Genomic DNA, 57,671 nt, shown 5'->3' on the forward strand with positions numbered 1-57,671 from the left:
GACGCGGAAAGCCGCACCCGCTTCATCGGCTGGCGGCCGGAGGACGTCAAACTCTTCGCCTTCACCGTCTCGGCCGTGATGGCCGGGATCGCCGGCGCGCTTTACGTGCCGCAGGTCGGCATCATCAATCCCAGCGAATTTGCGCCGGTCAATTCGATCGAAGTGGTGGTCTGGGCGGCGGTCGGCGGCCGCGGCACGCTGATCGGGCCGATCCTCGGGGCGCTGCTGGTCAATTACGGCAAGACCGTCTTCACCGCGATCGCGCCCGATTCCTGGCTGTTCGTCTTGGGCGGGCTGTTCGTCTTCGTCACCCTCGTCCTGCCACGCGGCATCGTCGGCACGATCGACCACGGCTGGGACGCGTGGCGGGCGCGGCGCCGCTCTGCCGCCAAGGAAAAGGGGGAGAGCGGTGACGGCGACGGGAGCATCCTCCCCCATCCGGCGGAGTAGGCGCGATGGTCGAGCACGACGATATGCGAGAGCCTTTGGGCCAAGACGGCATCGCGCCCGGTGCGAGCCCGGATGATGTGGCGGCCGGTCCGTCCAGCGATCCGGCGAAGGCTGACACTATCTCTTCCGTCGTCTCGCCGCATCCTTATGCCGCCGAAATGCGCCGGCGCCGGCTCGCCGCCGAGGCGCAAGGCCGGGCGCGGCGCGAGACGCTGCTCTATCTCGACGGCGTCACCAAGAGCTTCGACGGCTTCAAGGCGATCAACAACCTTTCACTGGTCATCGAGCGCGGTGAGATGCGGGCGATCATCGGCCCCAACGGTGCCGGCAAGACGACGATGATGGACATCATCACCGGCAAGACCCGGCCGGATCGCGGTGCGGTCTATTTCAACGGCGCGGTGGACCTGACCAAACACGACGAGGCGGCGATCGCCTCGATGGGGATCGGGCGCAAGTTCCAGAAGCCGACGGTGTTCGAGAGCCATACGGTGGAGGACAATATCCGCCTGTCGCTCGCCGGACCGCGTTCGGTGGTCGAGGCGCTGGTCCATCGCAAGAGCACGGCCGAACGCGAGCGGATCGCCGAGATCCTCGCGACCATTCGCTTGACCGACAAGCGCCGGACCTTCGCCGCCAATCTCAGCCACGGCCAGAAGCAGTGGCTGGAAATCGGCATGCTGCTCGCCCAGGATCCGGAACTGCTGCTTGTCGACGAGCCGGTGGCCGGCATGACCGACGCCGAGACCGTCGAAACCGCGCGGCTCTTGCGCGAGATCGCCGCGACCCGCTCGGTGGTGGTGGTCGAGCACGATATGAGCTTCGTGCGTGAACTGTCCGTCAAGGTGACCTGCCTGCATGAAGGCTCGGTGCTGTCGGAGGGAACGCTCGAGGCGGTGTCGAACGATCCGAAGGTGATCGAGGTCTATCTCGGACGATGAGCGCGCTGACGATGTCCGGATCGATCCGATGTGCCTTCGGCGCGACGCGCCTTGCGGAGGGCCTTGCATGCTGACCGTTGCCAATGCCGACCTTTACTACGGCGCCGCCCAGGCGCTCAGAAACGTCTCGCTGACGGCGAAGGCCGGCGAGATCACCTGCGTCCTCGGGCGCAACGGCGTCGGCAAGACCTCACTGCTGCGGGCGATCGTCGGCCAGCAGCCGATCCGTCGCGGCGAGATCGTTTTCGACGGCACATCGATGGGCCGCGAGGCGCCCTATGCGCGGGCCCGGCGAGGCATCGGCTTCGTGCCCCAGGGGCGCGAGATCTTTCCGCTGTTGACGGTGAGGGAAAATCTGCAGACCGGCTATGCGCCGCTGAAAGCTGCCGACCGCACAATTCCGGACGACGTTTTCGAGCTGTTTCCGGTGTTGAAGGACATGCTCGGCCGGCGGGGCGGCGATCTCTCCGGCGGCCAGCAGCAGCAGCTCGCCATCGCCCGCGCCCTCGTCACCCGGCCAAAGCTGTTGGTGCTCGACGAGCCGACCGAAGGCATCCAGCCCTCGATCATCAAGGATATCGGCCGGGCGATCCGGTTCCTGAAGGACAATTCCGGCATCGCGATCCTGCTCGTCGAGCAATATCTCGACTTCTGCCGGGATCTCGCGGATCGGGTCTATGTGATGGATCGCGGCGAAATCGTCTTCGACGGGCCGGCCGAGGGGCTGGACGATCCCGCCGTGCGCAAGCATCTGACGGTTTGAGACCCGCCGCCGGCGCCGGCGGGCGTCTTCAGGCGGCGCCGATCGCCTTCAGCGCCAGCCGCGCGGCGCCGACTGCGGCTTCCGTCGAAACGGCCGGGAGAAAGGGTACGCCGAGCGCCCGTTCGCGGATGCGCGTAAACCCCGGGTTCTTCGCCCCGCCGCCGACCGCCCGCACGCTGGCAAGCCTCGGCGCGCCGATCTCGGCGAGGCGGCGATAGCCGAGTGCCTCGACGCTGGCGATGCCCTCGAGCAGCCCTTGCAGAAAGCGCGCGTCCTCCTCGGGGCGTGGGGAGAGCCGCGGTTCAAGGTTCGGATCGGCGATCGGAAAGCGCTCGCCCGGGCGGTTGAGCGGATAATAGTCGAGGCCGGTGGGCGTTTCAGGCATCAATTGCGGAGTCAGCGCCGCGATCTGATCGGCATCGAAAAAGGCGGCGAGTACCGCGCCGCCGGCGTTCGATGCGCCGCCCGCCAGCCACATGTCGCCGATCCGGTGGCTGTAGATGCCGAATTGCGGGGCGTTGACCGGTCTGTCGGACAGAAGCTTCAGGACCAGGGTCGAGCCGAGGGCAGTCACCGCATCGCCGGGTCGATCGGCACCGGTGGCGAGAAACGAGGCGCAGCCATCGGTCGTCCCGCCGGCAAGGATCGCCCCCACCGGCAGGCCGAAGCGCTTCGCCGCCGCCGCGCCGAGCTGCGCCGCGGGCCGGCCCGGCAGCACCACCTTTGGCAGGCGGGCGACCTCCAGTCCGGCCGATGCGATCCAGTCCGGCCATTTTTCGTGGAGCGGGTCGTAGCCGGTCTTCAGCGCGTTGTTGGCGTCGGACATCGGCGCCGCGCCGGTGATCTGCGCGGCGATCCAGTCGGCCTGATGGGCGAGGCGGACGACGCCGTCCTGGCGCGACAGAAAGATCGCCCGCGCCAGCGCCGAACTGCTGCCCCGCGCGGGGCTCTCAGCGGGGGCTGCGGCGTTCACCGCCGCGATGATGGCCTCGTCCGGGCAGGGCTCGTCATAGAGCAGCGGCCGCGCGGCGGGGCGCCCGTCGGCGTGAAGGCCGAGCATGGTGCCTGAGGTGCCGTCGACGGCGAGGGCCTCGATCGAGGCGAGGGGCATGGCTGCGGCCAACCGGTCGAGGCAGGTCGAGACCGCTTGCCACCAGGACGTCGGATCAGCACGATCGGCCCCGCCCGGATAGCGTTCGGCAACGCTGTCGACGAGGGCGCCTTGCCGATCGAGCGCGGCGACACGCGCGCCGGAGGTGCCGACATCGATGCCGATCGCGATGGCCTCGCCGGCTTTGGTCTCAGCGCCGCTCATGACGTCACCGATCCTCTCGCGGAGGGGGTGTCGAGGGTCTGGCGGTAGCTCTCGGCCTCCCAATGGGTGAGGGCGTAGATCTCCTCGCCGGTCAAAGGCTTGAGCGGCACATCGGCGGGGATGCGGGCGGCGACGTCGGTGAGGCAGCCGACCATTGCCTCGCCGCTCGCCGTCAGGGTCTTTCGCATAAGCACCCCTCGATCGCCGACGACAAGCAGCGGCGACAGATCGTCTTCGCTTGTCGCGGCAAGGAAGCGCTTCATCGCCGCCGGCTCGGCCGCGATCGCGCCGATCGTCTCGCCGAGAAAGATGACATGGTCGGGATAAAGCGGGCCGGCGAGGGCGACGCGTCGGGATGCCGCATCGCGGGCCAACTGATGGGCGCGGGCATCCGTCGGCAGGCGGTACGGCGTCGCCTCGGCCAGAGCCGCGAGCCCGGCAAGATCGGCCGGCGGGTTTTCGCTGCGCGGGGGCACGGCGAGGGCGCCGATCGCTTGGTCGAGCCACTCGGCGGCCTGCGCGACGCTATCGCCGGCAACGACAAGGCCATGATTTTGAAGGACGAGGATGTCGGTCTGCGGCGCTGCGACCGCCTGAATGGCCCGGGCGAGCGGCACGCCCGGCCGCCGGTAGGGCACGAAGGCAAAGCGGGCTTCGAGCCCGGCGGCGGCAAGCTTCTCTCGGATTGCCGCCTCGCCGTCGGCGCGCACCGCAAGGGCGATCGTCTCGACGCAGTGGATGTGCAGGGCCACCGCCTGCCCCATGGCCGCATGCACGGTGGTTTCGATCGACGGGCGGAGCGTCGTTTCCGCAAGGTCTGAGGCGATGAAGTCGGTGGCCTTTTCGGCGCGCGGGTCGCCGGCTTGAAGCGCCGTCAGCAGCGGATCGATCCACACCGGCACGAAGATGTCGCGTTCCTTCGCCTGGGCGAGCCAGGTGCCGGAGGCTTTCACCCACATCAGGCCGCCCGCTTTGACCGAGGTGTTGCCGCCGGCTGCCTGGGTCTTCAACCGGTCCCGGCCGAGCGCTGCGGACAGCGTCTTCAGCGTGGCGAGCTCGTCATCGAGGTTCAATGCGTCCATCATGGCGTCTCCTCTCGATCCTGTCTTCGAACCGCCGGCCTCATTCGGCAGCGAGCGCCCGGCGTTCCGCAAGATAGGCGGCGACAGCCGCCTTCTCGCTCGGGCCCAAGGTCAGGCCATGCTTGGTGCGGCGCTCCAGGATGTCCTCGGCGGTTTCGGCCCATTCCGTGCAGGTGAGGAAATCGATCTCACGGGCGTAGAGCAGGCCGCCGAAATGGAGGCCGAACTGATCAAGGCTCGTCGCCTCACCGATCAGCGTCTCGGCGCGGGTCCCGTAGAGCCGGGCGTAATGCTTTGCCAGCGGTCGCGGCAGGAACGGATGGCGGGCCCGCAGGCCGGCTTCGAAGCTCTCGAAATCGGCATTCGGCATATCGCCGCCTGGCAGCGGCGCATCGGCGGTCCAGTCGCCGCTCATCTGCGGAAAGAACGGCTGCAGCTTGGCAAGGCCGCGCTCGGCGAGTTCCCGGTAGGTGGTGATCTTGCCGCCGAAGACCGACAGCATCGGCAGGGCGCCGTCCACCGCGTCGACATCGAAGACATAGTCGCGGGTGACCGCCGAGGGGGTGTCCGCGTCGTCTTCCAGCAGCGGCCGAACGCCGGAAAAGCTGGAGAGGACGTCGGCGCGCGACAGTTCGGCCTTCACATAGCGGTTCACCGCCGCCAGCAGGTAGTCGATCTCGCTCTCGTCGATCGTGACATCCGTGGCGTCGCCGTCATAGGCGATGTCGGTGGTGCCGATCAGCGCCTTGTCGCTCTGATAGGGATTGACAAAGATCACCCGCTTGTCGGTGTTCTGGAACAGATAGGCCTGACGGCCGTCCCAGAATTTCGGCGTGACGATGTGGCTGCCTTTGACCAGCCGCACCTTGCGGGCGGAATTGCCCCGGGTGACGTTGGCGATCACTTGGTCGACCCACGGGCCGGCGGCGTTGACGATGCCCTTTGCCGAAACGGTGAGCGTTTCGCCGTTGCCGCGCTTCAGCTCGATCCGCCACAGCCCGTCCTCGCGCCGGGCGGCAACGGCGCGGGTGCGCGGCAGGATGGTCGCGCCGCGGGCCTTGGCGTCGAGCGCGTTGAGGACGACGAGGCGGGCGTCGTCGACCCAGCAGTCGGAATATTCAAACCCCTTGGTGAAACGGTCCTTAATCGCGGCGCCTTCCGGTGCGGTGCGCAGATCCAGGCTGCGGGTCGGCGGCAGCCGTTTGCGCCCGCCGAGATGATCGTAGAGGAACAGCCCGAGCCGAACCAGCCAAGCCGGCCGCTGCTCCGGCGAATGGGGCAGGACGAAGCGCATCGGCCAGATGATGTGCGGCGCCGCCTTCAGCAGCACCTCGCGCTCGGACAGGGCTTCGCGCACCAGGCGGAACTCGTAATATTCGAGATAGCGCAGGCCGCCATGGACGAGCTTGCCGGAGCGCGAACTCGTCCCCTCGGCGAGATCGTCCTTTTCCGCCAGCATAACGGAAAGCCCGCGCCCGGCCGCATCTCGGGCGATGCCGGCTCCGTTGACGCCGCCGCCGATCACCAGAAGGTCGACCGTTCCGAGATCTTGCATGGCATTTCCCTTAAGCGCGGCGGGATCAACAGGGATTGACCGGCGGCTCGCCGGCGAGAAACCGCCTGACCTCTTCGGCCGCCTTTTCGGCCGCATAGGAGACCGTCTTGACGGATGCGCCGGCGATATGCGGCGTCAGCGTGACATTCGGCAAGGCCAGCAGCGGCCAGTCCGCCGGCACCGGCTCGACCGCGAAGGTCTCTAGCATCGCCCCTCGCAGATGGCCGGCCTGAAGGGTGGCGGTCAAGGCGTCGTAGTCGACCAGCGGGCCGCGCGCGGTGTTGATGAAGGTCGCATCCGGCTTCATCCGGGCGAAGGCATCCGCGTTCATGATGGCGGTCGTCTCCTCGCTCACCCGGCAATGCAGCGTGACGACGTCGGAGCGGGTGAGGAGATCGTCGAAGCCGACATGCTCGACGCTGGCGTCGCGATCCTCGCGCGAGAGCTGGACATAGGGGTCGGCGACCAGCACCTGGCAGCCGAAGGCGCGCAGGAGCTTGACGACGCGGGTGCCGATCGCGCCATAGCCGACGACGCCGACGGTCATCTCCGACAACTCGCGGCCGGTGCGGTCGGCGCGGTAGAGATCGCCGCGCCAGTCTTTCTGGCGGAGGGCGTCATGACCGCGGGTGATGTTGCGGGTCTCGGCGATGATCGCGCCGAGGGTGAATTCGGCGACGGCGGAGGCGTTGCGGCCGGGCGTATTGACGACGCGCACGCCGGCCTCGCGGGCCGCCGCCATGTCGACATTTACCGGCCCGCCGCGTGAGACGGCGACGAATTTCAGCTTCGGCAGCTTCTCGAGCATCTGCCGCGACAGCGGCGCCAGATGGGTGACCAGCATTTCGGCCTCGCCGATCATGGCGATCGTTGCCTCGGCCGAGCCCTGATATTCCTTCAGTCCGTCCATGCCGGCGACGGCATAGCCGTGCTCCATCGGCTCGTCGGGCCAGGGCAACGTGTGAAGCGTCATCTCGGGCCGCGCCGGGCAGGCGGCTTCGATCGCCGAACGGAACATCTCCGGCAGCATGAAATGGTCGCCGATGATCGACAGGCGGGTCATGGGTGCAATCCGCGTTTGATTGTGGCGAGCCGCGCCCAGGCGGGGCGCAGCGCGCGGGACAGGTCGCGATAAAGCGCGAAGGCTTCGGCATAAGGCAGGGCGAGCGTCGCGTCAGGGCTCGTTGGCTGGGAGAGGCGCGGCGTCACCCAGCTGTTGGCCGCCGCTCCGATATCGGCAAAATGGCCTTGCTGGACAAGCGCGATCATCGCCGCGCCGGCGGCGCCCGCCTCGGCTATGTCGGTGGTGCGCACGGGGGTGCCGAGAATGCTGGCGAGAATTTTGCGCATCGCCTTGGAGCGCGCCGCGCCGCCCGTCAGCCGCACCTCGGCGGGGATCGCGCCGGTCGCCTCGAAACAGTCGCGGGCGGCAAAGCCGAGGCCCTCGAAGACGCTGCGCATCAGCGCGTCGAACCCCGTGCCGGCGACGAGGCCGGTGAAATTGGCCCGGGCCAGCGGATCCATGAACGGCCCGCGCTCGCCGGCCTCGGAGATATAGGGATGATAGATCGCGGCGAGCGGCGGGGCGCCGAGCACCTTGGTGTCGAGGCGGGCGACGAGATCGGCGCGGCTGCGATCGACGCCGCCCTCGCGCAGGATGCCGTCGGCGAGATCGAGCAGGAAGTCGATATTCAGCGTCGCCGCCATGTTCGACTGGATCTGCGCCACCGCGCGGTCGCTCGGCAGGACCATCACATAGCCGCTGCCGTCGGCGTTCAGATGGGCGTCTTCGAAGTTCCGTACATAGCGCATATGCATGCCGGTCGAGCCGAGGATCGAGCAGCCGGTGTCGCCGGCCCGTGAGATCAGCCCGCCGCCGACGGCGGTGCAGACGACGTCGACATAGCCCAGCACGATCGGGGTGCCGGCGAGAAGTCCCGTCGCCCGTGCGGCCTCGGGGCTGAGCGGATGGCTCTCCTTGCGCCCGTCGACGATCGGCGGCAAGAGGTGGCGATAGGCTGAAAGCCCCAGGCCGTCGATGACGCTGTCGGAATAGTCGCGGGTGCGAAAATCGCCGAAGGTGAAGGTCGCTTCGCTCGGATCGACGGCGCGGATCCCGGTCAGCTTGAAATAAAGCCAGTCCTTGCAGTGAAAGGCGCTTGTCGCCTGGGCCAGCCAGTCCGGCGTGCTGCGCTTCATATGCAGAAGCTGGGTGCTTTGCTGGCAGGGGTTGATGCCGGTGCCGGTGGTCTCGAACTGGCGGCGATAGTCGGGGCCGTTGAGGCATTCGGTGGCGATGTCGCCGGCCCGCGCGTCGAGCCAGAGCCAGGCCGGCGCCACCGGTTCGCCGGCGGCATCAACAAGCCAGGTGCCGTCGCCCTGGCCGGTGACGGCGATGGCGGCAACGCTGGATGCGCCGCCGGGCAGCTTAGCAACGAGCGCCTTCAGGGTTTCGACCGTGTCGGTGAAGGTGCGGGCCATGTCCTGCACCACGCCGCCATTCGGCAGATGGTCGTAATGGTTCGGCCGCGCGGCCTCGGCGATTTGCCGGCCGTGGAGGTCGAAGGCGACCGACTTGATCACCGAGGTGCCGGCGTCGATGCCGATGAGGATCGTCGGGGCGGCCATCAGTGTGCTCCACCGCTTGCGAGACTGCGGCCATGGGCGAGCGCGGTGCCGTCTTCGGCAAAGAGATGCAGCTTGTCGGCCGGGACGTCGACGGCGAGCGCCTCGCCGGCCCTGGCGGCGAAGCGGTTGTCGAGGGTGGCGACGATGACGCCGTCGCCAAAGGCCGATTCCAGATGGGTCTGGTCGCCGATCCACTGGTTGGAGACGACCTTTGCCGTGGCGCCCCGCGCGCCATTCAACGGCGAGACGGCGACATCGGCCGGCCGCACGCCGACAACGAGGGCGTTCCGCCGTTCGAGCAGCGACACCACTGCATCGTCGATCGTTCCCGGCTCGTAGCCGAAGAGCTCCTCGCCCCTGGCTCGCAACGAAATGCGGCCGTTAAAGATCTGCGGCTCGACCCGGTAGACATTCATCGGTGGTTCGCCGATGAAGGTGCCGACGAAAAGATTAGCCGGCTTTTCTTTCAGGTCGGCGGGTGAGGCGAATTGCTGCAACACGCCGCCCTCCATCACCGCGATCCGGTCGGCGAGCGCATTGGCTTCGGTCTGATCGTGGGTGACTAGGATGGCGGTGAGGCCATGCTCGCGCAGATAGCGCTTCAGCCGGCCGCGCAGCACCGCCCGCAGCTGCGGTTCGAGCTGGCCCATCGGCTCGTCGAGAAGATAGATGTCGGCCTTGCGAACCAGCGCCCGGCCGAGGCTTGCGCGCTGCTGCTGGCCGGCCGAGACCGTGGACGGATAGCGGTCGAGATGTCTGGTCAGCTCCAACAGGCCGGCGATCTCTTCGACCCGGCGGTTGGTCTCGGCGCTGCCGAGCTTTTCCGATTTCAGCGCGAAGGCGATGTTCTGGCGCAGCGTCAGCGGCGGGTAGAGCGAATAGCCCTCAAAGGCCATGGCGACGCCGCGCTTGGCCGGCGGCAGCTTGTGGATCTCGCGGCCGCCGATGGAAATTGCACCCTTGCTGACCTCCTCGAAGCCGGCGATCATCCGCAATGTCGAGGTCTTGCCGCAGCCGGACGAGCCGAGCAGCGCGACGATCTCGCCGGGTTCGATATGGATGGTGAAATCGCGCACCGCGTAGATCGGGTTCTTGGCCTTGGCGGCATAGATCTTGTTGACGCTGTCGAGACGGACGGACGCGGTCATTCGATGGGCCTCCCGGCCGCGGCATCGGGCGCGATGCGGTGGCCGCTCTCCTTGTCGAACAGCATGATGTCCTCGGGCGCGGCACCGATGGTGAGCGTTGCGCCTTCACCGGCGTCGCTGCCTTCGCCGAAATCGCGCGAGGTGTAGAATTCCTGGCCGTCTTCGGTGATGAGCAGGCGCACCATCCGATCATTGAGTGGCAACAGGGCGGCGACGGTGGCGTTGATCGCGCCGGCCGATCCGGCTCTTGAGCGGACGACGCTTTCGGGCCGGATGCCGAGCACGACCGGACGCCCCGCAGCGGCCTTGAAGCCGGCGGGAAGCGCCAGCCGGGCCCGGCCGACCCGTGCCGTGACATGGCCGTCCTCGGCCATGACCTCAGCGTCGAAGAGGTTGATCACCGGATCGCCGAACAGCTCGGCGACGGCGATGGTGGCGGGGGCGAGATAGATCTCCTCCGGCGTGCCCACCTGGGCGAAGCGGCCGTCCATCAGCACCGCGATCCGATCGCCGAGCGCCATCGCCTCGCGATAGTCCTGGGTGACGTAAAGCACCGTCGAGCCGAAGCCTTCGAGCAGGCGCGGCAGTTCCAGCCGCATCTCGAAGCGCAGCTTGGCGTCGACATTGCGCAACGGATCGTCGAGCAGCAGGATTTTCGGGGCGCCGACGAGGGCCCGGGCAAGGGCGGTTCGCTGCTTCTGGCCGTTGGAAAGGGCGCGCGGCGCGTGGTTCAGCACATGATCGATTTTCAACAGTTCGGCGATCTTGCGCACGCCGACGGCGATCCCGTCGCCCTTGGCCGGCTTTGCCTCGAGCGGCGCGGCGATGTTTTCGAAGGCCGACATGTGGGGGAAGAGGGCGAAGTTCTGAAACGCCATCCCGACCGAGCGGTGCTCCGGCGCGACCTCGATCAGATCTTCGCCATTCATCAAAATCTCGCCCGCTTCGGGCTCGGTCATTCCGGCGATCAGCCGCAAGAGCACGGTCTTGCCGGCGCCCGACGGACCGAAGATCGCCAGCGTCTCGCCATCTTCGATCGACAGCGAGACGGCATCCAGAATGGTGTCCTTGCCGTAACGCTTGGTGACGTTGTTGAGTGCGAGCGTCGTCATCGTCGTCAACCTTTCACCGCACCGAGCGACAGGCCCTCGACGAGATAGCGCTGGGCGAACAGGGCGAGCGCGAGCGTCGGGGTAATCGAGATCACCGCCGCTGCGGCGATCTGGCCGTATTGGATGCCCGAGGCGGTGACGAAGGCGAGAGCGCCGACGGTCACCGGCTGCTTGTCGGCCGAGGCAAGCACCAAGGCGAAGACGAAGTTGTTCCAGGCGAAGATGAAGGACAACAGCGCCGCCGCCGCGATGCCGGGTCGGGCGAGCGGGATCGAGATCTTGAAGAAGGTCTTCGCCCAGGAGTGACCGGCAATCCGATAGGCATGCTCGATGTCGGGGCTGATATCCTCGAAATAGCCGCGCACGATCCACAGGATCAGCGGCAGGGTGATCAGCTGATAGACCCAGATCAGCCCGAAATAGGTGTTCGCCAGGCCGATCTTTTGGAAGTAGATCGTCAGCGGCAGAAGCACGAGCAGCGGCGGGGCGAATTTGAACGATAGAAGCGTGAAGGCGATGTCCTCGGAAAAGCGGAATTTGTAGCGGGCAAAGGCATAGGCGGCCGGCACCGCGAGGACGAGCGAAAGCGCCACCGAGGCGGTCGACAGGATGAAGCTGTTGAAGAGGTTTTGCATGAAGTTGAGCGTCAAGACGCCGCTCGCCGTCTTCAACTGGCCGGTGATCAGTGAGGTGTAGTTCTCGAGGGTCGGCGAGAAGAACAGGCTCGGTGGGATCCGCAGGATCTGCGCGTTGGTCTGGAAGCTCATCAGAACAATCCAGAAAATCGGGAAGAGGAAGAAGATCAGCGCCAGCGCGATCAGGATGCCGCGCAGAACCCGCTCACCGGTGGACATATGTTGCATCGCGTCGTCCTCCCTTATTCCTCTGAGATGCCTTGTGCCCGCTCGCGCAAACGCAGCCAGTTCTTCACGAAGACGTTGGACAGGAAGAAGGTGATCGCCCAAAGCACCATCAAAAGCGCTGCCGAGCGCCCGACATTGGTGAACTGGAAGAACTGCAGATAGCTCTCGACCTGAAACACCGTCAGCGTGTTGCCGGGGCCGCCCTGGGTCATGGCGTAGATGATGTCGAACTGCTGGATCGACTCCAGCATGCGAAACAGCGAGGCCGTCAGGATGTAGGGCATCAGCATCGGCAGGGTGATGCGGAAGAACACGAAGGTCTTCGGCACACCGTCGAGCGCCGCCGCTTCGAAGGGCTGTTTGGGTAGCGAGCGCAGGCCGGCGAGCAAAAGCACCATGATGAAGGGCGTATAAACCCAGACATCGACGAGGATGACGGTGAAGAGCGCCGTCGAGGGATCGGAGGCCCAGCGGAAATTGGTGAGGCCGATCAGCCCGACGAGATAGCTGAGAATGCCGAAATTCGGGTTGGTCATCAGCTTCCACATCAGCGCGGCGAGCGCCGGCGCGACCATCAGCGGCAACAGAAGCAGCATCGCTGCGAGATTGTTGAAGCGGGTCGATCGCTGCAGCAGGATGGCGATGCCGAGACCCAGCACCAGTTCGACGACGACGGTGATCACCGTGTAGAGCAGCGAGACCTGGACGGTATACCAGAAGCGCCCGTCGCTGAGGAAATGCAGGTAGTTGTCGAACCAGACGAAACCCTTCAGCTGCGGCAGCGAGAGCCGGTAGCGCAGCAGGGAATAATAGATCGCCGTGAAGAACGGGATCACGATCCATACCGTCACCAAAAGAGCCGGAAGGCTGAGGAGATAAGGCAGCCATTTCTGCCGGCGGCGGCGCCGTGAGGGCGACGCCGTTTTTGCCGAAATGGATGCGTGTTCGAGGGCGGACATATTCGACCTGCCGATCGCCTGATGCAAGAACGAAGCCGGCGTACTTTTTCGACATCGCCGGCGCATGGGTGCGTGACAGATCCGCCGCCGCGGCGGGTCGGCGTCGACGCGCTGGGGCGCGGGACGTCGAGCGGCGGCGGACCGGCCCCGCGGCTATTGCAGGCCGGCCTGGCTCATCTGATCGTCGATCGAGGCGACGAGCTGGTCGAGGCCTTCGTCCACCGGCAGCTCCTTGGCGACCAGCCGCTGCAGCATCGCCGCCCAGGCGGTGGTCACGTCGAAGAACAGCGGTTGCGGCGTGAAATAGATCTTGGCGCCGGGCTCGGAGGCTTTGAACTGCTCCAGATAGCCGGCGTTTTGGGCGATCCGCGTCTTGAAGTCGTCATTGTCCCAGACCGACTGGCGGACCGGATTGACCATGTCCTTCTTCACCGCGCCGAAGAGGTCGTGCTCCTTCGAGGTCGCCCACTGCATGAAGTACCAAGCGGCGTCCTTCTTGGTGGAGAAGTTCGACATGGCAAGCGACCAGATCCAGACGTTCGGCGTCGGCTCCTTGGCGTCCGGATTGGCGGCAAAGGCGTGGAAGCCGATATTGCCCTTTTCCTTGGTGTCGCCGTTGTTCTGGAAATAGCCGAGAATGTCGGCGTCGAAGATCATGCCCGAGGCGCCGGCGCCGAGATCGTTGCCGACCTGATACCAGGTGTAGGTCGACCAGTTCTTCGGGCCCGATTCCTGGATCATCTTCACCCAGTCGGCGGTGAATGTCTTGGCCTCGGGCGAATTCATCGCCGCCTTCAGGCTGCCGCCGTCGACGGTAAAATCCTTGGCGCCGTAATTGACGTAGCCCGACAGGAAGCCGGGGTGGATCGTCGCCCAGGAGCGTGAGCCGCGCACCCCGATGCCGTAGACGCCGGAGACATCCTTGGTGATCTTCGCCGCCGTTTCCATCAGGTCGGGCAGGTTCTTCGGCACTTCCAGCTTTTGCTGATCGAAGATCCGCTTGTTGTAGCTGATCGAGTTGAGCTCGAAGGCCCAGGGCAGCGCCCATTGCTTGGCGCCTTTGCCGCCGAGCGCTTCGCCTGGCACGCCGGACCAGGAGGTCGAAGCGCGCAGATTGGGCAGCACGTCGTCCCAGTCCCAGGTGCCGGCGGTCTTGGCAGAATCCTGGATATAATCGTTGAGATCGACCAGCCAGCCGGCCGGGCCGTAGGTCCAGGTCTGGTAGGCGCCGGTCATCAGCGCATCGTATTCCGAGGAGCTTGAGGACAGCGCCGCCGTCACCTTGTCGAAATAGACGTCCTCCGGGAAGACGTCATAGGTGACGTCCATGCCGGTCAGCTCTTTGAAGGCGTCGAGATCGGCGATCATCGCGTCGGCATAGGGATGCTTGTTCAGCAGAAGCTTCAGCGTGGTGCCTTTGTGGGCCTTCCAATCGAAGCTGGAATCGGCGGCAAGCGCGCTGCTCGCCATCTGCCCCATCAGGCCGCTCATCGCCGCCGCGCCGAGGCCGAGCTGGCTCGCCCGCCGCATGAAGTCCCGACGACCGATGCGGTGGCCCGCAAGGGCCGCGATAAGATCGCGTTCCTGATCGTACATGGCTAAAATTCCTCCCGAGTTTTGGCCGGCATCGTTTCCTCCGCACCGGCCGATTGATCCCTATCGCGCGGGCGCCTCCCCCAGCACCTTGCGGGCCGTCAACTCGTCGATGACGAGGCCGTTCAAAATGCCGCTGCGCAAAAGGGCGAGCGTCGGGCGGACCTTTTCGGGCCCACCGACGATGCCGACCACCGTGGCGCGGGCGAGATGATGCAGATCCGGCGCCAGCGCCCGGGCGCTGAAGGCTTCGGCAGCCGGCGTTCCATCCAGCTGGAAATAATGGCCGAGCAACTCGCCCGCCGCGCCGCTGTCGCGCAGGATGCCCATCTCCTCTTCGCCGACCATGTTGTTGGCGAGCAGCGAGGCATCGGCCGAAACGCTGCCGATGCCGACAAAGACCAGCGAGGCCGAGCAGGCGATATCGAAGACCTCGCCGACGCCGGACTGGGACAGAAGCACCTTCTTGTCCTCGAGCGAATTGGCGAACAGCGGCAGCGGGATCTGATAGGCCTCGGCGTCGGTCTTTTCGGCCAACCGGTGGATGACGTCGAACGGGTTGGCGGCAAAGCGTCGGTTGAAGCCGCCCAGTACCGAGACGAAGCGGGTGTTGCCCGCCTCGACCGAGGGCATGCGGTTGACGGCGGCGGCAAGGGTGCGGCCGTGGCCGACGCCGATCAGATTGTGTTCGCCGCGTTCGATCTCATTCTTCAGGAAGGTCGCGCCTGCAAGGCCGAGGGCGGTGAGCGGCATGCCCGGCTCGTCGAGATCCGGGGCGACACGGCAAAAAGCGAGGCTGAAGCGCGCGCTCAGGGCGTCTTCGAGCTCGATGCATTCGGCGACTTCGCCGTCGACGAAGACGCGGATCAGACCGTCGCGCGTGGCGCGGGCGATCAGCCGGTGCGCCTTGGTGTTGGCGACGCCGAGGCGCTTGGCGATTTCGCTCTGGGTCAACCCGCCGGAGAAATACAGCCAGGCCGCCCGTGCCGACAGGCTGGCCTCGTCGATCTCGCTCCTGGGTTCGGCGACGTTCGCCCGCACTTTCGTCTCCCTGGTGGACGTCTTGCTGCGGTTCGAATTATTTTTCAACTTTGGCAAAAAATTTCACTCCTTTCTCAATCTGTCAAGCCCGTTGCGTCCATCCCGTGTCGCTGGACAGGCAGGTGCGGGCCGCCTCGACGCATTGATTTCATCGCGCAACTTGCCTTTCCTCCACGTTCCGTTAGCATTCATTTCTAACGGGATGTGGCATCGATACACTCGCTCTGCGAGTGAGGGAAACTCGTGTGTCATCAAGGCCGTAAAGGCACGTCCCAAGCCCGTCGCAACAGACGGTCGACCAAGGGAGGAAACTTGATGAATTTGCGCACGATGTCGGCGGCGGTCGCGCTCGCGGGGCTGTTGGCGGCTGGCACCGCCGGTGCCGCCGAACTGTCGATCGTTTCGGGGGCCGTCGGGGAGGATATTCAGGAACTGCGCACGCAGCTCGACGAGTTCCAGAAGGCGACCGGCCACACGGTCAAGATCGTTGAGATGCCGGCCTCGACCACCGACCAGTTCGGCCAGTATCGGCTCTGGCTGTCGGCCGGCAATGCGGACATCGACGTTTATCGCACCGACGTGATCTGGGCGCCGCAGCTCGCGGCGAGCTTTGTCGACCTGAAGGAGGCGATGAAGGACGAAATCCCCAAACACAATCCGTCGATCATCCAGTCGCAGACGGTCGACGGCAAGCTGGTGGCTTTTCCGATGTTCACCGACGCGCCGGCGCTGTTTTATCGCAAGGATCTTCTGGAAAAATACGGCAAAGCGCCGCCGAAGACCTGGAAGGATCTGACCGAGACCGCCCGGGAGATCCAGAACAAGGAGCGGGCGGCCGGCCACAAGCAGATGAACGGCTTCGTCTTTCAGGGCGCGCCCTATGAGGGGCTGACCTGCGACGGGCTGGAATGGGTGGCCTCCAATGGCGGTGGCCAGATCGTCGATCCCGACGGCAAGATCACCATCAACAATCCAAAGGCCGCCGCGGCGCTCGAGATGGCCAAGAGCTGGATCGGGACGATCGCGCCCGAAGGCGTTCTGTCCTACAAAGAGGAAGAGTCGCGTGGCGTCTGGCAGACCGGCAACGCCGTCTTCATGCGCAACTGGCCCTATGCGTACGCTTTGTCGAATGGCGATGATTCGGCGGTCAAGGGCAAGTTCGACGTGGTGCCGCTGCCGGCGGGCGAAGGCGGCCAATCCGCCGCCTGCCTCGGCGGCTGGAATCTGGCCGTGTCGAAATATTCCAAGCACCAGGATCTGGCGATCGAACTCGTCAAATTCCTGACCTCGGAGAAGGCGGAGAAGGAGCGGGCCATCGATCAGGCCCGCCTGCCGACCATCCCCGAACTCTACAAGGATCCGGACATCGCCAAGGCCCAGCCGATCGTCGCCTCCTGGGGCGCCGTCGTCGAAAAGGCCGTGCCGCGCCCCTCGGCGCCGACCAAGCGTCAGTATAACGAGGTCTCCAAGGATTTTTGGACCGCCGTCAACGAGACGCTGTCGGGCCGGGGCTCGGCGAAGGACAATCTCGCCAAGCTTGAAAAGCAGCTGCGTCGCCTCAAACGCAGCGCCTGGGAGTGATCCGGCGCCCTCCGCATGTTGGCTGACCGGCGCTGACGCGGTGCAACAACGAGGACACGCTCCAATCGGTGCGCCGCTCTGACGCCGCGCGAGCTTCGGGCGTGATCCCTGATCCGCCGGACGAGGCGGCAGGCGCGATCCAAAATCTTTGACGGGAGGAGGCGATGGCAGAGGTCGAAGCGGGCGTGCCGCCGACCGAGACGGCGTTCCGGGTGAAACGGGACGAGCCGCGAATGCGCTCGGATCTCTCCCGCCAGCGGCTGCGCTCGGCCTGGATCTTCCTCGCGCCGATGCTGCTTGTCCTCGCCCTTGTCGCCGGCTGGCCGCTTTTGAAGACCATCTGGTTCTCGCTGACCGATGCCAGTCTCTCCGACCTTGCCGGTGCGAAATTCGTCGGGCTGCGCAACTACTATGAATATGTCGACTACGGCGACGGCACCGGCGAATATTTCGGCCTGTTGTTCGATCCGGCGTGGTGGAACGCGGTCTGGAACACCGTCTCTTACACCGCGATTTCGGTCTCGATCGAGACGGGGCTCGGCCTCGTCTTCGCCCTTGTCCTCAACGCCGAATTCAAGGGGCGCGCTATGGTGCGCGCCGCCGTGCTGATCCCCTGGGCGATCCCGACCATCGTCTCGGCCAAGATGTGGGCGTGGATGATGAACGACCAGTTCGGCATCCTCAACGACATGCTGATGCATGTCGGACTGATTTCATCGCCGGTCGCCTGGACCGCCAATCCCGAGACCGCCATGTGGGCGGTGATCATCGTCGACGTTTGGAAGACGACGCCCTTCATGGCGCTGTTGATCCTCGCCGGCCTGCAGATGGTGCCGGGCGACGTCTACGAGGCGGCCAAGATCGACGGCATCCATCCGGTCAAGGTGTTCTTCAAGGTGACGCTGCCCTTGATCCGCCCGGCGATCCTCGTCGCCGTGATCTTCCGCGCCCTCGACGCGCTTCGGGTGTTCGACCTGATCTACGTGCTGACGCCCAACAACACCCAGACCAAGTCGATGTCGGTCTTTGCCCAGGAAAATCTCTTCCAGTTCGACAAGTTCGCCTATGGCTCGGCCGCCTCGACGCTGCTGTTCCTGGTGATCGCCTTCATCACCTTGTTCTACATCAAGGTTGCCCGGCTCGATCTCGGCGGGCGGGGAGGCTGAGCCGATGCCCTATGTCGTGAAACGCACCGGCTTTTACGCGCTTGTCGCCTTCATCGTCCTGTTTTCGATCTTTCCCTTCTATTACGCGATCCTGACCAGTCTGAAGTCCGGCACGGCGCTCTTTCAGATCAACTATCTGCCGGTCGATTTCTCGCTCGGCAATTACGAGGGCGTGCTGTCGAACGGCGTCTTTCCGCTAAACATCCTCAATTCGGTGATCGTCGCCGTCACGGTGGTTGCGATCTCGCTGTTCTTGGCGGTCACGGCCGCCTATGCCCTGTCGCGCATCAACTTCGTCGGGCGCGGGCTGTTGCTGTTGACGATCCTCGCGGTCTCGATGTTTCCGCAGATCGCGGTGCTCGCCGGGCTGTTCGAGATGGTGCGCTGGGCCGGCCTCTACAACACGCTGTTTTCGCTAGTCTTCGCCTATATGATCTTCACCCTGCCCTTCACCGTTTGGGTGCTCACCACCTTCATGCGCGATCTGCCGGTGGAAATCGAGGAAGCGGCGATCGTCGACGGCGCCTCGCCCTTCACCATCGTCATGCGGGTGTTCTTGCCGCTGATGTGGCCGGCGCTGGTGACCACCGGGCTCCTTGCCTTCATCGCCGCCTGGAACGAGTTCCTCTTCGCCTTGACCTTCGTCTCGAACAACTCGACCCGCACCGTGCCGGTGGCGATCGCGCTGCTCTCTGGGGCGTCGGAGCAGGAAATCCCCTGGGGCACGATCATGGCGGCTTCGGTGATCGTCACCGTGCCGCTGATCGTTCTGGTGCTGATCTTCCAGCGCAAGATCATCTCCGGCCTGACTGCCGGCGGCGTGAAGGGTTGACGATGGGCGCGGCGGTTCGGATCCGGCCCGAGACCAAAGGCGACATCGCGGCGATCCGCGACCTCACGCAGACGGCGTTCGGCGCCGCGCCACACAGTGACGGCACCGAGGCGGCGATCATCGACGCTCTGCGTGCGGCTGGCGCGCTGACGCTGTCGCTCGTCGCGGTCGATCCGCAGGGTCAAATCGTCGGCCATGTCGCCTTTTCGCCGGCCGGCCTGTCGAGCGGCGCGGCCGATTGCTATGCGCTCGGGCCGATCGCCGTCTGGCCGGAGCGGCAGGGCGAGGGGATCGGCTCGGCGCTGGTGGTCGAGGGCCTCGCCCAGCTGAAGGCGGTCGACGCCAAAGCCTGTGTGCTCGTCGGCGATCCGGGTTTTTACGGGCGATTCGGCTTTGCCAGCGACCCGGCTCTGACCTATCGGGATCTGCCGGCGAAATATGTGCAATGCCTCGTCATCGTCCCGCCGGCTTCGATGGGCGAGATTACCTTTCACGCGGCCTTCGACGTCGCGGTCTGATGGAGACTGCCATGGACAATCCCGCTGACATGGTCCGCGTGGACACCTCTCCGCAGCCCGGTCGGCCGGCGCGCGACTGGTGGCGGGGCTGCGTGCTCTACCAGATCTATCCGCGCTCCTTTCAGGATTCGAACGGCGACGGCATCGGCGATCTGGCCGGCATCACCCGCCGGCTCGGCCATGTCGCCTCGCTGGGCGTCGACGCGATCTGGATCTCGCCCTTCATGACCTCGCCGATGAAGGATTTCGGCTACGACATCGCCGATTATCGCGACGTCGACCCGATCTTCGGAACGCTCGCCGATTTCGACGCGCTGGTCGCCGAGGCGCATCGGCTGGGCCTCAAGGTCGTCATCGACCAGGTGCTGTCGCACAGCTCGGACCAGCATCCCTGGTTCAAGGCGAGCCGCTCGAGCCGCGACAACCATCAGGCCGATTGGTATGTCTGGGCCGATGCCAAGCCCGACGGCACACCGCCGAACAACTGGCTCTCGGTCTTCGGCGGCTCGTCCTGGGAATGGGATTCGCGCCGGCGGCAATATTACCTGCACAACTTTCTGACCAGTCAGCCGGATCTCAATTTCCACAATCCGGCGGTGCGCAAGGCGCTGCTCGCCGATGTGCGCTTCTGGCTCGATCGCGGCGTTGACGGCTTCCGGCTGGATACGGCGAATTTCTACTTCCACGATGCGGCGCTGACCGACAATCCGCCGCTTGATGCGGCCTTGCAGTCCGAGGTGATGGCCTCGCGCAACCAGCCCTACAACTGGCAGGACCATCGCCACGACAAGAACCGGCCGGAGGTTCTGACCTTCTTCGCCGAATTGCGGGCGCTGCTCGACGACTACGGCGCCATGGCCGTCGGCGAGGTCGGCGAGCGGATCCGCGGCGTCGAGCTGATGGCCGAATACACCACCGGCTCCGACCGGTTGCATATGTGCTACGCCTTCGACTTTCTCTCCGGCGCGATGCCGCCGGCCGAGGCGGTGCGGACGATCCTCGAGCGCTTCGAGGCAGCGGGGCCGGATGGCTGGGCCTGCTGGGCCTTTTCCAATCATGACGTCGAGCGCCATGCCACGCGCTGGACCGCTGGCCAGGATGGGAGCGAGCGCATCTTGCGGCTCGCCGCCGGCATTCTGATGACCCTGCGCGGATCGGTCTGCCTCTATCAGGGGGAGGAGCTTGGCCTCACCGAGGCGGAGATCGCTTACGAGGATCTTGTCGATCCCTATGGCATCAATTTCTGGCCCGAGGTGAAGGGCCGCGACGGCTGCCGCACGCCGATGGCCTGGGAGAGCCACGCGCCCAACGCCGGCTTTTCCACCGCCAGGCCCTGGCTGCCGGTGCCGGCCGATCACGCCTTTCGCGCCGTCGATGCGATGGAAGCCGAGCCGGATTCGCTCCTGCATGTCTATCGCCGCCTGATCGCCTTTCGCGCCGCCCATCCGGTGCTGGCCAAGGGCGCGATCCGCTGTCTCGATGCGGCCGATGACATCCTTGCTTTTATCCGTGAGGGTCAGGGCGAGGGCGAGCGGCTGCTCTGCGTCTTCAACCTGTCGGATCGGCCGGCGACGTTCGATCTCACAACGCATGATCCGCAGCCGCTCGAAGGTCACGGCTTTGCCGGGCAGCGGGAGGGGGGGCGGCTTCGCCTCGCCGCCCATGACGGCTTTATCGGCGCCCTTTAGGGCGTTGGACGCAGCAGGATTTGGGAGGATCCGATGGCCAGTCTCAAGCTTAGCCAGATCAAGAAGGCCTATGGCTCCGTCGAGGTGTTGCACGGCATCGATCTCGATATCCGGGCCGGCGAGTTCGTCGTCTTCGTCGGGCCGTCCGGATGCGGAAAGTCGACGCTGCTGCGGGTGATCGCCGGGTTGGAGGACATCACCGGCGGGACGCTGGAGATCGGCGATCAGGTCGTCAACGCGCTGACCCCGAAGCAGCGCGGCATCGCCATGGTGTTCCAGTCCTACGCGCTCTATCCGCATATGACGGTCTTTCAGAACATGGCCTTCGGCCTGACCTTGGAAAAGGGCACGCCGACGTCGGAAATCGACCGGCGGGTGAAGGAGGCCGCCCGCATCCTGCAGATCGAGCCCTATCTCGACCGGCTGCCCAAGGCGCTCTCCGGCGGCCAGCGCCAGCGCGTCGCCATCGGCCGGGCGATCACCCGCGATCCGCAGGTGTTTTTGTTCGATGAGCCGCTGTCCAATCTCGACGCTGCATTGCGGGTCCAGACCCGCATCGAGATTGCCCGCCTGCATGAGAAGATGGCCGGCACGACGATGATCTACGTCACCCATGATCAGGTCGAGGCGATGACGCTGGCGGATCGGATCGTTGTGCTCAACAAGGGCCATGTCGAGCAGGTCGGCGCGCCGATGGACCTCTACAATGCGCCGGACAATCTGTTCGTGGCGAAATTCTTGGGCTCGCCCTCGATGAACATTCTGCCGGCGACGATCGAGCGGGCGGGGGCGACGACCCGGGTGCTGCCGGATGGCGCCAGCGCCGTCGATCTGCCGATCGCAACGCCGCATTCCATTGCCGGGAGTCCCGCCCATCTCGGCGTGCGGCCGGAGGATCTCAGCCTCACCGACGCCCCCGACGCGCCGTTCAGGGGCGAGGTGGCTCTGACCGAATCCCTGGGCGAGGTGACGCTGATCTATGTCGATATCGGCCGTGCCGACGAACCCTTCGTCGCCAAGCTGCCCGGCGAAGTCAAAATCGCCCGCGGTACGCATGTCGCTCTCGCCACCAAGCCGCAGGCGATGCGTCTTTTCGACGAAGCGGGCCAGGCGATCCGGCTGGCGATGCGCCGCGCCGCCTGACGGAGCGGGCTTGCTGATGGCGCGGCGGTTCTTGGTCGAAAGGGTGCCGATGGTCGACGGCGCGTTGACATATCCGTGTCTCCCCTTTGATCGCACCGATCGGTAACGTCGTTCTGTCTTCAGACGAAAACGAGGATGCTGGCGTCTGCCGGTCGTCGTCTCCCGCCGATCGGGCCGGACGGTGCCTTGAAAACCTTTCGGGCCGCCTCGCTGTGCGTTCGACATGAAAAGAGACGATGGATCATGCCGACCGCAGGGCTGAAATCGAACGAGCCGCCCGCAGGCGCCAAAAATCCGACCGGATTAAACGCGGCGGCCTTGCGCGCCGATGGCGATGCGGCCTCGGCCGCCGAGGCCGGCTCCGGCAAGCGCGGCGGGCTGACGCGCTATCTGCCGATCGCCGGATTGCTCGTCGTCTTCGCGCTCGCCTCTGCGCTCGGACTTCACCGCTATTTGTCGCTGGATGCGTTTCTGGATAGCCGGCAGGCGCTGAAGGCCTGGGTTGAGGCGCATTGGGTCCTCGCCGGGCTCGGCTTCATCCTGCTCTACGCGGGGCTCGTCGCCGTCGCCTTTCCGGCCGCATCGCTGGTCACGGTGGCCTCGGGCTTCCTGTTTGGCTGGTTCATCGGCGGGGCGCTGACGGTGATCGGCGCGACGCTGGGTGCGACCGTCCTGTTCATCGCCGCGCGTACCGCCTTCGGCGATATTTTGCGCAAGAAGACCGGCGGCGCGGTCGCCCGCTTTGCGGAAGGGTTTCGCGACGATGCCTTCGCCTATCTGATCGTCCTCAGGCTGACGCCGGCGCTGCCCTTCTTCGTCGTCAATGTCGCGCCGGCCTTTTTCGACGTTTCGGTGTCGACCTATGTGATCACCACCTTCCTCGGCATTATTCCCGGCTCGATGGTTTATGCCTTCCTCGGCAGCGGGCTCGATCAGGCGCTCGTCAATGCCGGCGAGGGCGCGTTTTCGATCGCCGATCTGGTGACCCCCGAAATGACCATCGCCTTTGTCGGGCTTGCCGGCCTCGCCATTCTCGGCGTCCTCTTGAAGAAGACGGTGCTGCGCAAGCGTGCCGCCTGAGCCGGTTCTGGCTCGCCCTCACAAGAACAGCTTGGAGCATCCATGAGACGGACTTTGACACCGGACCTGTGCGTCATCGGCGGTGGTTCCGGCGGGCTGACGACGGCGGCAGCGGCGGCGGCGTTCGGGGTCGACGTCGTTCTCGTCGAAGCCGGCAAGATGGGCGGCGATTGTCTGAATGACGGCTGCGTGCCTTCAAAGGCGTTGCTCGCCGCCGGCAAACACGCTGCCGCCATTCGCGAGTCGGCGCAATTCGGCATCACGGCCGGCGAGCCGCAGATCGATTTTGCCGCGGTCAAGGATCACGTCGCCGGCGTCATCGCCGCGATTGCCCCGAACGATTCCGTCGAACGGTTTGAGAAGCTCGGCGTGACGGTGGTCGAGGCGCATGCCAGTTTCATCGACGCGGACACCGTTGCGGCCGGCGGCACGATCATCAAGGCGCGGCGCTTCGTCATCGCCGCCGGCTCGTCGCCGCGGGTGCCGCAAATTCCTGGGCTCGCCGAGACGCCGTTCTTCACCAATGAGACGATCTTCGACCTGCGCGGGCGGCCGGACCATTTGATCATCATCGGCGGCGGGCCGATCGGGATCGAGATGGCGCAGGCCCATCGCCGACTGGGATGCGCGGTCACCGTCCTCGAAGCCGGCGCGTTCCTTGGCCGTGATGATCCACAGCTCGTTGCCGTGGTCCTGGCCAAGCTGCGCGCGGAGGGCGTGGCGCTGCGCGAGGGCGCCAAGGTCGTCGCCGTCAGTACCGGGCAGGCCGGTCTGACCCTGACGATTGAAACGGCATCGGGCCGCGAGACGGTGCCTGGCAGCCATCTTCTTGTCGCGGTCGGACGCAGGCCGAATGTCGGAGGCCTCGGCCTCGACGCGGCCGGCATCGATTTCGACGCGGCGGGGATCACGGTCGGCGCGGATCTGCGCACCACCAATCGGCGGGTCTATGCGGTCGGCGACGTCGCCGGCGGGCCGCAATTCACCCATGTCGCCAGCTATCAAGCCGGGTTGGTGCTGCGGCCGATCCTGTTTCGCCTGCCGCTGAAGGAGCGCCGCGATCATCTGCCGCGTGTCACTTTCACCGACCCGGAACTCGGTCAGGTCGGTGCGACCGAGGCCGAAGCGAGAGCGGCGGGCACGCTCAAGGACGTTCTCATCTGGCCCTATGCCGAAAACGACCGGGCGCAGGCCGAGCGTCGCCTGGAAGGACTGGTGAAGATCGTCGTGGGGCGCAAGGGGCGGATTATCGGGGCGGGTGTCGCAGGCGTGTCTGCCGGCGAGATCACCAACCTGATGTCGCTCGTGGTCGCCAAACGGATGACGGTTGCGGATCTGCGCGACTTCATCTCGCCCTATCCGACGCTTTCGGAAATTGGAAAACGTGCCGCAACGGATTACTATCGTCCCTATACGCAGAAGCCATGGGTTCGGGCGGCGGTTCGGCTGCTCGCGCGCTTCGGGTGATGACGCGGATCGTCGTGTCGCGCCGGGTTCGCGCGGGATCCGTGCAACCGCCGATGCTGCCGGTGGCTTCGTTGCGCAAGGCTTTGGGACGAGTGACGCCGAATCGGCGGCGGTGAACAGCAGAGCGGGGACCTTCTTGGACGATCCGGCGAGATCGGCAAAAGACGTGGCGGGCGAGGCGTCCGCGCCGAGGCCGCGACGGCGGCTGTCGACGCGGATCCTGGTCATCACCGCGCTTGCCGTCATGCTTGCCGAGATCTTGATCTTCGTCCCGTCGATCTCGAAGTTTCGCTATGACTGGCTGACCGCCAAGACCGAGACGGTGGCGGTGGCGGGGCTGGCGTCGGAAGAGGTCGATGCGGGGCCGGGCTCGGTTCTGTCACCCAATCAGCAGACCGAGCTGCTCAAGGCGCTCGATGCGGAGCTGATCGCGATCAACGACAAGGATGCCTCGCGCCTGCTCGCCCGTGCCAACAATGTCGGGGTCGTCCAGATGCAGATCGATCTCGGCAAAGAATCGGTCTGGGATTCGATTGCCGGCGCTTTCGACACGTTGCTTCTCGGCGGGGACCGGATCATGCGGGTCCAGGGCCCTGTCGGCGACGGCTCCGTGCGCGCCGAGGTGGTGATGTCGGAACGCCCACTGCGCAAGGCGATGCTCGTCTATTCCCGCAACGTCTTCATGTTGTCGCTGGCGATCGCATTGTTTGCCGCGATCCTCGTCTACAGCGCGATCAGCCGTTATCTGGTACGCCCGATCGATTCGATCACCCGATCGATGGTCCGCTTTGCGACCAATCCGACCGATCCCGATCGCATCATCGTGCCGAGCCAGCGCGGCGACGAACTCGGTCTCGCCGAGACAGAGCTGGCGGCGATGCAGCGGCGCTTGCATGAGACCTTGCGCGAGCAGCGCCACCTCGCTGATCTCGGCTTGGCGGTCTCGAAGATCAACCACGATCTGCGCAACATCCTCGCCTCCAGCCAGATGATCTCCGATCGCCTCGCGACCATCGACGATCCGACTGTTCAGCGTTTCGCGCCGCTGCTGCTACGCAGTCTTGACCGGGCACTGAATTATACCCAGTCGGTGTTGGCGTATGGACGGGCGGTGGAACGCGCGCCGGTGCGCCGCGAGGTGCGGCTCGGCATGCTCGTCGTCGACGTCTTCGAGACACTGGCGCTCGAGCCGCGCTCGCAGATCTCGCTGATCAATGCGGTGCCGGATGATCTCTTGGCGGTGGTCGACCCCGATCAGTTTCACCGGGCGCTGTTCAATCTCTGCCGCAACGCCGCCGAAGCGCTGGCCGGCAGTGCCGACGATAACGGCCTGGTGCTGCAGCGGATCCGGGTTGGCGCGGACATCCGCGAGCCGGAAAGTGGTGGCTGGGGGCGGTTGTTCGTCTTCGTCGAGGACACGGGTCCGGGATTGCCCAACATTGCGCGCGAAAATCTGTTCAAGGCGTTTCGCGGCTCGGCCCGCTCGGGCGGCACGGGGCTGGGCCTGCCGATCGCGGCGGAGATCGTCGAGGCCCATGGCGGCAGGATCGAACTGGCGATGCGCGATCAGCCCGGCACGCGATTCGAGATCATCCTCTCCGACAAGTCCGCGCGGCTTGAACCGCTGGCGCGGTCCGCCTGATCGCTGCGCCGAATGAACCCATGGACCGGACGAACCCATGGGCCGGATGGCGCGCCCGGCGCGCGAATTTGCGTGCAAGCGAGCCATGGGCTGGGTTAAAGGCGGCCGATGATCTTCATCGATGGCACCAGCCTCTTCTTCTTCATCGCGGTCCTTCTTTTGGCGGCAGCCGTTGCCGGTTTTCTGGCCGGCCTGTTCGGCATTGGCGGCGGTGCGATCTTCGTGCCGGTACTCTACCAGGTGTTCCTGGCGGTCGGTGTCAGCGATCATGTCGCGATGCATTTGGCGATCGGCTCGTCCATCGCGATCATCGTGCCCACGTCGCTGCGCTCGCTGCATTCGCATCTGCAGCGTGGCGCGGTCGATACGAGGCTGTTGAGGCAATGGCTTTTGGCGATTCCTCTCGGCGCGGTTGCCGGTGCCTTTGTCGCGTCGATCGCCAATGCGGCGGAGCTCAAGGGCATCTTCGCGCTGCTCGCCCTGCTTTTCGGTCTGAAGATGCTGCTCGGCCGGTTCTCGGTGCAGATCGCGGATGATCTGCCAGGCCCGGTCGGGCGCTCGTTCGCCGGATTTGCCATCGGCTTTTTCTCGGCGCTGATGGGCATCGGTGGCGGCGTTCTCAACAACACCTTCATGACGCTTTATGGCCGTTCGATCCATCAGGCGGTGGCGACCAGCGCGGGCGTCGGCGCGCTGATCGCTGTGCCGGGTGTTCTGGGCTATGTCGTCGGTGGATGGGGCGAGGCCGCCTTGCCGGCTTTGAGCGCCGGCTATGTCAATCTGTTTGCCGTCGCCGTCGTCGCACCGGCTTCGATCCTTGGCGTCCCGGCCGGCTCAAGGCTTGCCCATCGGCTGTCGCGCCGCCAACTCGAACTCGGATTTGGTATCTTTCTTTTAATCGTCGCCGCGCGTTTCGCTCTCAGCCTGACGTAACCTCGGCGGGCTCCAGAAACGCCTTTTCGAAGACCGCGCTGCGCAGCGGCCGTCCGAACAGATAGCCCTGCGCCTCGGGACAGCCATTCTGGACCAGGAAATCAAGCTGCTCCTCGGTCTCGACGCCCTCGGCGATCACCTCCATGCCGAAGTTGCGCGACAGATAGATCACGGCCTTGACGACGGCCGCGTCCTCCCGGTCTGTGCTGACCGAGCGCACGAAGGAGCGGTCAATCTTCAGGCGGGATATCGGAAAGGATTTCAACAAGCTGAGCGAGGCATAGCCGGTGCCGTAGTCGTCAAAGGCGAGGCCCACGCCCAGATGGCGGAGATCGCGCAACAGCTTGAGGGTGCGGTTGTCGTTGTAAAGCGAGGTGGTCTCGACGATTTCGAGTTCGAGCGCTTCGGGCGGCAGTGCGTATTCCTGCAGGGCTTCCCGCACGCTCGAGACCAGCCGCCCCGAGCGAAACTGGGCTTCAAACAGATTGACGCTGACCCGAAACTCCGGGAGCACCCGGCGCCATTGCGAGGCCTGGCGACACGCCTCCCGCAAGATCCATTCGCCGATCCTGCTGGCCGAGGGTTTGCGGCTGAGGACGGTGATGAAGGAGGCCGGTGACAGCAGGCCGCGCTCGGGATTGTTCCAACGCAGCAGCGCTTCCGCGCCCTTGATCGCCCGCGTGACGGTCGAAGCCTGGGGTTGGTAGAACAGCTCGAACTCGCGGTTTTCAAAAGCGTCCCGCAGCTCCTTTTCGAAAGCGCGTCGGGTGTTGGCGAGGTCCCGCAGAGCCGGAGCAAACAATTCGCTCTGGCCTTTGCCGGTCGCCTTGGCGCGATAAAGGGCAAGGTCGGCGGCGCCCATCAGATCTTCGGCCGACACGCCGTGCTGCGGCGACATCGCCATACCGACGCTGACGCCTATTTCCACCGAGCGGTCGGGCAGTTCGTAGCGTTCAGAAATTTCGCCGATCAATTCGGCAGCGATGGTTTTCACGCCATGTTCGTCGTTGCCGGAGAGGAGGATGACGAATTCGTCGCCACCAAGCCGTGCGAGGGCGATTGGCGTTGGAACGATCATCTTCATGCGGAGCGCGACTTCGCGCAGAACGGCGTCTCCGGCCGAGTGGCCGAAGGTGTCGTTGACCTCTTTAAAGCCGTCGAGATCGAGCAGGATGACGGTGCAAGGATGGCCGGCGTCGAGCGTGGTGTCCAGATAGGCGCGCCAGGCGGCGCGATTGGCAAGTCCCGTTAGCGCGTCGAGCGCCGCCAGGCGGCTGAGGCGTTCCTCATTCTGTTTGCGGTCGGTGATATCGCGGACGATCGCGCCCATGCTGGCGGCTGATCCTTCCTGCCACGTCGAGAAGGAGAACTCGGCCGGAAACTCGCCGCCGCCTTTGCGCAAGGCGGTGATCTCGACCGTCCGGGCGGCAACATCCAAATCGTGGCCGTTCGGGGCCTGATCGAATTCTGCAATGTAGAAATGGCGCCAGCGCGCCGGGACGATGATCTTGGCCGGGCGACCGACAATCTCCTCGGCACTGTAGCCGAACAGCCGTTCGGCGGATCGGTTCCAGAAGGTGATCCTGCCGCCGGCATCTGAGCAGATGATCGCGTCGGGCGAGGTCGCCGCAATGTTTTCGAAGCGGGCCTGGCTGATCGAGCGGGCGGTGTCGAGGCGGCGCAGCTCCAGACGTTCCAGCACCAGGGCGGCCATATCGGCGAGATCACGGCGGTTCTCGGTGGAAAAGTGCTCTCGCGGCTTGGTGTCGATCAGGCAAAACGTGCCGATCTTCTCGCCATTGGGCGCGACCAGCGGATGGCCGGCATAAAAGCGGATGAAGGGCGTGTTAAGAACGAGAGCGTTGGTGGCGAAGCGCGGATCGGCGAGGGCATCGGGGACGACGAGGACGTTTTCCTGCATGATGGCATAGGTGCAGAAGGACAATTCGCGACTTGTCTCGCGCTTGCCGAGGCCGAACTCGGCCTTGAAGAACTGACGCTCCGCATCGATGAGCGAGATCAGCACGATCGGCACGTCGAACAGCCGGGAGGCGAGACCCACGAGCCGGTCGAACTCCTCCTCGGGCGGGGTGTCGATGACGTGATAATCGGCAAGGGCCTGAAGCCGCGCCGGTTCACTGGCCGGGATAGGATAAGGCCGCGGCAAATCACCTCCGATGATGATCTCCGTTTTCGCTCTAATCCCGAACATATGAAGGCAAAACTTAAAATATCAAGATGGCATTGATTTCAATTTTTGGTATAAAAACCGCGGGCGTATCATTCGGCGATTGGAGCATGACGCCGAAAGATTGCGGGACGTTTCGGGTCACATCCTACGGCTCAACAAAGACTGGGAGCAAAATGGCGTTCCAGTTCATTGCATTCCGCTTTAGTCGGTCAAAACAAGCCGATCGCGCCGGAAATCGTAGGAGGTGAGCGTGCCGAGAAAGCTCATGCCGAGGAGCACCGTGCCGAGACCGACGCCCTCGGTGACGGCGCCCTGCACGCCGTGGCGGGTGATGCCGCCGATGGTGACCGAGTGCAGCCGGACCGGTGCGGCTTTGGCGACGCCGTTGGCGGTCATCACCTCGTTGGTAAAGTGCAGTTTCGCGGTGTCGATCCCGAGGCTGTCGGCCATGGCGCTGTCCATGGCGACCACCGAGGCGCCGGTGTCGACGATGAAGCTGGTCGGCTTGCCGTCGATCTTACCGTTGAGATAGAAATGCCCGTCTGCCGAGCGCGTCGCCATGAAGCGGCGGCGTCCACCGTCTGTCTCCCCGAGTGCGACCACACTGCCTGGCATCAGCACGGCGAGAACACGGTTCTTGAAGGCGCTGAACTCGGCGCGGAAGGCATAAAGGCTGATCACAACGGCAAAGACGCCGCTCCAGATCAGGATGTTGCGCAGCAACTCGCCGAGCCGGAACCGCATCGACATCACCAGCAAAGCGCCGATGCCGACCCCAAGGATCGCGAGGCTGGCGAGCTGGGCGAAGTTGTCCTCGCTGAGACCGGCGATCGTTCCGCCATGGTTGAGCATCAAGACGAGGATCGTGCCCGCGACGGCCGCGAGGACGAAATAGAGGATCAGATCACGACGCATCATGGGTTCCGGTAGGCTCGCGCCGCTTGCTTCTGGTTGCTCTTGCGCCGCGCCGGCCTTCCGGCTCCGGCGGGGCCGGCACGGCTTGCGGCGCTCGGCCGGGTAGCGTGGCCATGATGGCCTGCCGGATCGCAGGCGGAAAGCTTCCCCAGCCGGCGATCTCGTCGATGGTTCGAAGGCAGCCGCGACACAGCCCGCTCATCGGATCGATCGCGCAGACACGCGTGCAGGGACTGTCGATCGCCATCTCAACTCCGGCTCGGCGAACTCGTCTTCGACGCAAGGCAATCCAGGCCGATCCTTGGGTCCGGTCGGGCGCCCGCTGCTCTGATCCTGGCATCGTCGCTGGTCTAAAACGCGCGACCACCATGCCGGGAAGAATTGTCAGCGCGTTCTTTATGCGTCCGATGGGACGCGGAAAGGACGATACTGTAAGCCGGATATGGCGATCGATCCCGTTTGCGCAAGCGGTTTGGCGGGACGGTGCGTCAATGGCCGATCCAGGTTGGATCGTCGAGCGCCGGCATCACTTCGAGCACCCGCGACTGCGGGAAGATCGCGATCGCCTCGGTGCCCTCCCGCAGCTTGGACAACAGCTCGAACTCGCCGTTGTGGAGCCGCACCAGCGCTTGGACGATTGGCAGACCGAGGCCGGTTCCCTGTTCGGCGCTCTTCATCGCCGCCGAGCCCTGGCCGAAGGAGGACAGGACCAGCGGGATCTCGGCGGCCGGAATGCCCGGTCCGTCGTCCTTGACCGAGACATATTGGCCGGCGCCGGCGGTCCAGCCGACGCGCAGAACGATCGAGCCGCCATGGGGCGTGAATTTCACCGCATTGGACAAGAGGTTGAGGATGATCTGGCGCACCGCCCGCTCGTCGGCCCATAGCGCCGGCAGATCCGGCTCGACCTCGGCCGACAGGTCGATATCCTTGGCCTCGGCCTTGATCCGCATGATCGACAGGCCGTCCTTGGCGATCGCGACGAGTTCGATGGCCTCCTCGTTGAGGTCGAACCGCCCGGCCTCGATCCGCGACAGATCGAGGATTTCGTTGATGACGCCGAGGAGGTGCTGGCCAGAGGCGTGAATGTCGCGAACGTAATCCTTGTAGGTCTCGGTGCCGAGCGGGCCGAGGATCTCGCCACTCATCACCTCGGAAAAGCCGAGGATCGCGTTGAGCGGCGTGCGTAGCTCGTGGCTCATCGTCGCTAAAAACCGCGATTTGGCGAGATTGGCTTCCTCGGCCCGGCGCCTGGCTTCCTCGGAAATCACCTGTGCCGTTTCGAGCTCGGCGATCAGTTCGTCTTTTTCGGCCTGATGGATGAGGCCGCTGAGCGCCGAGCGCCGCAGGATCTCGCTGACGACGGCGAAGAAGGCGACGGCGGCGATCAGGATGCTTCTGACGGCGATGTTGGCAGGATCCGGATCGTTCACCATGCCGACGCCGAGAAACACAGCGGTGATGCCGAAGGTGATCGGAACCACCAGGCGCAGGGTGAAGGAGACCATTGCCGTCGAGGCAATGACGATGAACAGGACGGTAAACTGGAAGATGCCGAATTGCGGCCCTTGCTCATGCAGTGCCGTCAGCGAGGCGAGATAGGCCCAGCACAAGCCCGCCATGAAATGGCCCGAGAGAAACAAGCGGCGCCAGGGGTCGACCGATTCGGTCGGCACCCGCTCGGCCTGGAATTTGCGGGCCGTGACGACGAGGGCGAGATAGCAGCCAAGGGCGACGAGCGTCCAAAGCGCGGCCACCAAAGGGCCGAGATGGATCGACAGGCCGAAGCCGGTGGCCATTACCGGCAGCGGCAGAATGATCGCCGAAGCGCGCAGGGCCGCCGCGTGTTGGTCGAGCAGCTCGCCGGAAAAGCGCGTGGCCGTTCGCCGGCCCCGTGCCGACAGCCGTTCGCGGGCCGATCGCAACGTCGCTGCAAGATCGCCGTTGCGCGATCTCGGGCGACGGGCGACGAGGCCAGGGTCGACAGTGGGCGGAGCGGCAAGAGACATGGAGCGTCGATCAAAGGGCCTGGCTGAAGTTGCGCTGGCCGCCATTCTGTTTCCTCAACCTTAAAGAATTCGCTTAAAGAACCGGAAATTTCTGTCGGAGGGTGGGTGGCCTTGGTCTGCAAGGCGTTACACAAATGAGAAAGCGCGGCTTCGACCACAGGAGGTCTGCCAGAAATTGTCGGCGTCGGTTGTTTGTCCCGAATGCGATTGGTCGGCCCGAGGCATCGTTTCGAAAAAAATGGGCGTATCGTCCGCGCGTCCGATCCGCCGGACGGCGCGCGCGTGAGAGAGGAAAAGTCCATGCTTCTGTTTGACGGTGGCCAAGCGCCCAATCCGCGCCGCACCCGAATCTTCATCGCTGAAAAGGGGCTCAGCGTGCCGCGCGAGCCCGTCGATATGAGCAAGCTGGAGCATCGCTCCGAGAAGATCGCCAGCCGCAATCCTCTGAAGCGCCTGCCGGTGCTCGAGCTCGATGACGGCACGATCCTGACCGAATCGATCGCGATCTGCCGCTATTTCGAGGCGCTTCACCCGGAGCCGGCGCTGTTCGGCCGCACACCGCTCGAAATCGCCCGGATCGAAATGTGGAACCGGCGGATCGAACTCGGTCTTTTCGGCACGGTCGCAGCCACCTTCCGCCACACCCATCCGGCGATGGCCGAGTGGGAGGTGCCGCAGATCGCCGCCTGGGGCGAGGCGAGCCGCGACAAGGCGGTCCAGTTTCTGCGGTTTTTCAACGATCATCTGGCAAGCCATCGTTTCGCAGCCGGCGACGCCTTCTCGGTCGCCGATATCACCGGGCTCGTCTCGGTGGACTTCATGCGGCCGGCCAAGATCACGATGCCGCCGGATCTCACCCATGTCGCCCGCTGGTCCGAAGAGGTCTCCGCCCGCCCGAGCGCCAAGGCTTGACCTTTCCGGTGGCGCGCACTGCGGATGACGGCTTTCGGGATGACCCGCAGACGCTTTACGCGACCATCCGCGGCTGCCGGATCTGCCGTGAGGCGCCGCTCGGTGCGCCCTTGCCGATCGAGCCCAACCCGGTGCTCGCCTTGTCGGCGACGGCGCGGATCGTCGTCGCCGGACAGGCGCCGGGCAATCTCGCCGACAAGACGACGAAACCGTTTAACGACCCATCCGGCGTGCGGCTGCGTGATTGGATGGGGATCGGGCCGGAGGTCTTTTATGATCGCAGTCGCATCGCCATTGTGCCGATGGGCTTTTGCTTTCCGGGCTACGACGCCAAGGGCGGTGACCTGCCGCCGCGCCGCGAATGCCGCGCCACCTGGCATGCCCGGGTGATGGCGGCGATGCCGCAGGTCGAGCTGGTGCTGGCGATCGGCCACTATGCCCAGCGCTTCCACATCGAAGACGGCGCGCGGCGCTCGCTGACCGAGACGGTTGCCGCCTGGCGCACGGTTTTGGCGACGGGCGGCCGGTTCGCGCCGGTGCTGCCGCTGCCGCATCCCTCCTGGCGCAACAATGCCTGGCTGAAGCGCTATGACTGGTTTGAAACCGAGCTGGTGCCGGTGTTGAAGCAGCGGGTTGCAGAGCTGATCTGAGCACCTCAAGGGCGCGCGTTTGTTGCCGGGCGGGCGCTCCGACCTTGACATCGCGGGACGCCCATGCGCTTGTCCGCCACCGATTCCGACAATTTTCGCGTCTTCTCGCCAGCCGGCGAATGCGACGCCATGAAGCCCGATGAGACGAGCCATGCACCGCTACCGCACCCATAGCTGCGCCGCCCTGAGCAAGGACCATGTCGGCGAGAGCGTGCGCCTGTCCGGCTGGGCGCATCGCATCCGCGACCATGGCGGGCTCTTGTTCATCGATCTGCGCGATCACTACGGTCTCACCCAGGTGGTGGTCGACCCGGATTCGCCGGCCTTCAAGACCGCCGAGACGGTGCGCGGCGAATGGGTGATCCGGGTCGACGGCGAGGTCAAGGGGCGCTCCGACGAGACCGTCAATGCCAAGCTGCCGACCGGCGAGATCGAGATCTTCGCCCGCGAGATCGAGGTGCTGTCGCCGGCCAAAGAACTGCCGCTGCCGGTCTTCGGCGAGCCGGACTATCCGGAGGACATCCGCCTCAAATATCGCTTCCTCGACCTGCGCCGCGAGACGCTGCACAAGAACATCATGCGGCGTACTGAGATCATCGCCAAGATCCGTTCGCTGATGCAGGAGACCGGCTTCACCGAGTTCCAGACGCCGATCCTGACCGCTTCATCGCCCGAGGGCGCCCGCGACTTCTTGGTGCCCTCGCGGCTTCACAACGGCATGTTCTACGCTCTGCCGCAGGCGCCGCAGCAGTACAAGCAGCTGTTGATGATGTCGGGCTTCGACCGCTATTTCCAGATCGCCCCGTGTTTCCGCGACGAGGACCCGCGCGCCGACCGCTTCTATGGCGAATTCTACCAGCTCGACGTCGAAATGAGCTTCGTCGAGCAGGAGGATATTTTCCAGACCATGGAGCCGGTGATCCGCAGCGTCTTCGAGACGTTTGCTGACGGCAAGCGGGTGTCGGAAACCTTCCGCCGGATTCCTTATGCGGAATCGATGAAGAAATACGGCTCCGACAAGCCGGATCTGCGCAACCCGATCGAGATGCAGGCCGTCACCGCGCATTTCGCCGGCTCCGGCTTCAAGGTCTTTGCGGGCATGATCGCCAATGACGACAAGGTCGAGGTCTGGGCGATCCCGGCCAAGACCGGCGGTTCCAGAGCCTTTTGCGACCGGATGAATTCCTGGGCGCAGGGCGAGGGCCAGCCGGGTCTCGGCTACATCTTCTGGCGCGAGGAAAACGGTGCGGTGTCGGGTGCAGGTCCCCTTGCGAAGAACATCGGCGAGGAGCGCACCGAGGCGATCCGCACCCAGCTCGGCCTCGAAGCGGGCGACGCCTGCTTCTTCGTCGCCGGGCGGCCGGAGAAGTTCGTCCCCTTCGCCGGGGCTGCGCGCACCCGCGTCGGCGAGGAGCTGAATCTCGTCGACCGCGACCGCTACGAACTCGCCTGGATTGTCGACTTCCCCTTCTACGAATGGGACGAGGACAACAAGAAGGTCGATTTCGCCCACAACCCGTTCTCCATGCCGCAGGGCGGCATCGAGGCGCTGAACAATGAAGAGCCCCTGGCGATCAAGGCGTTCCAGTACGACATCGTCTGCAACGGCTACGAGATCGCGTCGGGTGGCATCCGCAATCAGTTGCCCGACACGATGGTCAAGGCCTTCGAGATCGCCGGCTACTCCCGGGCTGATGTCGAGGAGCGTTTCGGCGGCCTCTACCGCGCCTTCCAATACGGCGCGCCGCCCCATGGCGGCATGGCGGCGGGTATCGACCGCATCGTCATGCTTTTGTGCGGGGCGAAGAACCTGCGCGAGATCGCGCTGTTCCCGATGAACCAGCAGGCCTTCGACCTGTTGATGGGCGCCCCGGCGGAGGCCCAGCCGGCCCAGCTGCGCGAACTCGGCCTGCGGATCGCACCGCAGGCGAAACCCTGATCGACGTGGCGCTACGCTGACAGAATTGGAGTCAACCATAGGGTGTTGACTTTTTGCATTAGACAATTTTAAATTGATATGTTACGAAAGGTCGACGGCCGAAGCGTTACAACTGCGCTGTAAGGTTGCAAATGAAAACAAGCATTTTTCGATCTCTATCATGATGTTTTAATTTATATATTTGTTTTATTAGGGAGATTTTTTATTTTTATAAATATTTTTATTTTATGATTTGCTTTTAGAATTTTTTATTTATTATTTTTTGTATGAATTAAAAATAATATTTGTGTTCACTTGGCGTTTTATAAATGAACGAATTGGTCTTGATCGCAATCGCGCGCTGACCTGCATCATTCGACACGGGATTTGAGGGCGTCTGTCGCGTTGATGCGACAAGCTTCATAAACGAATCGGGTATATTTGGATCGGCTTGGAGTGAAGCCATGATCAATTTCAACGTGCCCTGCGCGGGCCCGGCTGTTGGCTCGTCCGCGCCCGCTATAAAGCCGGCGCCAGCGTTCGCGCAGACCGACCTTGTGGCCTTGTCGCGCTATTATCTCATGCTGATGATGCGCAACGTCACCAGTGACGGGTATGTCATCGAAGACCCTGCCGAAGCGGGCGTCTTTTCGTCCCCCGGATGCGTGGTCGCCGCGCCATCCTATCCGGCCAATACGCCGGGTGTCGATCAGGACTATGTTTTCAATTGGGTTCGTGACGGGGCGATCACGGCGATCGAGATCGCCCGGGGAGAGTTCCCCGTCTTGGCAGGGGGAGGCGTTCCGCCCCTTGTCGATTACGTGAACTTCGCCGCGTCCTGCCAAAAGAACGCGGCAAACTGCGCAAGCGTCACGTTAGGCCATGCCTGTTTCAAAGTCTCGGGCGCGGTCCGCCCGTGGTCGGAGCAGAACGACGGCCCGGCCATCCAGTCACTTGCGCTTCTCGCCATGTTCGATCAGCTCGACACGCCCACCAAGGCGATGGCCAAGGACTTGATCGAGAAAAATCTCGAATATATTTTGAATGTCTATCAAAATAAAACGACCAATCTTTGGGAGGAATTTGAAGGTTATTCGTTTTTCGCTCGAGCAGTGCAATTGAAATTTTTCAAGACGATTTCGAATAACGTCATCAATATTGCCGTCCCCGGCGGCGTCGTTGCCGCAATCGCGTGGTTGGAGCAGCAGCTGGCCGAACATTGGAACGGCCAGCTTTACGTGAGCATGTTGATGTCATCGGCGCCCGAAGGCTACGACGCGAACATCGATATCGTCTCTTCGGTCTGCTACGGCGCGATTGAGCCGACCGATCCCAAGCTTCTGGCGACCGCGGCGATTCTGCGGCGCCAGTGGGCCGATCCGTCCTCCGCGAGCTACTATCCGATCAACGGGGCCGATGCCGAAAAGGGGCTGGGGCCGCTCTTCGGACGCTATCCCAGCGACCATTATGACGGGGATGTCTCCGCGCCTGTCGTCGGCGGGCATCCTTGGGCGTTGTGCACGGCCAATTTTGCGGAATTTCAATATCGCCTGGCGAATGCTGTTGAGGCGAGCGGCAAGATCCCGCTTGATCCGCTGTCGAAGCCGTTCTTCGCGGCCTTCGGGCCTGATGCGTCAGACGATGCAGCGGCGATGGCCGTGGCGCTGCGCGCGTCGTCGGACGCGATGCTGCGCGCCATTGTCTATCACAGCGATCATTACGAACTCAGCGAGCAATTCGATGGCGCTAGCGGTTACGAAAAGAGCGTTCGCAATCTGACGTGGAGCTACGCGGCTTTTCTCTCCGCGGTCAGGGCTCGCTCGAATGCCGCAAGCTCGAAAGGCAAAAGCACGAACACACGGGCCCCCGCGCGTCGCATCGCGGTACCGGCCTCGGCAGCGTGATCGAGACGGTCGACAGCGCGGGAATCGCGGACTGGGCGAGCCGAGATGCGCCCGGCGCGAACGAGCCGGCGTGAATGCATCAAGTTGGCATGCGCAGGTCAGACGTGATTGCACCGCTCGTCAGGGGCAGGATGGAGGCAGGACGTGCTTTTTCCTCTCAGATCATCGCAGAACGCCGATGCCAGAGCGATCGCCGCGTCGCACGATTTCGATGTGATCATCGTCGGCACTGGAATCTCTGGCGCGATTATCGCCAAGGAAACGGCAGCGGCGGGCAAGCGCGTCCTGATCCTTGAGGCTGGGAGCGGCGCCAATCGATCGCTGGCGGGCTATGATGACCTTTTGACCACCTTCTACGCGGCACCAGGCAAAGACAATCAGTCTCCCTTCCCTGCAAATCCCAATGCCAACATGCCGCGCAGCCCGCAACTGCGCAAACTGCAGCCTGGGGAGACGGACAGCGACACCTACATCGTGCAGTCCGGACCCTATGTGAGTGATACGACCTATACGCGCATCTTCGGCGGCACGACCATGCATTGGGAAGCCAAGACGCCGCGCATGTTGCCTTCCGATTTCAAAACCCGCACCTGTTTCGGTCAGGGGCTCGATTGGCCGCTCAGTTTTGACGACATCGAAGGCGACTACGTCCTGGCCGAGCGGGAGATCGGCGTTTCGGCGAATGTCGAAGACCAGCAATATCTGGGACAGACCTTTTCAGGCGGCTATGTTTTTCCGATGCACGGTCTGCCGTTGTCCTATCTCGACCAGAAGGTCAATGACGGCATCGAAGGCACCTCGGTCGAACTCGACAACCAAACCTATCCATTGAAAGTGCGGCCGTATCCGCAGGGGCGAAATGCCATTCCCAATGCGGCCTACGACGGCGGTCAGGGATACCGTCCCGTCGGCGCGGTCGACACGCATATGGTCGAGGAAGGCGGGCGTTGTCAGGGCAACACCAACTGCGTGCCGCTGTGCCCGGTGCAGGCCCGTTACCACTCCGGCAAGACCCTCGCGGCCGCCTGCAAGGCCACCGGCGATGACGGCGAGCCGCAGGTCACGTTGATCGCCCACGCCGTTGCCTCGAAGGTCAATATCGATCCGGATAGCGGCAAAGTTTCTTCGCTCGAGGTGAAGATCTACGACGATCGCGAGAGCTCGGCCTATCAGACGGTGACGGTGAAGGGTGCGGTCTATGTGCTCGCGGCCGGGGCGATCGAAACCGCGCGCCTGATGCTTGCCTCGGGCCTTCAAAGCACGAGCGGCCTCGTCGGGCGCAATTTGATGGATCACGCCTATTTGCTGAACTGGGCGCTGATGCCGCAGATCTGCGGGACGATGCGGGGAACCACCTGTACCGGCGGCATTGTCGACTTGCGGGATGGCCCGTTTCGACAGAAGCAGGCGGCCTTTGCCATCGATATCCACAATGACGGCTGGGGATGGGCCACTGGTTCACCGACCTCGGATCTGCTTGATTTGGTGGATGCGGGCAATCTGTACGGCGCAGACTTGCGTCGCGGTGTCATCGACCGGGTTTCGCGACAGCTGCTGCTGGCCTTCATGATCGAGGTCATGCCGGTCGACAGCAACCGCATCACCGTGGATCCGAAATACACCGATCCCTTAGGCAATATGCGCCCGATTCTATCATTCACGGTTCCGGATTATACGATGAGGGGAGCGGCCTACGCCCGTCAGTTCGCTCGCACGATTTTCCAGCGGCTCGGGGCGCAGGATCGCACCACCTACGATCCGGACGATTTCGGCTACGTGGCCTATGAAGGGCAGGGCTATGCCATCCGCGGCGGCAATCATCTGGCCGGAACGCACATCATGGGGACAACGCGCTCCAACTCCGTTGTCGACAAGGACCAGCGCAGCTGGGACCACGACAATCTCTATCTGGTCGGCGGCGGCAGCATGCCGTCTATCGGGACGGCGAATGTCACCTTGACGCTCGCGGCGCTGTGTTTCCGAAGCAGTCGGCAAATCCTGAAATACCTCCATTGAAATCAAGCATCGCATCCGATGCGCGGGGCAGATCAGGCCGGCGCACTCAACTCGTGCCACACGGAGTTTGAGCATGCAGTTTGAAGGCATCAAGACGCGCGACGAACTGATCGGCTTCCTGTATCAGGCGATGCAGCTCGAGCATGCGACGATTCCGCCCTATTTGACGGCGCTCTACTCGATCAAGCCCGGCACCAATCCGGATGCGGCGCAGGTGCTGCGGGTCATTGTCGTCGAGGAAATGCTGCATCTGACGCTCGCGGCCAATATCCTCAACGCCATCGGCGGCACCCCTGATCTCAGCAGATCCGATTTCGTCCCTGCATATCCGGCCTTTTTGCCCGATGGCGAAGATGACTTCAAAGTCGGGATCGAGGGGTTCAGCCACGCGGCGCTGACGACGTTTTTGAAAATCGAGCGGCCCGCCCGGCCCGTGTCGTCATCCGCGAAGGCCGCATTGCTCAAGCACACCGATAAGCCAGAGCAATCCGTTCTTTGCACGCACCCGGAAAATGCGACCCTTCGATTCTACAGCATCGGCGAATTTTACGCGGCGATCAGAGATGGCATTGAGTATCTGGAAGCCGAGGCGCAAGGCTGTGGAGCCACAATCTTTATCGGCGACGCCGCGCGGCAGATCACTTCGAAATATTATTATTCCGGCGGGGGAAACCTCTTCCCTGTCACCGACCTGAACAGTGCGTTGAAGGCCATCGCGCTGATCACCGAGCAGGGTGAGGGCGATGGCGGTCACATCTATGACGAAGACGAGCATGAGATCGCCCATTATTATCGCTTCGACGAGTTGCAGAGGGGGCGGTACTATCAAAAGGGCGATGAAGCGGGGCATCCGACGGGGCCGGAGCTGAGCGTTGACTGGGATGGGGCCTATGCCATCAAGCCCAATCTCAAGGTCGCCGAAATCGCCGAAGGATCGGCGTTGCGAGAGGCGGCGATCACCTTCAATCGCCGTTACGGCGAATTTCTGCAGCTGTTGACTCAGGCGTATAACGGCGAGCCGGAGCTGTTGCTCGAAGCCGTTCCGATGATGTTCGAGTTTCGCGATCTGATCCTCGAGCTCGTTCGCAATCCGTTACCAGGTCATGCCGACCAGTATGGCGGGCCGACATTCGAGGTCGCGGGCTCTGCCGAAACCGCGGCGGCCACCCCGGACATCGTCGAGATCACGCGGGGGCGCCTCGAGTCGTTTCTCGGCCTGTCAGCCGAACTCACCGCCTTCTCGCGCTTCGATCTTTTGGGGACAGGGCTCGCCGAGCGCTATCTCGGCACCCTCGATAAGGTGGTCGGAGACGCGGCGACCGATCAGCTGATCGCGGCCTTCGAGGGGCTCCCGCCGCCGGGTGGGAAGGCCCGTGTTGCGGCAATTCGAGCCACCATTTTGGGCGACGAGCGGCTTGGCGACATTGCCCGGGCGCTGATCAAGCTCTGGTACTCGGGCACCTGGTTCGAGCTGCCGGCGGCCTGGACGCAGCGATACGGTCCCGGCGCGTCGAACATCACTTTCGTGGTGTCACCCGATGCCTATGTCGAGAGCCTGCTGTGGAAAGCGATCGGCGCCCATCCCGCCGGTGCCAAGCCTCCGGGCTTCGGCTCCTGGGCCCATCCTCCGAAAATTCCGCCCGTTCCGGGGGCCTATCCGGGCAATTGAAGCATTCGCACGTGTTTATTTGCCAGAGGAATGTTTGCGATGACGACCGATCTCAGCCGCTTGACACCGGACACTGTGTGGCCAGGCATCATTGCCACCCTGTGGTGGAACGACGACTTCATCAATATCGACATCGGCATTCCCTACGAGCAGGCGCTCAGCGAGATGGCGCTGGCCGGCTATGTGGGATGTGGCATGAGCCACAAGTTTCCCCCCGACCCGCAGACGTTGCGCTCGCCTCTCGAATTGCGGGGGCTGACGATCTCCGAGCCCTGGGTCAGCACCTACTTCACCATCAAGGACATGAAGCAACAGACGCTGGACAACCTCGATACTCAACTCGACTTCCTGGATGACATGGAAAAGGGCAGCGACGATCCGCGGCGCGCTGATCTGGTGGTGTCCGAGTTCGGCAGGGCGGTTAATCCGCTTCCTGTCGCCCTGTTCGCGAATTGTCCGACATTCAACGACGCGGAATGGAAGCTGCTGGTGGAGGGCCTGCACTTGGCCGGCGAGAAGGCCAGGAGCCGCCAGCGCCGGCTTTGCTATCACCCGCATCTGGGGACCGGGGTGATGGAAGCCGCGGCGATCCATCGGCTGATGGATGATACGAACCCCGAGCTGGTTCATCTGCTTCTCGACACGGCTCATCAGGCGGCTGCCGGCGCTGATCCGCTGGATCTGGCCCGAAAATACGGCGAGCGCATCAAACATGTGCATCTGAAAGACATCCGTGCCGATGTGGTCAGTCGGATGCGCGAGGAAGGCTTGTCGTTTCAAGAGGGGATCGAGGCGGGAATCTTCACCGTGCCGGGCGATGGTTCGCTCACGACCTTTCCGGACATTCTCGACGCTCTTGCCCAAGCGGGGTTCAGGGGGTGGATCTGCGTCGAGGCGGAACAAGATCCTGCCAAGGCCAATCCGCTGGAATACGCCAAGAAGGGACGGGCTTACCTTCGGCAGATCCTCGGCTGGTAACGCCGCCGCTGATCGGGCGGTTTCACCCTCCCCGACAGGCCTTGTCATCCGCCGCGATGGGCGAAGACGGTGAAGCCCGCAGTCTCGGCTCGATGGCATGCATCGCGAATCGATCAATGAGCCAGAAATATCGAGGCGCCGCGCTTTTGGCGCGATGACATCAGGAGGTGTTTCGATGGGTACGCTGGAAACTTCTCGGATCTATTTCAGCTTCTTTATGTTTACGGCGGATCTTCGTCCCGATGACGCCGATTATACGCAGGTGCTGGTGACGCATCTGAGGGCGCTGAGCGAAATGGGCTATGGGGGCTTCGATGTGCACATCGCCTCCGGCCCGCCCGGCGCCGACCATCGCTCCGAGGTCGAGAGCTATGTCCGGCTCAAGCTAGCCTTCGATCGTGCGGGATTTTCAGGTCTGAAATTTACCACCAATGTGGGAACCACCCGCACCTTCGATCCGACGTCTCCCTACGAGGAGCAGCGCCGGCAGGCGCTTTCCTATCTCCAGTCCCGCGTCGACATTACCGCGGTACTGGGCGGAGAGGACACCATCATGTCGGGGCCGTTTCTGTATCCCTACGGTGTCTTTCCAACAACGGATAGCGGCGACGAACTTTGGAGCGACGCACTTCACGCCTGGATGAAGCCGCGCCTTGTCAATGCGCATTCGACGTTCCGAGAATTGGCGGACTATGCGGCCGAGAAGAAGGTGAAACTCGCCATTGAGCCGGTCAAGAACTGGGAAACGCCTGGTGTGACGATGGTGTCGGATGCCCTCGATTTTCTCGAGGATGCCGGGATCGCGAACTGCGGCATCACCGTCGATACCGCGCAGGTCGTCATGGAGAGCCAGGGGCCCGCCATTTTCAAACAGAATGTCGCGCGCGCGGCAGGGTGCGAGCGCCTGAACTACATTCATATCTCCGCGCCCGATCGCGGCGCTGTCACGGACAGCTGGATCCCCTGGGAGATCATGCTGGACAGCATCGAGCCCGTTTACGCCGGGCCCTATCTCGTCGAGGTCTTCAACGCGATCCCGCCATTCGACAGCTCCATGCGAATGACGCGGCGGCGCTTCTGGCGCCCGGGTGAAGACGACCCGGTTCAAGGCGTCGAGAGCGCCTACGAGGTCGCGGCCGCAAGCCTCGAGACGGTGAAGGGCCGGATCGAGCTTTGATCGCCATCAATTGACGATCGTCAAGGCCGAGCAAGCCGCCTTCGCACGAGCCTCGCAGATCCACGGATTGCGGGCTGAGGCTCGGCGCTGGCAATGGCGAGTCTGCTGATCGAACGCCATTCGCCCAGCGGTGCCGCAATCCCGGTGAGGCGATCAGCCGAAAAGGAGAGATCGATGGTGGCAGCACTTCCAGATCCGATCACGATCGTCAGGCGCGTGGGCGATATTCGTCTTCACACATTCATTTCGGCATTCACGCAAGGCAATATCGCCAACGCAACGCACATCGTCGAAAGCGAAAACGCACTGGTTCTGGTCGACGGCCAGTTTCTGGCGCCTTATGCCCGCCAGTTCCGACAATATGCCGACCGTCTCGGTAAACCCATCGACCGCATCTATCTGTCACATCGCCATCCCGATCACTGGTTCGGACTGGCATCGGCCTTCCGGGATGTTCCCATCTATGCCCTTCAGGAAACAATCGATTTTCTGACGGCAGATGGCAGCACATCGCTCCAGGATCATTGGACGATGGGCACGCTCGCGCCGGACGACATCATCATTCCACAGCACGTCGCCAACGCGGGCGATGTCGATATCGACGGCGTGCGATACGTCTTGCATAAAGTCACAAATACCGAAATCGACTTTTTACTGACATTGGCGCTTCCTGATTATCTTGTATATATTGCGCAAGATCTTATTTATAGCGGTAATCATCTATATTTGACAAAATATATGAATAACTGGATCGGCGTTCTTCAGGATATTCTGCATTCAGATTACGAAATATTTTTGCCGGGTCACGGATTTCCGACTGACAAGAATGGAGTTGCGGACAACATTCAGTATATAACCGTTGCTATGGAAGCGGTTGGCCGTGGATTTTCCAATGAAGAATTCAAAAAATTTATGATAGGTCAATTTCCAGAAAAAAAATGCCCATCAATATTCAATATCTATATTCCAAGATTATTTGATAATGCCAGTGAATTTTAATAGCGGATACAGTGAGACGGAGATTGTGAAATGAGCGAAATCTATTCTGTCGGACAATATCTGGTCGATCGGCTGGCGGAGCTCGGATTGCGACATTTGTTCTCGATTGCGGGCGATTATTCCGTCGAATGGGTCACCCGTTATGTCGAGGCGAGCCCTATTCAGGTGATTGAAGAGGTCAATGAGCTCAATGCCGGATATGCGGCCGATGGGTATGCGCGCCTCAACGGCATCGGCGCATTGTGCGTGACGTATTCTGCGGGGGCGCTTTGCGCCGTCAATGCGATCGCTGGCGCCTATGTCGAGAAAGTGCCGGTGGTGCTGATCAACGGCACGCCCAGTATTCAAAGGACCCTGAAATTCGAGCAAACCGGTTACAGCTCACACCACTTCATCAGCGGTCGGCAAACGGATCGCCAAGTTTTTGAATATATCACGGTGGCGACGGTGCGCATTGAAAAGCCGCATCTTGCGCCGATGCTGATCGATTCAGCGCTCACCGCGTGCATTACGGAACGAAGGCCGGTCTATATCGAGCTGCTGGAAGACGTCGTCGACTTGCCCTGCGTCAAGCCGGAAGGGGTGTTGACCGCGGCGCCGGAACTCTCCGACGAAGATGGCCTTGCGCAGGCAATCACGTTCATCGCCGAAAAGCTCCGCAACGCCACCAAGCCGGTGATCTGGCTCGGCGTTGAAATCGATCGCTCCGGACTGTGTGAGCAGGCCGCGCAACTCCTTCAACAGCTCAACGTGCCCTTCACCACCGAACTGATGAGCAAGGCGATCCTCTCCGAGGACAATCCTCTCTTCGTCGGAGTCTTCGACGGCAAATCATCGTCCGCCGAGGTGCAATCCTTGATGAGCGACGCTGATTTTGTCTTGGCGTTGGGGGTGTGGCTGACGGACCTGAACGATCTCGGCTGGCCGCTCGACCTGAATAAAACGGCTTTCGTGTCGTTATACACGATGAAATTCGGCACCCTTTTTATTCCGCAAGTGTCGATCGCAGATGTCGTCGCGGGTTTGATGTCCCAGTCCATCACGCGCGTGGCGCCGGCCCTGCCAGCACAGGTCCGCCCGGCCGCTCCCGACGCGTCTTCGACAAGCGCAATCACCTATCAGGGCTTTTACGACGTCGTCGCCGGCCATGTCGATGACAACACGATCGTCGGGGCTGATGCGAGTTTGAATTATTTCGGCAGCATGCTTTTGAAGGTCGGCGCGCCCCGCGGCTTCATCAGCCAGTCGTCCTATTCGGCCATCGGGTATATCGGGGCTGCGGCGACAGGGGCATCGCTGGCAAAGGCGCCCAATCAAAGACTGATGATCTTCACCGGCGACGGTGGATTTCAAATGACCGCGCAATGCCTTTCAACGCAAACCCGCTTCAAGCTCGACCCGATCATCTTCATCATGGACAACGGCGTCTATGCGGTGGAGCAATGGCTCGCCGATGCCGCGGTCTTCGACAGCACCGCGCCATTCCTCGATTCCTGTGTGCTTCACCGATGGGATTATCGCGCGCTCGCAACGGTCTTCGGCTGTCATGGGTGGAAGGCGGAGAACTACGCCGAGCTGGGCGCCGCCATCGATGCCGCCAAGGCCGTTTCGGACGGCCCATCCGTCATTCACGTCGTCGTGTCTCAGCGCTCGATCCCCGACAATGCGCGGTGGAAGATTCCAGCGGACGCATCGTCTTGAGGCGACGTGCATCCGATCGGACGCAGGGCGCTTTAGGCTGAGAACTGATGGATCAGCGCCAGAAAGTTGCGGCTGCGGCGATGCAGATGGCGAAGACGGCGATGGAAGCGCCTCTGCCGCGATCTTGTGGCGCTGCGTGGAGAGGAGGCATCTTGCGGGACCGGTTTCTTGCGCGTGGCGCGTGAAAGACGGCCGACGCGGATGCTCCGCTTGGTCAGAAATTCCCGCACTCAGTCGGTATCATCTTACCCTTGTCGGCCAGCAGGTCCTGGGCCGGGAGGTAGCGTTGGGAGCAGACAAGCGGCGCCCTTGGCGTTGCGGCATCTGGCCTTTCGACAACAGTAGAGCCAGCGGGCGACCGGGACCGTTACAGACCGCGCGGGGCTTGGCGTTCAGCCCTCCTTTGGTCCGGCCGATGCGCGGGGGAGCCCCTTTTGAGCAGGCTGGCCGCTGGGCGATGGGCTTTAAGATATGTTGCCGGGATAAGACGCGCCGCGTGCCGGGTCAGCCCCGCCGACAAGAAAACGGCCGCTCCATGGGAAGCGGCCGTTGTCGTTATGGAGGGCCGTCTGTTGTGCGTGTGTTCGCACGATCGGCGCCATTATCAGTGTTGAAGGCCGGTCAGTGCGAGCGCACCTGGTCCTTCACGGCATCCTTGACCTTGCCGTAGTTCTTCTGGGTCTTGCCTTCGACCTGGTCGGCTCGGCCCTCGGCTTCCATCTCGTGGTTGCCCATGGCGCGCCCGGCGACTTCCTTGATTTTGCCGCCGGCTTCCTTGGCCGCTCCCTTGATTTCGTTCTTATCGACCATCGACGTTTGCTCCGTTGTCGCCGCCGCCCATTGCCGCGGCTTGTGAGATCCAAAACGTCGGACGCGACCGGGTGTTCCCTGAGCGAATCGAGAAATCTTGCCGCAGCCGACTGTTGTCGGACGCAAGTTGGCCCTTGATTTTAAAAGCAAAAGGGGCAGTCCCGAAGGACTGCCCCATGGTCGACTGATATTATGGGAACGCATCGGCCGGACTAAGACGTCCATGCCGCCACCTGAAACCGGGCTTGCCCGGCTTCAGCAACCTTGGAGATGGGCGGCTTAATGGCCTTCGCGAAGCCTTGCGGCTTCTTAGAAGTCCATGCCGCCACCTGAAACCGGGCAAGCCCGGTTTCAGCAACCTTGGAGATGGGCGGCTTGATGGCCTTCGCGAAGCCTTGCGGCTTCTTAGAAGTCCATGCCGCCCATGCCACCCATGCCGCCCATACCACCGGCGGGCATACCACCACCGGCCGACTCCTTCTTCGGAGCCTCGGAGATCATCGCCTCGGTGGTGACCAGGAGACCCGCGACCGACGCGGCGTCCTGCAGGGCCGAGCGAACGACCTTGACCGGATCGACGATGCCCATCTGGATCATGTCGCCATATTCGCCGGTCTGGGCGTTGTAGCCGAAGGAGAGCGACTCGTTCTCGAGGATCTTGCCGACCACGATCGAGCCCTCGGCGCCGGCATTGGTGACGATCTGACGGATCGGAGCCTGCAGCGCCTTACGGACGATGTTGATGCCCGCGTCCTGATCGGCGTTGACGCCCTTCAGGTCGACGGCGTTCGAGGCGCGCAGCAGCGCGACGCCACCACCGGCCACGATGCCTTCCTCGACGGCCGCGCGGGTCGCGTTGAGGGCGTCGTCGACGCGGTCCTTCTTTTCCTTCACCTCGACTTCGGTCGCACCGCCGACGCGGATCACCGCGACGCCGCCGGCGAGCTTGGCCAGGCGCTCCTGGAGCTTCTCACGGTCGTAGTCCGAGGTGGTCTCCTCGATCTGCGCCTTGATCTGACCGACGCGGGCCTTGATCTGCTCGCTCTCGCCAGCACCATCGACGATGGTGGTGTTCTCCTTGGTGATGGAGACCTTCTTGGCGCGGCCGAGCATGTCGAGGGTGACGTTCTCAAGCTTGATGCCGACGTCCTCGGAGATCACCGTGCCGCCGGTGAGGATCGCGATGTCCTCGAGCATCGCCTTGCGGCGATCACCGAAGCCCGGCGCCTTGACGGCGGCGATCTTCAGGCCGCCCCGCAGCTTGTTGACGACGAGCGTGGCGAGCGCCTCGCCCTCGACGTCCTCGGCGATGATGATCAGCGGCTTCGACGACTGAACCACAGCCTCGAGAACCGGCAGCATCGCCTGGAGGTTGGACAGCTTCTTCTCGTGCAGGAGAATGTAGGCGTCGTCGAGCTCGGCGACCATCTTCTCCGGGTTGGTCACGAAGTAAGGCGACAGGTAGCCGCGGTCGAACTGCATGCCTTCGACGACTTCGAGCTCGGTCTCGGCGGTCTTGGCTTCCTCGACCGTGATCACGCCCTCATTGCCGACCTTCTGCATGGCGGCGGCGATCATCTCGCCGATTTCCTTCTCGCCATTGGCCGAGATGGTGCCGACCTGGGCGACTTCGTCCGAGGTGTCGATCGAGCGGGCGGCGGTGCCGAGCGCGTCGACGACCTTGGCGACGGCGGCGTCGATGCCGCGCTTGACGTCCATCGGGTTCATGCCGGCGGCAACGGCCTTGGCACCTTCCTTGACGATCGCCTGGGCGAGAACCGTCGCGGTCGTGGTGCCGTCACCGGCCTTGTCGTTGGTCTTCGAGGCCACTTCGCGCACCATCTGGGCGCCCATGTTCTCGAACTTGTCCTCGAGCTCGATCTCCTTGGCGACGGAGACGCCGTCCTTGGTGATGCGCGGCGCGCCGAACGACTTGTCGATGACGACGTTGCGGCCCTTGGGGCCGAGGGTGACCTTCACGGCATCGGCGAGAATGTCGACGCCCCGGAGCATCCGCTCACGCGCGTCGCGGCCGAACTTTACCTCTTTGGCTGCCATATCCGATTTCTCCTTGGCGCGCTGTCTTGCAAGCGGCGCCTTTTGATTCTGACTTCAGTCGGGACTACAGAAAATTCCGTTGGGAAAATTCCGGCGGTCTGCCTTAGGCGACGACGCCCATGATGTCGGACTCCTTCATGATCAGGAGATCCTCACCGTTGAGCTTGACCTCGGTGCCGGACCACTTGCCGAACAGCACGCGGTCGCCAGCCTTGACGTCGAGCGGAACGACCTTGCCGCTTTCATCGCGGGCCCCGGAGCCGACGGCGATGACTTCGCCTTCCTGGGGCTTTTCCTTGGCCGTGTCCGGGATGATGATACCGCCAGCGGTCTTCTCCTCGGACTCCACCCGGCGAACCACAACGCGGTCATGCAGGGGACGGAAGTTCACAGCTGCCATGTTCGTATGAACCCTTTTTTGGACGGTGATACCGGGCCCTTCCCGGGCCCAGAGGAAACTATGTTAGCACTCGCCTTGGGTGAGTGCTAACGCCAGCCAGATAGTGACCGGGGTGGACGGGAGTCAAGAACTAAGGGTGCAAAAAATTTTGCGCGTCCGAAGCGGCATCCGCGAATGCGCGCCGGTTTCTGCAGGCGTCGGCGATCCGACGATCGCATACGGCGATTTGCAGGCCGATCGGGGTGCCGGCCCGGCGCGCCGGATGGGCGGATGAGACGGCGGCGCTAGCTGATCGGCTTGACCAACTCCCCCCTCATCTCTATCGCCTCAGGGCGAGATTCAACCCCCGTTCCCTCAATTGCCGAGACCTTGAAGCATGCAGGATCAGTCTTTCCAACTGCCGAGCCGCATCGGGCATTTGTCCGACGTGTCGCGCGGTTACGAGGTGATCTTTTGTGATATCTGGGGGGTCGTCCATAACGGCGTCGTCCGGCATGCGGCGGCCGAAGCCGCACTTTCGGCGGCGCGCGCGGCAGGGGCGAAGGTCGTGCTGGTCACCAACGCACCGCGCCAGGCCAAGGGCGTGATCGCCCAACTCGATGGTCTCAGCTTCGCCCGCGATGCCTATGACGCGGTCGTTACCTCGGGCGACGTGACCCGGGCGCTGATCGCCAAGGCTGGTGGTCCCGTCTTCCATATCGGTCCCGCCCGCGACGTCGATCTGTTCGAGGGGCTCGATGTGACGCGCACCGATGACGCCGAGGCGGCGACGGCGGTGATCGCCACCGGCTTGTTCGACGACACGGTCGAGACCCCGGACGACTACCGCGACCTCTTGGCGGGTTTTCGCGCCCGCGCCTTGCCGATGATCTGCGCCAATCCGGACATCGTCGTGCATCGCGGCGAGACGCTGATCTATTGCGCCGGCGCCCTTGCCAAGGCCTATGAAGCGGCTGGCGGCACGGTGCTGATGGCCGGCAAGCCCTATGCGCCGATCTATGCCGAGGCGCGGCGGATCAGCGGCGCATCGGCATCGACCCGGATCCTGGCCATCGGCGATGGCCTCAACACCGATATCAAGGGCGCCAACGGCGTCGATCTCGACGTCCTGCTGATTACGGGCGGCATTCACGGCTCGGAATTCGGCGAGACGCCGGACGATCCCGCGACGATCGCCACGGTGCTGGCGGAGCGCGGGCTGAAGGCGCGGTTCTTCATGGCGGCGCTCGGATGAGGGGCGCGTCGATCGCCCGGCTGAGCGGCGAGGCGCCGCTCGACCTTGCCTTGCGCAATGGCGTCGTTGCGATCGGCAATTTCGATGGCGTCCATCGCGGCCATCAAAGCGTGCTCGGCACCGCCCGGGAGATCGCCAAGGCGGAAGGCAAACCGCTGATCTGTCTGACCTTCGAGCCGCATCCGCGCACCGTCTTTCATCCGGAGAACCCGGTGCCGCGGCTCACCCCCGCGCCGATCCGCGCCAAGCTTCTGGCCGCGCTCGGCTTCGATGCGGTCGTCGAGCAGGCCTTCGACAAGACATTCGCCGGGGTCGAGCCGGAGGACTTCGTCAACACCGTGCTCGTCGAGCGGCTGGGGGCGGCGCATGTCGTCGCCGGTTTCGACTTCCACTATGGCCGCAGACGGGCCGGCACACCGCAGACCCTGATCGTCGCCGGCGAGCGCCATGGTTTCGGCGCGACGCTGGTGCCGGCGATGAAGGATGGCGATGGCGAGACCATTTCCTCGAGCCGCATCCGCGAGCTGCTTGCCGATGGCGCGGTGGCGCCGGCGGCCGCGCTTCTCGGCTATCGCTGGACGATCGGCGGCTCGGTGCAGGAGGGGCAGCGGCTTGGCCGCACCCTTGGCTATCCGACCGCCAACATCCTGCTGGTGCCGGATACGATGCTGAAATTCGGCATCTACGCCGTTCGCCTGCGCCGCGCCGACGGCACGCTGATCGACGGCGTGGCGAGCTTCGGCCGCCGACCGACCTTCGACAACGGCGTCGCGCTTTTCGAGACCTTTCTCTTCGACTTTTCCGGCGATCTTTATGGCGAAACCGTTGCGATCTCGCTGTTCGATTATCTGCGCGGCGAGGAAAAGTTCGACGGCGCCGAAGCGCTGATCGCCCAGATGGACCGCGACTGCGACAACGCCCGCGCCGTCCTCGCCGGCGCGCAACCGCTGTCGGCGCTGGATCGCACGATTGCGTTCTGAGTTCGGTGAGGCTTGATGCGCCTAGCCTCGCCTTTGCTCTTGCCGGCGTTCTTTTCTTCGCTGGCTGAAGTTGCTAAAGCCTGCCGCCATGGTGGCACGACGCTTCTTTTCGACCGGCATTCGAATTAGTCGCCCGGCCTTCCGGCGGCCCTGACGGGCGCGGAGGGACCGGGACGCGTCGCTTTTCACGCTGAATTCTCTCCCGCCGCCGCCTTTTGTTTTCGCGGCCGCTCAAGGGTTGACCCGCATTATGACCGATCAGACGACGACGGACGGCTCCGTCGATTACGCCAAGACCCTCTTTTTGCCCGAAACCGCGTTTCCGATGCGTGCCGGACTGCCCAAGGTCGAGCCCGAATGGATCGCCAAATGGGACGCGATGAACCTTTATGGCAAGCTCCGCCAAGCGTCCAAAGGCCGGCCGAAATACGTCCTCCACGACGGCCCGCCTTATGCCAACGGCAATCTCCATATCGGCCACGCGCTCAACAAGATCCTGAAAGACGTCATCACCCGCTCCTTCCAGATGCGTGGCTATGACGCCAACTATGTGCCCGGCTGGGACTGCCACGGCCTGCCGATCGAGTGGAAGATCGAGGAGCAGTACCGCGCCAAGGGCAAGAACAAGGACGAGATCGAGGTCAACGAGTTCCGCAAGGAATGCCGCGACTTCGCCGCCCATTGGGTGGGCGTGCAGAGCGCGGAATTCCGCCGGCTCGGCGTCGAGGGCGATTTTTCCGACCCGTATCTGACGATGAATTTCGAGGCGGAGTCGGTGATCGCCGGCGAGCTGTTGAAGTTCGCCATGAGCGGCCAGCTCTATCGCGGCTCGAAGCCGGTGATGTGGTCGGTGGTGGAGCGCACGGCGCTCGCCGAGGCCGAGGTCGAATATCACGACCACGAATCCGATACGGTGTGGGTGAAGTTTCCGGTGCGCGGCGCGGGGGCGCTCGCCGGAACGTCTGTCGTCATCTGGACGACCACCCCATGGACCATGCCCGGCAACCGCGCGATCGCTTTCTCGCCGCGGATCGCCTACGGCCTCTATGAGGTGACCGCTCCCGAGGACGCGGACAATCCGCGCTGGGCAAAGCAAGGCGAAAAGCTGATCCTAGCGGACGCGCTGGCCGCCGACGTCTTCGCCAAGGCGCGGGTGCCGGAGGGCGGCTTTCGGCGGGTCGGCGATGTTTCGTCCTCCGATCTTCGCGATCTGCTCTGCGATCATCCTCTCAAGGACCTCGGCTATGGCTTCCCCGTGCCGCTGCTCTCCGGCGACCACGTCACCGACGATGCCGGCACCGGCTTCGTCCACACCGCGCCCGGTCACGGCCGCGAGGATTTCGACGCCTGGATGACTGTCCGCCGCGATCTGGAACGCCGCGGCATCGACACGGCGATCCCCTTCACCGTCGACGACGACGGCTTCTACACCAAGGATGCGCCGGGCTTCGGGCCGGATGCCGAGGGTGGACCGGCGCGGGTCATCGACGACAAGGGCAAGAAGGGCGACGCCAACGCCCGCGTCATCGCCGCGCTGATTGCGGCCGGCAATCTCCTCGCCCGCGGCCGGCTGAAGCACTCCTATCCGCATTCCTGGCGCTCCAAGAAGCCGGTGATCTTTCGCAATACGCCCCAGTGGTTTGTCCATATGGACAAGGATCTCGGAGGATATGGGCTGGAGGGTGGCTCGCAGCATCACGCCGAAGAGACCCTGCGCGCCCGCGCTTTGCGCGCCACCGACGCCACCCGCTTCGTGCCGGCTTCGGGCCAGAACCGGCTGCGCGGCATGATCGCCGACCGGCCGGACTGGGTGTTGTCTCGCCAGCGGGCCTGGGGCGTGCCGATCTGCGTCTTTGCCGATGCCGACGGCAATGTTCTCAAGGACGAGCAGGTCAATGCCCGCATCCTCGAAGCCTTCCGCGAGGAGGGCGCCGATGCCTGGTTCGCCGAAGGGGCCAAGGAGCGGTTCCTCGGCAACGAGCACGACGCCGCGAAGTGGACGATGGTCCGCGACATTCTCGACGTCTGGTTCGATTCCGGTTCGACCCACGCCTTCTGCCTGGAAAAGCGCCCGGATCTCAAATGGCCGGCGGATCTGTATCTCGAAGGTTCCGACCAGCATCGCGGCTGGTTCCACTCCTCACTTCTGGAAAGCTGCGGCACCCGTGGCCGGGCGCCCTACGACGCGGTTCTCACCCATGGCTTCGTCATGGACGAGGAGGGGCGCAAGATGTCGAAGTCGCTCGGCAACGTCGTCACCCCTCAGGAGGTGATCAAGCAGTCCGGCGCCGACATCCTGCGGCTGTGGGTGGTCTCGTCGGATTATTCGGAGGATTTGAGGCTCGGCAAGACGATCCTGCAGACCAATGTCGATTCCTATCGCAAGCTGCGTAATACCATCCGCTGGATGCTCGGCACCCTTGCCCACGACACCGGCGAGAGCGTCCCGCTCGCCGAGATGCCGGAGCTGGAGCGGCTGATGCTGCACCGGATCGCGGAATTGGATGAGGTCGTGCGCAAGGGCTACGACGCCTTCGACTTCAAGCGCATCGCGCGGGCGCTGGTCGATTTTGTCGTGGTCGAGCTGTCGGCCTTCTATTTCGACGTGCGCAAGGACGCGCTCTATTGCGATCCCTTGTCGTCGGTGAAGCGCAAGGCGGCGCTTGAGGTGGTGCGCACGCTGTTCGATCACCTCGTCACCTGGCTTGCGCCGATGCTGCCCTTCACCATGGAAGAGGCTTGGTTGTCGCGCTATCCGGATGCCGATTCGGTCCATTTCGAGCAGTTCCGCACGGTTGATCCGGCCTGGCGCAACGACGCGCTGGCCGCCCGCTGGCAGACGATCCGCAAGGTGCGCCGGGTGGTGACGGGTGCTCTGGAGGACAAGCGCCGCGACAAGGTGATCGGTTCATCGCTGGAGGCCTGGCCGAGCGTTTATATCGCCGACGCTGAGACGCGCGCCTTGGTCGAGGCCGCGGACTTTGCCGAGATCTGCATCACCTCGGGGATCAAGATCAGCGGAGCCGACGCACCGGCGGATGCGTTCGTTTTGGCCGATACGGCGGGTGTCGCCGTCGTCTTCGCCAAGGCGGAGGGTGAAAAATGCGCCCGATCCTGGAAGATCACCGGCGACGTCGGATCGGATCCCGCATTTCCTGAGGTCTCGGCCCGTGACGCGCAGGCGCTGCGCGAGCTGCAGGATGCGGGACGGCTTCCGGCCTGAGTCGGCCGGCCGGCGTAGAGCCCGTTCGGGCAAATGCACCGGCCCAAACGCGGCCGATGCCGGATGACTGATTGCACTGTGGCATGCCCGGAATTTGCCGGATTCCCATGCCATTCGGCCTGATGTTGCAGAATCGTGCTTGGCCTTTGGTCAGGTTGCGCCTATGCCATGAAGGCAGGACACAGTCGAAGGGGGCGTGTCCGGCCGCTCGCGGCTTCAAGCGGTCGTTCAGACCGCATGCCGCGCCGAAAGCTGGAGCTTGCCCGTCATTTTGCCGGGATAATCTCGGCAAACGAGTTTTGAAGGCTTCGTCGCGACCCTGCAAAGAGGCAGGGCCGTCGGGATGAGGGGGACGTATCGACATGACGCCGAACACCGCCCGCAAGGGGGTCGTCGCCGCCGTTCTGGTTACCGGTTGCCTGTCGCTGGCGGGTTGCCTGGGCCCGACTTATGGCACGGGCAAGTCGCAGGGCGAGACGCTGTTCGACGACTTGAACAATTTCGTCTCGCTCGGTAGCTCGAACGACGGGCAGCAGATTGCCTATACGCCGCGCCAGAAGCTGGTGAAGCCGGAAAATACCTCCGTGCTGCCGCCGCCTGAGACCGCCCGCAACACCACCGGCGATCCGAACTGGCCTGAATCGCCGGAAGAGCGTGCCAAGCGCCTCCAGGCCGCCGCCTATCAGGGCGACGGACCGCTGCCGGCCGATTTCGCCACCAAGCGCAAGGAAGGCGTCACCCAGGCCTATCTCGACCGCACCAGCGGCAGCGGCTACGATTTCAAGAAGAACTCCTCGCATGGCTCGACGGAGCTTTCGCCGCAGGAGCTGCGTAGCCGCGGTGAACTGGTCAAGAAGCGCCTCGCCGAGCAGCGGCAGGGCAGCGATACCCAGCGCCGCTATCTCAGCGAGCCGCCACTGAAATATCGCGAGCCGGCTAAGACGGCGCCGGTCGGCGATCCGGGCGTCGACGAAGAGGTCAAGGCGCGCCGGCTGCGCGGCAGCGGATCCGGCTTTCTCGACAAGCTCGCCAATCTGTTGCCGTTCTGACGCGGCCTGCACCGGCTTGTCGGATGTGTATGTGTGGTCTTGACCGGTCGTTGCAGCCAAGGCTCAGCGCCGGTCGCCGAAAAACCGCTTCATCAGCGTGGCGCTGACGCTTTCGGCGATACCGGAATAGACGTCCGGCGCCGAGTGGCAGGTCGGTTGCGTGTAAAAGCGCGGCCCGTTTTCGACGGCGCCGCCTTTTTCGTCTGAAGCGCCGTAATAAAGGCGGCGGATTCTGGCGAAGGAAATCGCCGCCGCGCACATGGCGCAGGGCTCCAGCGTCACATAGAGGTCGCAGCCGGTCAGCCGCTGCGAGCCGAGCGCTTCGCAGGCGAGGCGAATGGCGACGATCTCCGCATGGGCGGTCGGATCGGAGCGCAGGATCGTCTCATTGCCGGCGACCGCCAGCATTTGGTCGTCCTTGCTGATCACCGCGCCCACCGGAACTTCGCCCCGCGCGGCCGCCAATTCGGCCTGGGCAAGGGCCATCTCCATGAAATTCGGGCGCGGCATCGCTCAATCGCTCTCGCTTGGCGGTCAAAGCCTTGCTATAGCACCGCCTCGCGATGACGAAAGCCGCTTTGCGGCTTATTCGCCGGTCTGGACTATCGCCGCAGCGCCTGGCCGCAACCTCTGCCGCGTGGTCGTTTGGGCCAGCGGGCGAGGAACCGGATATTCGACCCAAGGGATTTCGTGGCCCGGCCCTGGCTCGGCCGCCTTGACGCCACTTTTGAAAGCATGACGATGAGCGACGACAACAGCGGTGACGGCGGCAAGGGCCGCAAGGGCGGCGCGGCAAAGGGCGGCGATCGCCCGCGCGGCGCGGGCCCTGGGCGCGGCAAATCCGCCAAGCCCGGCAAACCGTTTACCCCGAAGAGCCGGGGCATGCTGTCGCACGGCGGCGCCAAGGGCGATGCTGCGGGGGGCGATGCTGCGGGGGGCGGCAAGCCGAAGAGCTACGGTCGCCGGAGCCATGACGACGCTGGCGAGGGAAATGAAGCCACAAGAGCGAAGACCGCCCGGCCGCTGACCTTCGATCGCAGCAAGGCGGGGGCTCAAAGCGATGGCGATGGTCGCCTGTCAGCCAAGCGTGGTTTCCGCGCCGACCGCAAACCCCGCGCCGATGGCGATGGCGATGGCGCCCGGGCGCGCGATTTCGACCGGTCGAAGGGTCCGCGCCGCGATGCCAAGGCCGGACGGCCGTTCGACCGGGCTGAGCGCAAGCCGCGGCTGGAACGCGGCGAGCGGCAGGCGAGACCAGACCGCCGGATCGAGGCGGATACGAGCGAGGCGACGGACGCCGCGCTGACCATGCGCATTGCCCGCCGCCTGGCCCGGGCGGGCGTCGCCTCGCGGCGTGACGCCGAGGCGATGATCGCCG

The 57,671-nt window shown here is 63.9% G+C and carries 47 protein-coding genes and 2 pseudogenes (2 of these 49 running past the window's edge); 29 read left to right on the plus strand and 20 right to left on the minus strand.

Annotated features, from left to right (window positions below; all coding sequences use genetic code 11):
- From urtC to urtE, 3 genes are all read left to right on the plus strand, one after another.
- Positions 1–450 carry the 3' end of an urea ABC transporter permease subunit UrtC gene (gene urtC, locus J1C48_RS05765; RefSeq protein ID WP_207256828.1) on the plus strand. 714 nt of this gene lie to the left of the window's left edge, so the window shows 450 of its 1,164 coding nt (coding positions 715–1,164); its start codon lies off the left edge, out of view; the stop codon is at positions 448–450.
- Between the two features lie 158 nt (positions 451–608).
- Entirely contained in the window at positions 609–1,391 is a 783-nt protein-coding gene (urtD, locus tag J1C48_RS05770; protein ID WP_207256919.1) for an urea ABC transporter ATP-binding protein UrtD, read from the plus strand.
- Positions 1,392–1,458: 67 nt separating this feature from the next.
- On the plus strand, positions 1,459–2,154 hold the full coding sequence (urtE, locus tag J1C48_RS05775; RefSeq protein WP_207256829.1) for an urea ABC transporter ATP-binding subunit UrtE: 696 nt from the start codon (positions 1,459–1,461) through the stop codon (positions 2,152–2,154).
- A 28-nt stretch (positions 2,155–2,182) separates the two neighbouring features.
- On the opposite strand, the gene J1C48_RS05780 is transcribed toward urtE, so the two are convergent.
- From J1C48_RS05780 to J1C48_RS05830, 11 genes are all read right to left on the minus strand, one after another.
- The gene (locus J1C48_RS05780; RefSeq protein ID WP_207256830.1) at positions 2,183–3,469 is read right to left on the minus strand and encodes an FGGY-family carbohydrate kinase; all 1,287 of its coding nucleotides are present in this window, start codon (positions 3,467–3,469) and stop codon (positions 2,183–2,185) included.
- Positions 3,466–4,554 (minus strand): class II aldolase/adducin family protein, encoded by a 1,089-nt coding sequence (locus J1C48_RS05785; protein ID WP_231081601.1) that lies wholly within the window; start codon positions 4,552–4,554, stop codon positions 3,466–3,468. The genes J1C48_RS05780 and J1C48_RS05785 overlap by 4 nt, the downstream gene beginning before the upstream one ends.
- A gap of 37 nt (positions 4,555–4,591) precedes the next feature.
- Positions 4,592–6,106 (minus strand): glycerol-3-phosphate dehydrogenase, encoded by a 1,515-nt coding sequence (locus tag J1C48_RS05790; protein ID WP_207256831.1) that lies wholly within the window; start codon positions 6,104–6,106, stop codon positions 4,592–4,594.
- Positions 6,107–6,131: 25 nt separating this feature from the next.
- A complete protein-coding gene (locus tag J1C48_RS05795) occupies positions 6,132–7,169 on the minus strand; it encodes a 2-hydroxyacid dehydrogenase (RefSeq protein ID WP_207256832.1) in 1,038 nt (345 codons plus the stop codon).
- A complete protein-coding gene (locus J1C48_RS05800; protein WP_207256833.1) occupies positions 7,166–8,734 on the minus strand; it encodes an FGGY-family carbohydrate kinase in 1,569 nt (522 codons plus the stop codon). Before J1C48_RS05800 ends, J1C48_RS05795 begins: the two co-directional genes overlap by 4 nt.
- Positions 8,734–9,882: an ABC transporter ATP-binding protein gene (locus J1C48_RS05805; protein WP_207256834.1), complete on the minus strand. Its 1,149-nt coding sequence runs from the start codon at positions 9,880–9,882 to the stop codon at positions 8,734–8,736. Before J1C48_RS05805 ends, J1C48_RS05800 begins: the two co-directional genes overlap by 1 nt.
- A complete protein-coding gene (locus J1C48_RS05810; protein WP_207256835.1) occupies positions 9,879–10,994 on the minus strand; it encodes an ABC transporter ATP-binding protein in 1,116 nt (371 codons plus the stop codon). The genes J1C48_RS05805 and J1C48_RS05810 overlap by 4 nt, the downstream gene beginning before the upstream one ends.
- A 5-nt stretch (positions 10,995–10,999) precedes the next feature.
- Positions 11,000–11,857, minus strand: coding sequence for a carbohydrate ABC transporter permease (locus tag J1C48_RS05815; protein ID WP_207256836.1), 858 nt, complete (start codon positions 11,855–11,857; stop codon positions 11,000–11,002).
- A gap of 14 nt (positions 11,858–11,871) precedes the next feature.
- Entirely contained in the window at positions 11,872–12,816 is a 945-nt protein-coding gene (locus tag J1C48_RS05820) for a carbohydrate ABC transporter permease (RefSeq protein WP_207256837.1), read from the minus strand.
- A gap of 153 nt (positions 12,817–12,969) precedes the next feature.
- Entirely contained in the window at positions 12,970–14,412 is a 1,443-nt protein-coding gene (locus tag J1C48_RS05825; RefSeq protein ID WP_207256838.1) for an ABC transporter substrate-binding protein, read from the minus strand.
- 60 nt (positions 14,413–14,472) lie between these two features.
- Positions 14,473–15,450: a sugar-binding transcriptional regulator gene (locus J1C48_RS05830; RefSeq protein ID WP_231081600.1), complete on the minus strand. Its 978-nt coding sequence runs from the start codon at positions 15,448–15,450 to the stop codon at positions 14,473–14,475.
- A gap of 315 nt (positions 15,451–15,765) precedes the next feature.
- Between J1C48_RS05830 and J1C48_RS05835 the strand changes: the two genes are divergently transcribed.
- The 10 genes from J1C48_RS05835 to J1C48_RS05880 all read left to right on the plus strand — a co-directional run bounded on the left by J1C48_RS05835 (position 15,766) and on the right by J1C48_RS05880 (position 27,500).
- Complete coding sequence (locus tag J1C48_RS05835) at positions 15,766–17,031, plus strand: ABC transporter substrate-binding protein (RefSeq protein WP_207256839.1); 1,266 nt, start codon at positions 15,766–15,768, stop codon at positions 17,029–17,031.
- 164 nt (positions 17,032–17,195) lie between these two features.
- Positions 17,196–18,197, plus strand: a complete 1,002-nt coding sequence (locus J1C48_RS05840; protein WP_207256840.1) for a carbohydrate ABC transporter permease — start codon at positions 17,196–17,198, stop codon at positions 18,195–18,197.
- 4 nt (positions 18,198–18,201) lie between these two features.
- Complete coding sequence (locus tag J1C48_RS05845; RefSeq protein ID WP_207256841.1) at positions 18,202–19,029, plus strand: carbohydrate ABC transporter permease; 828 nt, start codon at positions 18,202–18,204, stop codon at positions 19,027–19,029.
- 2 nt (positions 19,030–19,031) lie between these two features.
- On the plus strand, positions 19,032–19,547 hold the full coding sequence (locus J1C48_RS05850; protein WP_207256842.1) for a GNAT family N-acetyltransferase: 516 nt from the start codon (positions 19,032–19,034) through the stop codon (positions 19,545–19,547).
- Positions 19,548–19,576: 29 nt separating this feature from the next.
- Positions 19,577–21,235 (plus strand): alpha-glucosidase family protein, encoded by a 1,659-nt coding sequence (locus J1C48_RS05855; RefSeq protein WP_425523488.1) that lies wholly within the window; start codon positions 19,577–19,579, stop codon positions 21,233–21,235.
- A 33-nt stretch (positions 21,236–21,268) separates the two neighbouring features.
- Positions 21,269–22,378, plus strand: a complete 1,110-nt coding sequence (locus tag J1C48_RS05860) for an ABC transporter ATP-binding protein (protein ID WP_207256844.1) — start codon at positions 21,269–21,271, stop codon at positions 22,376–22,378.
- A gap of 243 nt (positions 22,379–22,621) precedes the next feature.
- The gene (locus J1C48_RS05865; RefSeq protein ID WP_207256845.1) at positions 22,622–23,458 is read left to right on the plus strand and encodes a TVP38/TMEM64 family protein; all 837 of its coding nucleotides are present in this window, start codon (positions 22,622–22,624) and stop codon (positions 23,456–23,458) included.
- A gap of 42 nt (positions 23,459–23,500) precedes the next feature.
- Positions 23,501–24,925: a dihydrolipoyl dehydrogenase family protein gene (locus J1C48_RS05870; protein ID WP_207256846.1), complete on the plus strand. Its 1,425-nt coding sequence runs from the start codon at positions 23,501–23,503 to the stop codon at positions 24,923–24,925.
- Positions 24,926–25,091: 166 nt separating this feature from the next.
- Positions 25,092–26,567: a sensor histidine kinase gene (locus tag J1C48_RS05875; RefSeq protein ID WP_231081598.1), complete on the plus strand. Its 1,476-nt coding sequence runs from the start codon at positions 25,092–25,094 to the stop codon at positions 26,565–26,567.
- A 108-nt stretch (positions 26,568–26,675) separates the two neighbouring features.
- Complete coding sequence (locus J1C48_RS05880; RefSeq protein ID WP_207256847.1) at positions 26,676–27,500, plus strand: sulfite exporter TauE/SafE family protein; 825 nt, start codon at positions 26,676–26,678, stop codon at positions 27,498–27,500.
- Here the strand turns inward: J1C48_RS05880 and J1C48_RS05885 are convergent.
- From J1C48_RS05885 to J1C48_RS05900, 4 genes are all read right to left on the minus strand, one after another.
- Positions 27,487–29,667, minus strand: coding sequence for a putative bifunctional diguanylate cyclase/phosphodiesterase (locus tag J1C48_RS05885; RefSeq protein WP_207256848.1), 2,181 nt, complete (start codon positions 29,665–29,667; stop codon positions 27,487–27,489). The two genes, J1C48_RS05880 and J1C48_RS05885, sit on opposite strands and share 14 nt — an antisense overlap.
- A gap of 225 nt (positions 29,668–29,892) precedes the next feature.
- Positions 29,893–30,609 carry a TIGR02281 family clan AA aspartic protease gene (locus J1C48_RS05890; protein ID WP_231081597.1) on the minus strand — a complete coding sequence of 239 codons (717 nt, stop codon included), beginning with the start codon at positions 30,607–30,609 and terminating at the stop codon, positions 29,893–29,895.
- Entirely contained in the window at positions 30,596–30,853 is a 258-nt protein-coding gene (locus J1C48_RS05895) for a DUF1289 domain-containing protein (RefSeq protein ID WP_207256849.1), read from the minus strand. Before J1C48_RS05895 ends, J1C48_RS05890 begins: the two co-directional genes overlap by 14 nt.
- Positions 30,854–31,094: 241 nt before the next feature.
- The gene (locus tag J1C48_RS05900; protein ID WP_207256850.1) at positions 31,095–32,615 is read right to left on the minus strand and encodes a sensor histidine kinase; all 1,521 of its coding nucleotides are present in this window, start codon (positions 32,613–32,615) and stop codon (positions 31,095–31,097) included.
- A gap of 300 nt (positions 32,616–32,915) precedes the next feature.
- On the opposite strand from J1C48_RS05900, the gene J1C48_RS05905 reads away from it, so the two are divergent.
- From J1C48_RS05905 to J1C48_RS05955, 11 genes and pseudogenes are all read left to right on the plus strand, one after another.
- Positions 32,916–33,527, plus strand: a complete 612-nt coding sequence (locus J1C48_RS05905) for a glutathione S-transferase (protein ID WP_207256851.1) — start codon at positions 32,916–32,918, stop codon at positions 33,525–33,527.
- 8 nt (positions 33,528–33,535) lie between these two features.
- Entirely contained in the window at positions 33,536–34,177 is a 642-nt protein-coding gene (locus J1C48_RS05910) for a uracil-DNA glycosylase family protein (RefSeq protein WP_207256852.1), read from the plus strand.
- A gap of 151 nt (positions 34,178–34,328) precedes the next feature.
- Positions 34,329–36,116, plus strand: a complete 1,788-nt coding sequence (gene aspS / locus J1C48_RS05915) for an aspartate--tRNA ligase (RefSeq protein ID WP_207256853.1) — start codon at positions 34,329–34,331, stop codon at positions 36,114–36,116.
- Positions 36,117–36,559: 443 nt separating this feature from the next.
- Positions 36,560–37,999 carry a glycoside hydrolase family 15 protein gene (locus J1C48_RS05920; protein ID WP_207256854.1) on the plus strand — a complete coding sequence of 480 codons (1,440 nt, stop codon included), beginning with the start codon at positions 36,560–36,562 and terminating at the stop codon, positions 37,997–37,999.
- Between the two features lie 144 nt (positions 38,000–38,143).
- The gene (locus tag J1C48_RS05925; RefSeq protein ID WP_207256855.1) at positions 38,144–40,015 is read left to right on the plus strand and encodes a GMC oxidoreductase; all 1,872 of its coding nucleotides are present in this window, start codon (positions 38,144–38,146) and stop codon (positions 40,013–40,015) included.
- A gap of 73 nt (positions 40,016–40,088) precedes the next feature.
- Positions 40,089–41,177, plus strand: a pseudogene (locus J1C48_RS05930) (ferritin-like domain-containing protein); the annotation flags it as partial.
- Between the two features lie 21 nt (positions 41,178–41,198).
- The gene (locus J1C48_RS05935) at positions 41,199–41,684 is read left to right on the plus strand and encodes a hypothetical protein (protein ID WP_207256924.1); all 486 of its coding nucleotides are present in this window, start codon (positions 41,199–41,201) and stop codon (positions 41,682–41,684) included.
- A gap of 39 nt (positions 41,685–41,723) precedes the next feature.
- A complete protein-coding gene (locus J1C48_RS05940) occupies positions 41,724–42,662 on the plus strand; it encodes a TIM barrel protein (RefSeq protein WP_207256856.1) in 939 nt (312 codons plus the stop codon).
- Positions 42,663–42,837: 175 nt separating this feature from the next.
- On the plus strand, positions 42,838–43,839 hold the full coding sequence (locus tag J1C48_RS05945) for a sugar phosphate isomerase/epimerase family protein (RefSeq protein WP_207256857.1): 1,002 nt from the start codon (positions 42,838–42,840) through the stop codon (positions 43,837–43,839).
- A 174-nt stretch (positions 43,840–44,013) separates the two neighbouring features.
- Entirely contained in the window at positions 44,014–44,838 is an 825-nt protein-coding gene (locus J1C48_RS05950) for an MBL fold metallo-hydrolase (protein ID WP_207256858.1), read from the plus strand.
- A 30-nt stretch (positions 44,839–44,868) separates the two neighbouring features.
- Positions 44,869–46,539 carry an alpha-keto acid decarboxylase family protein gene (locus tag J1C48_RS05955; protein ID WP_207256859.1) on the plus strand — a complete coding sequence of 557 codons (1,671 nt, stop codon included), beginning with the start codon at positions 44,869–44,871 and terminating at the stop codon, positions 46,537–46,539.
- A gap of 247 nt (positions 46,540–46,786) precedes the next feature.
- On the opposite strand, the pseudogene J1C48_RS18880 reads toward J1C48_RS05955, so the two are convergent.
- The 4 genes and pseudogenes from J1C48_RS18880 to groES all read right to left on the minus strand — a co-directional run.
- Positions 46,787–47,014: pseudogene (locus J1C48_RS18880) on the minus strand (IS5/IS1182 family transposase); the annotation flags it as partial.
- A gap of 146 nt (positions 47,015–47,160) precedes the next feature.
- Complete coding sequence (locus J1C48_RS05960; protein WP_207256860.1) at positions 47,161–47,349, minus strand: CsbD family protein; 189 nt, start codon at positions 47,347–47,349, stop codon at positions 47,161–47,163.
- A 405-nt stretch (positions 47,350–47,754) separates the two neighbouring features.
- The gene (gene groL, locus J1C48_RS05965; protein ID WP_207256861.1) at positions 47,755–49,407 is read right to left on the minus strand and encodes a chaperonin GroEL; all 1,653 of its coding nucleotides are present in this window, start codon (positions 49,405–49,407) and stop codon (positions 47,755–47,757) included.
- A gap of 103 nt (positions 49,408–49,510) precedes the next feature.
- Entirely contained in the window at positions 49,511–49,807 is a 297-nt protein-coding gene (gene groES / locus J1C48_RS05970) for a co-chaperone GroES (protein WP_207256862.1), read from the minus strand.
- A 376-nt stretch (positions 49,808–50,183) separates the two neighbouring features.
- Here groES and J1C48_RS05975 point away from each other — a divergent pair, with 376 nt between their 5' ends.
- The 4 genes from J1C48_RS05975 to J1C48_RS05990 all read left to right on the plus strand — a co-directional run bounded on the left by J1C48_RS05975 (position 50,184) and on the right by J1C48_RS05990 (position 56,293).
- Positions 50,184–51,041 (plus strand): TIGR01459 family HAD-type hydrolase, encoded by an 858-nt coding sequence (locus tag J1C48_RS05975; protein ID WP_207256863.1) that lies wholly within the window; start codon positions 50,184–50,186, stop codon positions 51,039–51,041.
- A complete protein-coding gene (locus J1C48_RS05980) occupies positions 51,038–52,021 on the plus strand; it encodes a bifunctional riboflavin kinase/FAD synthetase (protein WP_207256864.1) in 984 nt (327 codons plus the stop codon). Before J1C48_RS05975 ends, J1C48_RS05980 begins: the two co-directional genes overlap by 4 nt.
- Before the next feature lie 250 nt (positions 52,022–52,271).
- Complete coding sequence (gene ileS / locus J1C48_RS05985; protein ID WP_207256865.1) at positions 52,272–55,244, plus strand: isoleucine--tRNA ligase; 2,973 nt, start codon at positions 52,272–52,274, stop codon at positions 55,242–55,244.
- Positions 55,245–55,606: 362 nt separating this feature from the next.
- Positions 55,607–56,293 carry a hypothetical protein gene (locus tag J1C48_RS05990; protein WP_207256866.1) on the plus strand — a complete coding sequence of 229 codons (687 nt, stop codon included), beginning with the start codon at positions 55,607–55,609 and terminating at the stop codon, positions 56,291–56,293.
- Positions 56,294–56,356: 63 nt separating this feature from the next.
- Here J1C48_RS05990 and J1C48_RS05995 read toward each other — a convergent pair whose 3' ends face one another.
- Positions 56,357–56,803 carry a nucleoside deaminase gene (locus tag J1C48_RS05995; protein WP_207256867.1) on the minus strand — a complete coding sequence of 149 codons (447 nt, stop codon included), beginning with the start codon at positions 56,801–56,803 and terminating at the stop codon, positions 56,357–56,359.
- Positions 56,804–57,034: 231 nt separating this feature from the next.
- Here J1C48_RS05995 and J1C48_RS06000 point away from each other — a divergent pair, with 231 nt between their 5' ends.
- Positions 57,035–57,671, plus strand: partial view of a pseudouridine synthase gene (locus J1C48_RS06000; protein WP_207256868.1) — the beginning only. 1,304 nt of this gene lie beyond the right edge of the window; only the first 637 of its 1,941 coding nucleotides appear in the window; it begins with the start codon at positions 57,035–57,037; the stop codon falls past the right edge of the window.

The sequence above is a fragment of the Jiella flava genome (assembly GCF_017349315.1).
Classification (GTDB): Bacteria; Pseudomonadota; Alphaproteobacteria; order Rhizobiales; family Rhizobiaceae; genus Jiella; species Jiella flava.

Coding starts and splice junctions, on each gene's coding strand:
- urtD (WP_207256919.1), top strand. CDS start 609: ATGCGCCGGCGCCGGCTCGCCGCCGAGGCGCAAGGCCGGGCGCGGCGC.
- urtE (WP_207256829.1), top strand. CDS start 1,459: ATGCTGACCGTTGCCAATGCCGACCTTTACTACGGCGCCGCCCAGGCG.
- J1C48_RS05780 (WP_207256830.1), bottom strand. CDS start 3,469: ATGAGCGGCGCTGAGACCAAAGCCGGCGAGGCCATCGCGATCGGCATC.
- J1C48_RS05785 (WP_231081601.1), bottom strand. CDS start 4,554: ATGATGGACGCATTGAACCTCGATGACGAGCTCGCCACGCTGAAGACG.
- J1C48_RS05790 (WP_207256831.1), bottom strand. CDS start 6,106: ATGCAAGATCTCGGAACGGTCGACCTTCTGGTGATCGGCGGCGGCGTC.
- J1C48_RS05795 (WP_207256832.1), bottom strand. CDS start 7,169: ATGACCCGCCTGTCGATCATCGGCGACCATTTCATGCTGCCGGAGATG.
- J1C48_RS05800 (WP_207256833.1), bottom strand. CDS start 8,734: ATGGCCGCCCCGACGATCCTCATCGGCATCGACGCCGGCACCTCGGTG.
- J1C48_RS05805 (WP_207256834.1), bottom strand. CDS start 9,882: ATGACCGCGTCCGTCCGTCTCGACAGCGTCAACAAGATCTATGCCGCC.
- J1C48_RS05810 (WP_207256835.1), bottom strand. CDS start 10,994: ATGACGACGCTCGCACTCAACAACGTCACCAAGCGTTACGGCAAGGAC.
- J1C48_RS05815 (WP_207256836.1), bottom strand. CDS start 11,857: ATGCAACATATGTCCACCGGTGAGCGGGTTCTGCGCGGCATCCTGATC.
- J1C48_RS05820 (WP_207256837.1), bottom strand. CDS start 12,816: ATGTCCGCCCTCGAACACGCATCCATTTCGGCAAAAACGGCGTCGCCC.
- J1C48_RS05825 (WP_207256838.1), bottom strand. CDS start 14,412: ATGTACGATCAGGAACGCGATCTTATCGCGGCCCTTGCGGGCCACCGC.
- J1C48_RS05835 (WP_207256839.1), top strand. CDS start 15,766: ATGAATTTGCGCACGATGTCGGCGGCGGTCGCGCTCGCGGGGCTGTTG.
- J1C48_RS05840 (WP_207256840.1), top strand. CDS start 17,196: ATGGCAGAGGTCGAAGCGGGCGTGCCGCCGACCGAGACGGCGTTCCGG.
- J1C48_RS05845 (WP_207256841.1), top strand. CDS start 18,202: ATGCCCTATGTCGTGAAACGCACCGGCTTTTACGCGCTTGTCGCCTTC.
- J1C48_RS05850 (WP_207256842.1), top strand. CDS start 19,032: ATGGGCGCGGCGGTTCGGATCCGGCCCGAGACCAAAGGCGACATCGCG.
- J1C48_RS05855 (WP_425523488.1), top strand. CDS start 19,577: ATGGTCCGCGTGGACACCTCTCCGCAGCCCGGTCGGCCGGCGCGCGAC.
- J1C48_RS05860 (WP_207256844.1), top strand. CDS start 21,269: ATGGCCAGTCTCAAGCTTAGCCAGATCAAGAAGGCCTATGGCTCCGTC.
- J1C48_RS05865 (WP_207256845.1), top strand. CDS start 22,622: ATGCCGACCGCAGGGCTGAAATCGAACGAGCCGCCCGCAGGCGCCAAA.
- J1C48_RS05870 (WP_207256846.1), top strand. CDS start 23,501: ATGAGACGGACTTTGACACCGGACCTGTGCGTCATCGGCGGTGGTTCC.
- J1C48_RS05880 (WP_207256847.1), top strand. CDS start 26,676: ATGATCTTCATCGATGGCACCAGCCTCTTCTTCTTCATCGCGGTCCTT.
- J1C48_RS05890 (WP_231081597.1), bottom strand. CDS start 30,609: ATGATGCGTCGTGATCTGATCCTCTATTTCGTCCTCGCGGCCGTCGCG.
- J1C48_RS05895 (WP_207256849.1), bottom strand. CDS start 30,853: ATGGCGATCGACAGTCCCTGCACGCGTGTCTGCGCGATCGATCCGATG.
- J1C48_RS05900 (WP_207256850.1), bottom strand. CDS start 32,615: ATGTCTCTTGCCGCTCCGCCCACTGTCGACCCTGGCCTCGTCGCCCGT.
- J1C48_RS05905 (WP_207256851.1), top strand. CDS start 32,916: ATGCTTCTGTTTGACGGTGGCCAAGCGCCCAATCCGCGCCGCACCCGA.
- aspS (WP_207256853.1), top strand. CDS start 34,329: ATGCACCGCTACCGCACCCATAGCTGCGCCGCCCTGAGCAAGGACCAT.
- J1C48_RS05920 (WP_207256854.1), top strand. CDS start 36,560: ATGATCAATTTCAACGTGCCCTGCGCGGGCCCGGCTGTTGGCTCGTCC.
- J1C48_RS05940 (WP_207256856.1), top strand. CDS start 41,724: ATGACGACCGATCTCAGCCGCTTGACACCGGACACTGTGTGGCCAGGC.
- J1C48_RS05945 (WP_207256857.1), top strand. CDS start 42,838: ATGGGTACGCTGGAAACTTCTCGGATCTATTTCAGCTTCTTTATGTTT.
- J1C48_RS05950 (WP_207256858.1), top strand. CDS start 44,014: ATGGTGGCAGCACTTCCAGATCCGATCACGATCGTCAGGCGCGTGGGC.
- J1C48_RS05955 (WP_207256859.1), top strand. CDS start 44,869: ATGAGCGAAATCTATTCTGTCGGACAATATCTGGTCGATCGGCTGGCG.
- J1C48_RS05960 (WP_207256860.1), bottom strand. CDS start 47,349: ATGGTCGATAAGAACGAAATCAAGGGAGCGGCCAAGGAAGCCGGCGGC.
- groL (WP_207256861.1), bottom strand. CDS start 49,407: ATGGCAGCCAAAGAGGTAAAGTTCGGCCGCGACGCGCGTGAGCGGATG.
- groES (WP_207256862.1), bottom strand. CDS start 49,807: ATGGCAGCTGTGAACTTCCGTCCCCTGCATGACCGCGTTGTGGTTCGC.
- J1C48_RS05975 (WP_207256863.1), top strand. CDS start 50,184: ATGCAGGATCAGTCTTTCCAACTGCCGAGCCGCATCGGGCATTTGTCC.
- J1C48_RS05980 (WP_207256864.1), top strand. CDS start 51,038: ATGAGGGGCGCGTCGATCGCCCGGCTGAGCGGCGAGGCGCCGCTCGAC.
- ileS (WP_207256865.1), top strand. CDS start 52,272: ATGACCGATCAGACGACGACGGACGGCTCCGTCGATTACGCCAAGACC.
- J1C48_RS05990 (WP_207256866.1), top strand. CDS start 55,607: ATGACGCCGAACACCGCCCGCAAGGGGGTCGTCGCCGCCGTTCTGGTT.
- J1C48_RS05995 (WP_207256867.1), bottom strand. CDS start 56,803: ATGCCGCGCCCGAATTTCATGGAGATGGCCCTTGCCCAGGCCGAATTG.